Source organism: Streptomyces cinnamoneus, assembly GCF_014650495.1.
In the GTDB taxonomy this organism is placed as follows: Bacteria; Actinomycetota; Actinomycetes; order Streptomycetales; family Streptomycetaceae; genus Streptomyces; species Streptomyces cinnamoneus.
In genome coordinates this window covers 281,850-338,796 of record NZ_BMVB01000004.1, presented here as the reverse complement: position 1 = coordinate 338,796, position 56,947 = coordinate 281,850, and the positions used below count along the sequence as shown (strand labels likewise).

Here is a 56,947-nt window from a genome sequence, read left to right as displayed (position 1 = left end):
GTGAGGCAGACGCCGTTGACGGCGATCGAGTCGCCGTGCTTGGCGCCTTCGGTGACGAGGGGGCCGCGCAGCCTGAACCGGCTGGAGTCGCCGAGTTCCTCGACGGCGACGACCTCACCCAGTTCTTCGACGATTCCGGTGAACACTTCAGCTCTCCTCGGTGGCGGAGACGGGGGCAGGGACGGGAGCGAGGGGGGTGGCCGTGATCCGCAGATCGGGGCCGATGCGGGTGACGTCGGTGACGTCCAGGCGCAGTGCGTGGGCGATCGTGCCGATTCCGGCGTCGCCGAGGGCGGAGGGACCGGCGCCCAGCAGGGCGGGGGCGAGGTAGCCGACGACCCGGTCGACGGCGCCGGCGGCCAGGAAGGCTCCGGCGAGCGTGGAGCCGCCCTCCAGCAGCACGGAGCACACGCCGCGTTCGTACAGCTCGGTGAGCAGGGCGTGGACGTCGATGCCGGTGGTGCCGGCGGGCAGCCGGACGGTCTCGACACCGGGCAGGTGGCCGGTGTCGGCATCCTCGCCGACGACGATCAGGGTCGGGGCGGCGTCGTCCAGGACCCGGGCGCCGGGCTTGACCGTCGCGCGGGTGTCGACGACGACGCGCAGCGGCTGGGTGACGGCGTCCCGCCCGGGGACCGGGCCGCGGACGGCCAGGTGGGGGTCGTCGGCGCGCAGCGTGCCGGAGCCGACGACGACGGCGTCGGCCTCGGCGCGCAGGCGGTGCACGTCGGCCCGGGAGGCGGCGGAGGAGATCCAGCGGCTGGTGCCGTCGGCGGCGGCGCTGCGGCCGTCGAGGGTGGCGGCGTACTTCCACACCACGAAGGGGCGCTTGTGCAGCACGGAGGTGAGCCATGCGGCGTTGCCGGCGGCGGCCTCGTCGGCCAGCAGCCCGCCCTCGGTGTCGACGCCGGCGGCGGCGAGGGTGGCCGCGCCGCCGGTGGCGGTGGGGTTGGGGTCGGCGACGGCGTAGACGACGCGGGCGATGCCGGCGTCCAGGAGGGCCTGGGCGCAGGGGCCCGTGCGGCCGGTGTGGTTGCAGGGCTCCAGGGTGACGACGGCGGTGCCGCCCCGGACGTCGTGGCCGGCCTCGGCGGCGGCGCGCAGGGCGTCGACCTCGGCGTGCGGCTCGCCGGCGCGCCGGTGCCAGCCCTCGCCGGTGATGCGGCCGTCCGCGTCCAGGAGGACGCAGCCGACGACGGGGTTGGGGCTGGTCGAGCCGAGGGCGCGGGCGGCGAGCGCGATGGCGCGTCGCATCGCGTCTGCTTCGGTCGCGGTGGCCACCGGGTCCTCCTGCCTCTTCGGGCACGGACTCCGGGGCCGTCGTACGGGACGACGATGAGCGGGTACACCACAACGGGGGCCACGACGGGGACGGAGGGAGGGGACGGCTGTGTGCCGACGCCGGTGCTCCCGGCGACGGGGCCGCCACCCATCCGCGTCACCGGTGACGGTGTGCCGATGCGGGCCCGCCGCGCACTGCCTCCCATCCGGACTTTAACCGTCGGTCCAGGAATTTCACCTGGTCAACCGGCCGCTGGCTGCGGACGGGTCGCGGACTGTAACCGCCGGTTCGGACTTTCACCGACCCCGGAGTGCGCTGCGTACTGAATGAATCATCAATGGTACAGGTGCCTGACCTGCGGCTTCTTGCACTCCGCAGCTCGGGCGACTCCGAGCGTACGCCGCCCGGCGCCACGGTGTCCACGGGGGCTTGACACAGTGCGCCGCCTCACATCCGCCCCGGAGAGAGACCGGCAGCGGGTTTGGTCCGGACCTATTGACGCACTGGTCTAGTCCTCTTAACCTCTGCCACACCTCCGCGGAGTACGGCCCGTCGGTCGGCGCACACCACGGGCCACAGCACGTCGCAAGCCCCCCACGCACCGCTCTCGTATGAGCCCCCCACTGGAGGAACTCGATCGTGTTGTCCCGCCAGAGATCCAGCGGCTCCCACCGCCGCGGCATCCGCACCCGCACCCGTACCCGGAGATCCGCCGTCCTCGCCTCGGCCGGCACCGCCCTCGCCGGGCTGCTGGTGGGCACGCTCTCCGTGACCGCCTCGCACGCCGAGGACCAGTCCGCGTGCCGCCCCGACGGCCTCTACGCCACGCCCGGCGTCGACGTCCCCTACTGTTCGGTCTACGACTCCGCCGGCCGCGAGAAGACGGGCGCCGATCACCAGCGCCGCGTCATCGGCTACTTCACCGGCTGGCGCACGGGCCGGGACGGCACCCCCGCCTATCTCGCCCCCGACATCCCGTGGGACAAGGTCACCCACCTCAATTACGCCTTCGCGCACGTGGGCCCCGACGACAGGATCTCGGTCGGCGCCGACGGCACGGACAATCCGGCGACCGGAATGACCTGGCCCGGCGTGGCCGGCGCCGACATGGACCCGGCCCTTCCGTACAAGGGCCACTTCAACCTGCTGAACAAGTTCAAGAAACAGCACCCGCAGGTGAAGACGCTCATTTCCGTCGGCGGCTGGGCGGAGACCGGCGGCTACATCGACGAGAACGGCAAGCGCGTCGATTCCGGGGGCTTCTACAGGACGGCGACGAACGCCGACGGCTCGGTGAACCAGGCCGGGATCGACACCTTCGCCGATTCCGCGGTCGCCTTCGTCAAGAAATACGGGTTCAACGGCGTCGACATCGACTACGAGTACCCGACCTCGATGAAGGACGCCGGCAACCCCAAGGACTGGGCCCTCGCCAATGCCCGGCGCGGCGGCCTCAACAAGGGCTACGCAGCCCTGATGAAGACGCTGCGGGAAAAGCTCGACCGGGCCGGCGCAGCCGACGGCAAGCACTATCTGCTCTCCGTCGCCGCCCCCTCCTCCGGCTATCTGCTGCGCGGTATGGAGACGTACCGGACCACGCAATACCTGGATTACGTCAACGTCATGTCGTACGACCTGCACGGCGCCTGGAACGAATTCGTCGGCCCGAACGCCGCGCTGTACGACGACGGAAAGGACGCCGAACTCGCCAAGTGGGGCGTCTACGGCGCCGCCCAGTACGGCGGCATCGGTTATCTCAACGGCGACTGGGCCTACCACTACTTCCGCGGCGCGCTGCCGGCCGGGCGCATCAACCTGGGCCTGCCGTACTACACGCGCGGCTGGAAGAACGTCACCGGCGGCACCGACGGCCTCTGGGGCACGGCGAGGACCACGTCCTGTCCCGCCGGCTCCGGCCTGACCAGCTGCGGCGACGGCGCCGTCGGCATCGACAACCTCTGGCACGACAAGGACGACGACGGCAAGGAGTCCCCGGCCGGCTCCAATCCGATGTGGCACGCGAAGAACCTGGAGAAGGGCGTCGTCGGCGACTACGTCACCCGCTACGGCTTCCCGGCCGGCACCAAGCTCACCGGCTCGTACGCCCGCCGCTACGACACCACACTGACCGCCCCCTGGCTGTGGAACGCGGACAAGAAGGTCTTCCTCTCCACCGAGGACGAGCAGTCGGTGAAGGCCAAGGCCCAGTACGTCGTCGACAAGGGGCTCGGCGGCACCATGGTCTGGGAGCTGGCGGGCGACTACGGCTGGAACGCCGCCAAGGGGCAGTACGAGCCCGGCTCGACGCTCACCGGCGCGATGTACGACGCGTTCAAGTCCGCCCCGGCGTACGGCGCGCAGCGCGCGACGACCCAGCTGCCGTCCCAGGCCCTGGACGTCGGCGTGGACTTCACCGGCTTCCCCCTCGGCGACTCCAACTACCCGATCAACCCGAAGATCCACATCACCAACAACACCCGCACCACACTCCCCGGCGGATCCGAGTTCCAGTTCGACTATGCGAGTTCGGCGCCCGGCAACGCCAAGGACCAGTCGGGCTGGGGCCTGAAGGTCGTCCGCAGCGACCACACGGCACCGGACAACATCGGCGGGCTCAAGGGCGACTACCACCGGGTCTCGGTGAAGCTGCCGGCCTCGCAGTCGCTCGCGCCGGGCGCCTCCGTGGACATCGACTTCGTCTACTACCTGCCCACCTCCACCCCCTCCAACTGGACCGTCGCCTTCGGCGGCAGGACGTACGCCCTGGCCGGCGACCTGGCCCGCGGCACGACCGTCGTCGACCCCACCGGCCCGAGCCCGACGCCGACCGGTACGCCCACGGGCACCCCGACCGGCACCCCGACGGGCACCCCGACGGGCACCCCCACCGGCGGCGCCTGCACCGCGCCGGCCTGGGACCGGGCGACGGCCTACGGCGGCGGCACCACCGTCTCGTGGAAGTCCCGCTCCTGGAAGGCGAAGTGGTGGACGCAGGGCGAGGAGCCCGGCACCACCGGCGAGTGGGGGGTCTGGCAGGACCTGGGGGCCTGCTGATGCACTGAGGGCAGCCGACCGGGCCGTCGGCGGGTGAGGAGAGGCATGGACAGGAGCACCGACCCCACACAATCCCGCGTGCGCCGGGCCTGGTTCGCGATCGCCGCGGTCTTCGCCGTGCACGGCGCCGTCAGCGGCAACCTCGCCACCCGCATCCCCTGGATCCAGGAGCACACCGGCATCGGCCCCGGCGGGCTCGGCATCGCCCTGGCCTGCCCCGCGATCGGCGCGGCACTGACGATGCCGCTCGCGGGACGGGTGACCCACCGCTTCGGTTCGCGGACGGCGCTGCGGCTGCTGATCGCCCTGCTCAGCGCGTCGCTCGCGCTGCCCGCCCTGTGTCCCGGGCCCGCCGCCCTGTGCGGGGCGATGGGCCTGTACGGCGCAGCGTCCGGCATGGCCGACGTCGCGATGAACGCGCTGGGGGTGCAGACCGAGGAGCGGCTGGGCCGCTCGATCATGTCGGGGCTGCACGGCATGTGGAGCGTCGGCACGCTCGTCGGCTCGGCGGTGGGCACGCTCGCCGCACACGCCGGCACCGACGCCCGGATCCACCTGGGACTCGCGGCGGCGGCGCTGGTGCCGGCGGGGGTGCTCGTCTGCCGCTGGGTCCTCGACCTGCGTCCCGAAGCCGACGCGGACGCACCGGCCCGGTTCGCCCTGCCGCCGCGGACGGTGCTGGCCATCGGGGCGGTGGGATTCTGCGCGGTCTTCGCCGAGGGGGCGAGCCTGGACTGGTCGGCCGTCTACCTCCGCGACGTCCTCGGCTCCGACCCCGGGGTGGCCGCGGCGTGCACCACCGCCTTCTCCTGCACGATGGCCGTGGCCCGGCTGACGGGTGACGCGGCGGTGCGCCGGTTCGGTCCGGTGCGGACGGTACGGACGGGGGGCGTGCTGGCGGCCGGCGGCGGGCTACTGGTGGTCTCGGCCCAGGGGGCCGTGCAGGCCATCGGCGGGTTCGCGCTCATGGGGCTCGGCATCGCCGTCGTCGTCCCGCTGACCTTCGCCGCGGCGGGCCGCAGCGACCGGGACCCCAGCCGGGCGATCGCGGGCGTGGCGACCATCACCTACACCTCGTGGCTGGTGGCGCCGGCCGTGCTCGGGCAGATCGCGGACGCCACGTCGCTCGTGGTGTCCTTCGGAGTGGTGACCGTGCTGGCGGCGGGGCTCACGGCGGGGGCCGGAATGCTGCGGGCCCCGGCCCCACCGGACGCCGCCGCGGGCCGTGTACCGGACCCGGAGGGGTCGGCCACGGCCCGCGGTGGAGGGGAACCGTAGGTCAGGCGCAGCAGGTCAGATCACAATCGCCCAGCCGTGACCGCCGCCACCGTGGTGCCCGTTGTGGCCGCAGTCGCGGTCGTGGTCGTTGCGGTCCCACTTGTCGTCGCAGTCCCTCTTGTGGTGCCCGCCGCCCCAGCGGTCGTGGTCGTCGTGGCCGCCCCAGCTGTCGTGGCTGTTGCCCCAGCTGTCGTGGCCACCCCAGCCGCCGTTGCCGCCCCAGCCGCCGTGGCCGCCGTGGCCGCCGTGGCCGCCGTGGCCGCCCCAGCCGCCCCACCAGTCATTGTTCTTCCACTTGCCGATCCAGATGCCGTTCCAGCCCCAGTTGCCCCAACCGCCCCAGTTGTCGTGGTGGCTGTAGCTGCTGTGACGGTAGTGGCTGTGGCTGTGGCCACGGTCGCAGTCGCGGTCCCGGTCGCGGCCGTGGTCGCGGCCGTGGTCGCAGTCACGGTCGCGGTCGCGGTCGCGCCCGTGGTCGCAGTCGCGGTCCCGGTCACGGTCCTTGCGGCCGTGGTCGCAGTCGCGGTCCTTGTCCCGGTCGCGGTCCCGGTCCTTGCGGCCGTGGTCGCAGTCACGGTCCTTGTCCCGGTCACGGTCCCGGTCGCGGTCCTTGTCCCGGTCCTTGCGGTTGTGGTCGCGGCCCTTGTCGCGGCCCTTGTCCTTGTCCCGGTGACCCTTGTCCCGGTCGCCGTCGTGGTCGTCGTCCCAGGTCCACGCCTGGTTGCCGGACGCGACCTGCGGGGCGGCCTGGGCCACTCCGGCGACCGGAACAATGGTGGCGCCGGCGAGGATCGCGGCGGCCGCGGTGCGGCCGACGAGCTTGCGCATGTGTGTCTCCTGAATTGCAGGAAATCGGACACCGGATGCATACCTCGCATGAACCGATAAACATCTGACGAGCGTGGCCATACAGCCCTACGAGGTGTTTATTGCGCCGATCGCAGCAACACCCCAGGGCACCGCACAGTGGCCGGAGGCCGCTCCGGGCCCGCTTAGCATGGTCCGGATCACCACTTCCCCCTGAACGTTTGGAGCACCATGGGCCTCGGCGTGCGCTGGACCCTGCACGGCGACGGGCGCACCCCCGCCCCCGGGGCCGTCGTCAGACCGGACGAGCGGCTCTCGTGGCCACGGACCGCGGGCCTGGGCGCCCAGCACGTGGTGGCCATGTTCGGCGCCTCGTTCGTGGCGCCGGTCCTCATGGGGCTGGACCCCAACCTCGCGATCATGATGTCGGGCGTCGCGACGGCCATCTTCCTGCTGGCCACCCGCGGCCGCGTGCCCAGCTACCTGGGGTGCAGCCTCTCCTTCGTCGGCGTCGCCGCGATCATCCGGGGGCAGGGCGGCGACAGTGCGGCCGTCACGGGGGCGATCCTCGTGGTCGGCGTGGCGCTCTTCCTGAGCGGTCTGGCCGTGCGGAAGTTCGGTGCGCGGATCATCCACGCGACGATGCCGCCGGTGGTGACCGGTGCGGTCGTCATGCTGATCGGCTTCAACCTGGCGCCGGTGACCGCGCGCACCTACTGGCCGCAGGACCAGTGGACGGCGCTGCTGACGATGCTGTTCACGGGGCTCGCGGTGGTGTGCCTGCGCGGGTTCTGGTCCCGCGTGGCGATCTTCCTCGGTCTCGTCTTCGGCTACGCCCTCTCCTGGGTCCTCGACCGGGTCTTCGGGAAGATCCACTCCGTGCACGGCGGCACCGAGGCGGTCGACCACTGGCGGCTGGACCTCTCCGCGGTGGGCAAGGCGGACTGGATCGGCCTGCCCTCGCTGCACGCCCCGAGCTTCGGCTGGTCGGCGGCGCTGGTGGCGTTGCCGGTGGTGATCGCACTGATCGCGGAGAACGCCGGGCACGTCAAGGCGGTCGGCGAGATGACCGGCGACCCGCTGGACGACCAGCTGGGCACCGCGATCGCGGCGGACGGCGCGGCCACGGTGCTCTCCACCGCGGTCGGAGGCCCCGCCAACACCACGTACTCCGAGAACATCGGCGTCATGGCGGCCACCCGGGTCTACTCCACCGCCGCCTACTGGGCCGCCGCCGGCTTCGCCCTGCTGTTCGGCCTGTGCCCGAAGTTCGGCGCGGTCGTGGCCGCCATCCCGGGCGGCGTCCTGGGCGGCATCACCGTGATCCTCTACGGCATGATCGGCCTGCTCGGCGCGCAGATCTGGGTGCACAACAAGGTCGACCTGCGCAATCCGCTGAACCTCGTGCCGGTCGCAGCCGGCATCATCATCGGCATCGGCGGCGTGAGCCTGAGGATCAGCGACACCTTCGAGCTGAGCGGCATCGCCCTGGGCACCATCGTGGTGATCACCGGCTACCACGCGCTGCGCGCCCTGGCCCCGGCCCACCTCAAGGAGCAGGAGCCCCTGCTGGACGCCGGCACCAGCGGCTACGACGACGACAGAGCGTGACGCTCCCACGGAGAGCACGGGCTTCGTTCACCCGTACTGGTTAACTATCCGACACTTTCGCCTACGCTCCGTGTTCATCTGTCACTCTGTGCGTATGACGATGACGCGGGCGCAGCCGGCGATGCCTGCCGGTATCGACTGGGTCCTGGCGCGCATGCGGGGCCTGGAGGCCGCCCTGCCCCCGCGGGACGGAGTGGCTGTCTTCAACCGGGTGTACCTCACCGTCACCGAGGAGGTCGGCCACCGGGTGTCCGCCGGCGCCTTCCGGAACCGGCGGGCGGCGGCCGAGCTCGACGTGCGCTTCGCCAAGCGCTATCTGCACGCCGTCGACCAGGCGTCCAAGGGCCGCCGGCCGCCGGCCTGCTGGCGGCCGCTGTTCCAGCTGCGGGGCCACCCTGCCGTGCAGCCCCTGCAGTTCGCGCTGGCGGGGATCAACGCCCACATCGGACACGACCTGGCCCTGGCCCTGACCGACACGTGCCGGGCGCTGGGCACCGAGCCGCGCGCCCTGGAGGGCGACTTCCACCGGATCGGCGAGGTGCTCGTCACCATGGAGGAGCGGATCCGCGAGGAGCTGATGCCGGGGCCGGATCTGCTCGACGTCGCCGACCCGCTGACGCATCTCGTCGGCTCCTGGACCCTGGAGGCCGCGCGGAACGCCGCCTGGGCCTCGTTCCGCGCGCTGTGGGCCATACGGGAGCTGCCCGATCTGACGGAGGAACTCGTCGACCGCGTCGACGCCAGCGTCGGGATGATCGGGCGTTGCCTGCTCACACCGCTGGGCTGACGCGCACCCCTGTACGCGTCAGCCCAGCAGTCCTGTCGCCCCCGGTCCCGCCGCCTCAGTCCTCCGGCAGCTCGACGGGCGCGATCTCGTCGTAGACGTCGCCCGGACCGGGGTTGGTGGCGTCGGTGGTGCCACCGAACTGGTGCATCACGCCCCACACCGCGTTGAGCGCGGTCTGCACCGCACCCTCGGCCCAGCCGGCCGTCCAGGAGATGTCGTCACCGGCGAGGAAGATGCCGCGCTTGTCCTCGGGCAGACGGTCCTGCATGAAGTGGGTGAACAGCCGCCGCTGGTAGCGGTAGTGACCCGGCAGGTTGGCCTTGAACGCGCCCATGAAGTAGGGCTCGTTCTCCCAGGAGACCGTCACCGGGTTGCCGATGATGTGCTTGCGGATGTCGACCTTGGGGTAGATCTCGCCGAGCGACTTGAGCATGACCTCCAGGCGCTCGTTCGCCGACAGCGGCAGCCACTTGAGGCTGTCGTCGCACCAGGTGTAGGAGAGGCAGATGACGGCGGGCTTGTCCGGCCCGTCGTCCAGCAGGTAGGTGCCGCGCGTCATCCGGTCGGTGAGCGTCATCGACATGACGTCCCGGCCCGTCTCCTCGTCCTTGTCCAGCCAGAAGGGCCGGTCCACGGGCACGAAGAGCTTCGACGACTCCATGTAGTGCGTGCGCTCCATCGCCGTCCAGTGGTCGATGGGGAACAGCGTGTCGTCACAGGCGATCTTCGACAGCAGCATCCAGGACTGCGCGGTGAAGATGGCCGCCTTGAACGTACGGATGTCGCCGGAGGCGTCGGTGACGGTGATGCGGTTGCCGGCCGTGCGGTGCAGGCGGGTCACGGCCGGGCGGGGCGTGCCGTCGTGCAGCGAGGACAGCGAGGTGCCCTGCGCCCAGTGCACGATCTTCTCCGGCTCGCGCTCCCACAGGCGCAGCGGCAGCTGCTGGCTGCCGCCGACGATGCCGCGGTGGTGGTCGTCGGCCTCGGTGTAGACGACGCGGAGGATCTCCAGGATGGAGTTGGGGAAGTCGGTGTCCCAGCCGCCGGTGCCGAAGCCGACCTGGCCGAAGATCTCGCGGTGCCGGAAGGACTTGAACGCCTCCGACTCGCAGAGGAAGCCGTAGAAGGTCTGGTTGTCGAGCTTCTCGACCAGCTTCGCCCAGATCTCGCGGATGCGCGGCACGTCGCGCTCGCGCATGGCGCGGTTCATGTCGGAGAAGTCCGCGCCCTCCTCCAGGCAGGCGTTCCACGCCTGGGCGACGTCGCGGTAGACCTGCGGCAGGTCGTCGATCGTCTCGGCGTAGTGGGACTCGCCCTTGAGGTCGACGACCGTGGAGGGGGTGTCGGGCGCGAGCGGGTTGGGGAACGGCTTGGTCTCCAGGCCCACCAGGTCGATGTAGTGCTGGAAGGCGGTGGAGGACGGCGGGAAGCGCATCGCGCCCATCTCGGCCGTCAGGTCGCCCTCGCAGCCCTCGAAGCCGACGGTGCGCAGCCGGCCGCCGATCTGGTCGGCCTCGTAGACGACGGGCTTGAGGCCCATCTTCATCAGCTCGTAGGCGGCGATGATGCCCGACAGGCCGCCGCCGATGACGGCGACCTCGGTGCCGTGCTCGGTGGCCGGTATCTGGCCGAGGCCCGCCGGGTGGGCGAGGAAGTCGTCGTAGGCGAAGGGGAAGTCCGGGCCGAACATCGTGATGGGCGGCTCGACGGGCTGGACCTGCTCGCGCTCGTCGTGGACGGCGGTGGGCACCGTGGACGTCATCGGCTGGACTCTCCTACTGGCAGGGGGGTGGGGCAGGGGCGGGCGGGGGCCCGTGGTCAGGTGAGCGAGGCGTACAGCGCGGGGCGGCGGTCGCTCAGGTAGGTGTTCTCGGCGCGGGACGCCGCGAGCAGCCCGGGGTCGACGTCGGCGACGATCAGGTCCTCGCCGGCGCCGGCCCGGGCCCGTACCGTCCCGTCGGGGGCGGCCAGGCAGGACAGGCCCGCGAAGGTGAAGTCCCCTTCGTCGCCGCAGCGGTTGGCGTACGCGATGTAGAGCTGGCTCTCCCAGGCGCGCGCGGGGACGATCGTCTGCGGGACGATCTCGTAGGGCCGCATCAGCGCGGTCGGCGCGAGCAGCAGCTCGGTGCCGGCCAGCGCGTGGGCCCGTACCGTCTCCGGGAACTCGACGTCGTAGCAGATGAGCAGGCCGAGGCGGATGCCGTCGAGGTCCGCCTGGACGAGGAGCTCGGACCCGGGCGTGAAGTACGTCGTCTCGTACGCGCCGAAGAGGTGCGTCTTGCGGTAGTTGGCCAGGCGGGTGCCGTCCGGGCCGATGACCTGGAGCGAGTTGAAGATCGTTTCGCCGTCGCGCTCGGGGTAGCCGTAGCCGATGGCCAGGCCGTGCTCGGCGGCGATCCGTGCGACGGCGTCCGCGGACGGGCCCGTGGCGGGCTCGGCGAGGTCGCGGACGGCGGCGTCGAGGGCGTACCCCGTCAGGTACAGCTCATTGGTGAGCAGCAGCCGGACGCCGGCGGCGGCGGCCCGGCGGGCGGCGGAGGCCAGGGCGTCCAGGGTGGCCGCGGTCGAGGAGGGAACGCCGCTGGGGCCTTGGTACAGCGCGATGCGCAGCGGCGTCATACGTCCTCTTCGGCTGATGGGGCGGGGGTGTCAGACACGCGTTCGTGTAAACGAGTCGACGGTACGGTCCGGGCTCCGGGCCGGACAAGGCACCGACGTTGCGTGCAGATGGGCGATTCGTTGCGCCTTTTCCCGCCTTCGCGGTGATTCGTTGCGTGGCGATACTGCCGGGTAGGGAACGACTCCCCTACGTGGCGCTCCAGGCCCCCGCCGCACCCCGGCCCCGCCCTCCGCAGAGCGGAGCCGGGCCCCGCGGAATCGAGGGGCTCCCCCTCCCCGGCCGCCCCTCCGTCCACCCCGTGGCCAGAACACGCCGAAGGGTGACCACCCTCTTCCTCCCCACCGCCCGATCGCCCGGTCGCCCGACCTGCGCGCATGGACGTCCGACTAGGGCATGCCGCCCCGTAAGGCTAGGTTCCGTTTCGGTCAACTCCATTCTGCCGACCGGCACTTCACCGATGTGATCAACAGATGCGTGTACAGTACTTCGAAGACGACGACCATCGGCCGATTCCCCCCACCTCACCGATTCCGCAGCCGTCGGCACACAGAATGCGCCGACGAATTCCCCTGCCGCGCGCAGTGCGCGCACGTCTTTCGTCCGGAGCCCTGCGCCCAGGAAGTTGGCTCATGAACTCCTCGTACAGTGCGATGCTTCTCGACCTCGACGGGACACTCGTCGATTCGTATCCCGACGCCGAGCAGTGCTGGGGCGAATGGGCCGAGTCCGTGGGGGTCGGCGACCGTTTCGACCTCGCCCGCTACTACGGCCAGAAGCGCCACGACATCGTGCGCGACCTGCTGCCCCACCTCAGCGAGGAGGAGATCGCCGCGCACGCCGAGCACGTGCGGCTGGCCGAGCGGGAGTACACCTCCCGCGTCGTCGCCCTGCCCGGGGCGCTGCGCCTGCTGTCGGCGCTGCCGCCCGCCCGCTGGGCCATCGTGACCTCGAACGACACCGAGGTGGCGAAAGCCCGGCTGACCAGCGCCGGGCTGCCCGTTCCCGAGGTGCTCGTCAGCGCCGACGACGTCGGGCACCCCAAGCCGCACCCCGAGGGCTTCCTGCTGGCCGCACAGCGGCTCGGCGTCGCCCCGTCCACCGCGCTCGGGGTCGACGACTCACCCATCGGGCTCGCCGCCGCACGAGCCGCCGGCATGACGGCGCTCGCCGTCCGCTTCCGGCACGACGACGCGTCCCTGCGGGACGCCGACGCCATCGCGGACAACGTCGGAGACATCTCGGTGCACCTTGCAAACGACAAACTCGTCGTGGAAATCACCGGAGGAGATCTTGGCCATTCGAATAGCCCCCAGTATTCTCGCCGCTGACTTCACCCGTCTGGCCGAAGAGGCCGACGCGGTCGCGGACGCGGCCGACATGCTGCACGTCGACGTCATGGACAACCACTTCGTCCCGAATCTCACGGTCGGACTTCCGGTGGTCGAATCCCTGGTCAAGAACGTGCGTTTACCGCTCGACCTTCATTTGGGAATTGCCGCACCGGATCTGCACGCCCCGCGCTATGCGGAGGCCGGCGCGGGCAGTGTGACCATCCACGCCGAGGCGACCATCACCCCGGTGCGGACCCTCCGGGCGATCAGGGCCACCGGGGCGCAGGCGGGCCTCGCGCTCAACCCGGCGACCCCCCTGGAGCCCTACGCCGAGCTGCTCGGCGAGGTCGACACCCTTTTGATCATGACCGTCGAGCCCGGATTCGGCAGCCAGGAGCTGCTCGACTACGTCCTCGCCAAGGTCCGGCGGGCCCGGGCCGCCGTCGACCGGCACCGCGGTTTCGGCCGGGACGTGCCCCTGTGGCTGCAGGTCGACGGGGGCGTCAACGAGCGCACCATCGCCCGCTGCGCCGAGGCGGGGGCGGATGCCTTCGTGGCCGGTTCCGCGGTGTACGCCGCCGCCGATCCCGGCGAGGCCGTGCGCGCCCTGCGCGCCACGGCGGAGGCCGCCCGCTGCCGGCCGGCCGCGGTCTGACCCGGCGCCGGCGCACTCCCCACGGCCCCTCGTCCGGGGCGCTGCCGTGTCGTCGCTTTGTCTCCCGTACTCCAGCACTCCAGCACTCAGCACCACACGCCGTGCGTACCACCTTTGCCGTACACACTGACGAAAGGGCTGTTCATGGGCCGCGTAGCAGGAAAGGTTGTCTTCATCACGGGGGCTGCCCGGGGGCAGGGCCGCTCCCATGCCGTCCGGCTTGCGGAGGAGGGCGCGCACATCGTGGCCTCCGACATCTGCGAAGAGGTCGGCTCCACGCACTACACGCTGGCGACCTCCGACGACCTCAAGGAGACGGCCAGGCTCGTCGAGGCGCGCGGCGGGCAGATCCTCACCTGCAGCGCCGACGTGCGGGTGCCGGAGCAGCTGGACGCCGTCGTTTCCGAGGCCCTCGGCCGGTTCGGGCACATCGACGTGGTCTGCGCCAATGCGGGCATCGGCTCGCTCGGCCGGGCCTGGGAGCTGTCCGACAAGCAGTGGCACGACATGATCGACGTCAATCTGACCGGCGCCTGGAACACGGTGAAGGCCGTGATCCCGCACATGATCGAGGCCGGTCGCGGCGGCTCGATCATCTTCACCAACTCGGTCGCCGGCTTCCTCGGCCGCCCCAACATGGCCCACTACGCCGCTTCCAAGCACGGCCTCGTCGGCCTCATGCGCTCGCTCGCCAACGAGCTGGCCCCCCACTACATCCGCGTCAACAGCATCCACCCGGGCAACGTCGACACCGACATGGTGCAGAACGTCACCGGCCGCCGCCTGCTCCTGCCGGACGTGGCCGACCCCACCCGCGAGGAGTTCGCCGCGGCGGCCGCCGAGCTGAGCGTCATACCCGTGCCCTGGGTGGAGTCCGTCGACGTCAGCAACGCCGTGCTGTGGCTGGCGTCCGACGAGGCCCGCTACGTCACCGGCGCCACCCTCCCCGTCGACGCCGGCGCCTCCATCAAGGCATGACGATGACCGGAACACCGACATCCGAAGCCCTGCGCCGGCTCGCCGGGCACGGCGTCTCGATCTGGCTCGACGACCTCAGCCGGGCACGCATCACCTCGGGAAACCTGGCCGAGGCGGTGCGCGACCGGCACGTCGTGGGCGTCACCACCAACCCGACCATCTTCCAGAAGGCCATCGCCGCCGGCCTCGACAGCGGCTACGAGGCGCAGCTGCGCGACCTCGCCCTGCGCGAGGTGAGCGCCGACGAGGCCGTGCGCGCCCTCACCACGGCCGACGTACGGGACGCCGCCGACGTGCTGCGCCCGGTGTACGAGCGCTCCGGCGGGCACGACGGGCGGATCTCCATCGAGGTGGACCCCCGGCTGGCGCACCGCACGGCGGCGACGGTGGCCGAGGCCCGGCAGCTGTGGTGGATGGTGGACCGGCCCAACGTCCTCATCAAGATCCCCGCCACCCGCGCCGGGCTGCCCGCCATCACCCGGGCCGTGGCGGAGGGCATCAGCGTCAACGTCACCCTGATCTTCTCCCTGGACCGCTACCGGGCCGTCATGGACGCGTGGATGAGCGGGCTGGAACAGGCCCGCGACGCCGGCCGGGACCTGTCGGCGATCGAGTCGGTGGCCTCGTTCTTCGTCTCCCGGCTCGACACGGAGACCGACGACCGGCTCACGGCCCTGGGCACCGACCGGGCGGCGGCCCTGCGCGGCCGGGCGGGCCTGGCCAACGCCCGGCTGGCGTACCGGGCCTACGAGGAGGCCGTGGCGAGCCCCCGCTGGCGGGCCCTGGAGGCGGCGGGCGCCAACCCGCAGCGCCCCCTGTGGACCTCCACCAGCACCAAGAACCCCGCCTATCCCGACACCTACTACACGGCCGGTCTCATCACGGCCGGCACGGTGAACACCCTGCCCGAGGACGCGCTCGACGCGTTCGCCGACCACGGCGAGGTCCTCGGCGACACCGTGCGCGGCGGCTACGACCGGGCCGAGGAGGACTTCCGGGCGCTGGCCAAGGAGGGCATCGACTACGACGACGTCGTGCAGGTGCTGGAGGACGAGGGCGTGGCGAAGTTCGAGGAGTCCTGGCGGATCCTGCTCGACAGCGTCGCCGCGGCGCTGGACCGGCTCGGGGGGTCGGGCGAGGAGCCGCTGCCCGGATGACCTCGCTCGCCTCGCGCACCGCCGGGGCGCAGGGCAGGGCCTCGCGGGCCTTCGTCCTGCGCATCGGGCTGGCCTACCTGGGGCTCTACAGCACCGTGCTGGCCGCCGCCCTGGTCACGCTGGCCCTGCGCATCGGGGAGGTCGACCCCGCGCACAAGGAGGTCGGCCTCGCCGTGGTGTCCAGCCTCGGTGCGCTGGTCGCCCTCTTCGCGAACCCGCTGTTCGGACGGCTGTCCGACCGGACGACCTCCCGGTTCGGGCGGCGGCGGCCGTGGCTGGTCGGCGGCGTGCTGGGCGGGGCGGCCGGCCTGGCGGTGGTGGCCCTGGTGCCCTCGCTGCCCGCCATCGCCGCCGGCTGGTGCTTCGCCCAGCTGTCGTTCAACGCGACCATCGCCGCGCTGGCCGCGACCATCCCCGAGCAGGTGCCGGTCGAGCAGCGCGGCCTGGTCTCGGGCGTGGCCGGCTTCAGCCAGCGCCTGGCGGTCCCGGTGGGCTCCGCGGCGGCGGCCCTGCTGGCGGGCAGCGCGGCGGTGTTCCTGCTGCCCGCGGCGGTGGCGGTGGCGGTGGTGGTGCTCTTCGCCGTCACCCTGCCGGACCGCCCGGCACCGCCGGGTCGGCCGCCGTTCACGGCACGGGAGTTCTGGGGCAGCTTCTGGACCGATCCGCGCAGCCACCCCGACTTCGGCTGGGTGTGGGTGACCCGCTTCCTCACCTACTTCGCCGCCGTGGCCCCCGCCCCGTACCTCGCCTTCTATCTCTCCGACCGGCTCGGCACGAGCCGGGCCTCACTGGCCGCCACCGTGGCGCTGCTGACCACCATGAACTACGGCCTGAGCGCCCTGACCTCGGCGCTGGGCGGCTGGTACTCCGACCGCATCGGTCGTCGCAAGCCCTTCGTCACCGGCGCCGCCCTGCTGCTGACGGCCGGCCTCGGCGTCCTCGCCGCGGCCGACGGCCTGCCCCTGGTCTACGTCGCCCAGGCCCTGCTCGGCATCGGCTCCGGCCTGTACTTCGCCGTCGACATGGCCCTGTCGACGCAGGTGCTGCCCGACTCCGCGACGGTCGCCAAGGACCTGGGCGTCATCAACAGCGCCGATGTGCTCCCCCAGGTCGTCGGCCCCGCCCTCGCCCCCCTGCTGCTGGGCATCGGCGACGGCTCGAACTACACCGCTCTGTACGTGTTCACCATGGTCTTCGGCGTCGCCGGGGCCATGACGGTCACCCGCGTCAGAGGCGTCCGCTGACGCCCCTCCCCCAGGAGAACGACATGATCTACGAGTACGCCTACCTCAGTGTGGCCCCCGGCCGGGAGAAGGAGTTCGAGCAGGCCGTGCTGGCCGGCAGCCCCATACTGGCCTCGGCCGACGGCTGCACGTCCGTCGACCTGTACCCGGACGTGGAGACGCCCGGCTCCTACCTGCTGCGGATCGGCTGGCAGACGCTGGAGAAGCACCTCGTCGACTTCCCCGCGAGCCAGCAGGCGTCCGAGTGGGCCGCCGCGATCGAGCACTTCCTCGTCGGGGAGCCCGTCCTGCGGCACTTCGACGCCACGGCCCTGACCTAGAAGCTAGGAGGGGGCACCGGAGCTGAAGCGGCGCAGCAGGGGCGAGAGGACCAGCACCGACTTGGTGCGCTCGACGAACGGCTCGCCGGCGATGCGCTCCAGGACGCGCTCGAAGTGGCGCATGTCCGAGGCGAAGATCTGCACGATGGCGTCGGCCTCACCGGTGACGGTGGAGGCCGAGGCCACCTCCGGGTACCGCGACAGTCCCCGGTGGATGGCCTCGGGCGAGGTGTTGCGGCGGCAGTAGAGCTCGATGAACCCCTCCGTCTCCCAGCCGAGCGCCGCCGGGTCCACGCGGACGGTGAACCCGGTGATGGCACCCTCGGCGCGGAGCCTGTCCACACGCCGTTTCACGGCGGGCGCGGACAGGCCGATCTCCGCGCCGATGTCGGCGTAGGAGCGCCTGGCGTCCTCGGCCAGGGCATGCACGATGCGTTCGTCGAGCTCATTCAATCGCACGGCGGGTGGATCACTTTTCTACGGGTAACCAGCTGCTGCTACCAGCAGTAGATCACGCCACCGGCCGTGCCCCCGACCCGAACGCCCGTGCACCGCCCTCAACTGCCGAGGGCGGTGCACATGGCGGGGGGCCCGGGGAAGTCCTCGGGGAGCGCGTCCATCAGGACCTCGTCGACGTACTGGCCGAGCCAGTGCCCGGACTTGCGGAAACGTCCGGTGGGCCGGAACCCGGCTTTCTCGAAGGCGGTGATGCCGGCGCGGTTGGGTTCCAGGACCCGCAGCCACACCGCCCGCAGGGCTCCCAGATGGAAGGCCCAGTCCAGGGTCAGGCGGGTCGCCTCCTCGGCGAAGCGCTTGCCGCGCTGGGCGGGGGCGACGACGATGCCGAACTCGGCCCGGCGTTCGCCGGGGTCGATGTGCAGCGTGGTCAGGGCGATGGACTGCTTGTCCTTGAGGCGGACGACCTCGAACCGCACGTGGTCGCGGTCGTCGAGCTGCCGGTCCCACTCGTCGGCACGGGCCTCCCACGGCCGGGGAAAGCGACTCCCGGCACCGAGGACGGTGCCGGGGTCGCATTCCCATCTGTGGTACTCGGTCAGCAGCTCGTCCCTGGGCATGCCCAGGGCGAGCCGGTCGCCGGTCAGCAGGAGGTGGGGACTGCTCATCCGATGTGATCCCTTCCCGTCTGCCGGGTCCCCGGACGGCGGACCCGGCAGGCAGGGATCATAGGGGCGGCGGGAAGAAGATCACTTCTTCTCACCGGCGTCGGCGGCCTCGGCGGCCTCCGTCGCGGGCTTCTCCTCCGCGGTGTCACCGGCCTCGGCGGCGGACTTCGCCTCCGCCTTCTCCGCCGGCTCGGCGTCGGCCTTCTTCTCGGCCTCGGCGCCGGTGGCGGCGGCCGGTGCGGCCTCCGCCGGCGCGGCCGTCGCGGACTCCGCCGGGGCGGCGGCCTTGTCCGCATTCTTCTCGGCGGTCTTGTCCGCGGGCTTCTCGGCGGCCTTCTCGCCGGCCTCCGCCTTCGGCGTGGAGGCGTCCTTCGCCTCTGCCGGGGCAGCGGCCTTCGCGGTGGCCTTCTTGCCGCGCGCCTTCTTCTGCGGCTTCGGCCGGCCCTTGCCGGCGGCCTTCGTACCGGGCGTGACCTCGGATCCGGCCGTGTTCTCCGCCGTCTCGGCCTTCTCCGCGGGGGCGGCGGCCTTCTTGGCCGTCCCGGCCCCGGCCTTCGCCCCGGCCTTGGCAGCGGTCTTCACACCGGCCTTGGTCCCGGCCTTCGCGACGGCCTTGGCGCCCGCCTTCGCGGCCGCCGGCTCCGTCGCCGGGGTGGCCCCGGCCGCACCCTCGGTGGCCAGACGCGAGCTGCGCATGCCGTAGGCGAAGTAGATCAGCAGGCCCAGGAGCATCCAGGCGCCGAAGACCTCCCAGGTGATGACGTCCAGGCTCATCATCATGTAGACGCACATCGCGAAGCCCAGGACCGGGAAGATCATCCCGAGCGGAACCTGCGTGCCACCCACCGGGATGCGCACACCCGAAAGCGGTACCCGGAAGCTGCGGTGCATGTCGGGACGGGTGAAGCGCAGCACGATGACGGCGACGTTCACCAGGGCGAAGGCGAAGAGCGTGCCGATGCTGGTGGCGTCGGCGAGCTGGCCGAGCGGGACGGCGGCGGCCAGGACGCCGCAGAACAGCGAGACGATCACGGTGTTCGCCATCGGCACGCCCTTGCGGTTGACCTTGGCGAAGGTCTTGGGGACCAGACCGTCGCGGGACATCGCGAAGAGGATGCGGGTCTGGCCGTAGAGGACGGTCAGGACGACGCTGGCGATGGCGATGACGGCGCCGGCGGCGAGCAGCACGGCCCAGAAGCTCTGGCCGGTGACGTCCTTCATGATGCCGGCGAGCGCGGCCTCGGAGCCCTCGAAGTCACCCCACGGCATGGCGCCCACGGCGACGGCGGCCACCAGCACGTACAGCACCGTGACGATCAGCAGCGACAGCATGATCGCCTTGGGCAGGTCCTTCTTCGGGTTCTTGGCCTCCTCACCGGCGGTGGAGGCGGCGTCGAAGCCGATGTACGAGAAGAACAGCGTGGCGCCCGCGGCGCTGACGCCGCCGAGGCCCAGCGGCATGAAGGGGGCGTAGTTGCCGGCGCGGATGCCGGTGAAGGCCACGGCGCAGAAGAGCAGCAGGGCCACGATCTTCACGCCGACCATGATCGTGTTGGCGCGGGCGCTCTCCTTGGCGCCGCCGATCAGGAAGGCCATGCACAGCAGCACGACGAGCAGGGCGGGCAGGTTGAAGATGCCGCCGTCGGTGCCCGGCGGGTTGGCCAGGGCGTCCGGGATGGTGACGCCGATGGTGCCGTCGAGCAGCTCGTTGAGGTACTGGCCCCAGCCGACGGCCACGGCCGCGACGGAGACGCCGTACTCCAGGATCAGGCACCAGCCGCAGACCCAGGCGATGATCTCGCCGAGGGTGGCGTAGGCGTACGAGTACGAGGAGCCGGAGACCGGGATGGTGCCGGCGAGCTCGGCGTAGGACAGCGCCGAGAACAGCGCGGTGATGCCGGCGAGCACGAAGGAGATCACGACGGCCGGGCCGGCGCTGGGGACGGCCTCGCCGAGCACGACGAAGATGCCGGTGCCGAGCGTGGCGCCGATGCTGATCATGGTCAGCTGCCACATGCCGAGCGAGCGGCGCAGGCTGCCGCCCTCGCCCTGGCCGCCCTCGGCGACCAGGCGCTCGACGGGCTTGCGGCGCATCAGGCGGGCGCCGAAGCCGGTGGCGGGCAGCCGGGAGGGCTGCTTGTCACCGGTGACTGGGGGCGCAGTGCCTTGGTCCAACACGGGGTTGCTCCGTTCATGACTGCCGGTCGGGGGTACCGGTCCGGAGGCGGCGGTCCGCGGCAGTACCCGGGGCGCGCCGACATGGCAGAGCAAACCCGTAGCGAGGGGTACCGCCGAGCAAGCGGTACCCGCCACTCCACGTTCTGCGCAGACCCTACGAGGTCAGGGCCCGCGCTCGTAATGCACCATTCTTGCGTATGACCGGTGGATCATTGCGTCCGGGGGACCAGAACGGGCGATCGTTGCACGTCGCGTTATGAATCGGTACAGGGGGAGCAAAAAAGGGGCGCGACCCGGCGAACCGGATCGCGCCCCTGGGGCGGGTGCGGACTACTGCCAGCTGGCGTGCAGCGGCTTGCCCTCGGCGTAGCCGGCGGCGCTCTGGACGCCGATCACGGCACGCTCGGCGAACTCCTCCAGGGAGCCGGCGCCGGCGTAGGTGCAGGAGGAACGGACGCCCGCGATGATCGAGTCGATCAGGTCCTCGACGCCCGGACGGGACGGGTCGAGGAACATGCGGGAGGTGGAGATGCCCTCCTCGAACAGGCCCTTGCGGGCGCGGTCGTAGGCCGACTCCTCGCTGGTGCGGTTGCGCACGGCGCGGGCGGAGGCCATGCCGAAGCTCTCCTTGTACGGACGCCCGTCGGCGGTCTGCTGGAGGTCGCCCGGGGACTCGTAGGTACCGGCGAACCAGGAGCCGATCATGACGTTGGAGGCGCCGGCCGCCAGGGCCATGGCGACGTCACGGGGGTGACGGACGCCACCGTCGGCCCAGACGTGCTTGCCGTACTTCTTCGCCTCGGCGGCGCACTCCAGCACCGCGGAGAACTGCGGGCGGCCCACGCCGGTCATCATGCGGGTGGTGCACATGGCGCCCGGGCCCACACCGACCTTGATGATGTCCGCGCCGGCCTCGATGAGGTCGCGCACGCCCTCGGCGGCGACGATGTTGCCCGCGACGATCGGGACCTGCGGGTCGAGCGCCCGGACGGCCTTGATCGCGGAGATCATCGACTCCTGGTGGCCGTGCGCGGTGTCCACGACGATGGTGTCGGCGCCGGCGTCCAGCAGGGCCTTGGCCTTGCCGGCCACGTCGCCGTTGATGCCGACGGCGGCGGCGATGCGCAGCTTGCCGTCCGCGTCGGTGGCGGGGGTGTAGAGCGTCGCGCGCAGGGCGCCCTTGCGGGTCAGGATGCCGGCGAGCTTGCCGTCCTTGTCGACGGCGGGCGCCAGCTTGCGGTGGGCGGCGTCGAGCTTGTTGAACGCCTCGCGCGGGTCGATGCCGGCGTCGAGGAGCAGCAGCTCGGTGGACATGACCTCGGACAGCTGGGTGAAGCGGTCCACGCCGGTCAGGTCGTGCTCGGTGACGACACCGACGGGGCGGTGCTCGTCGTCGACGACGACGCCGGCGCCGTGGGCCCGCTTGGGCAGCAGGGACAGCGCGTCGGCGACGGTCTGGGTGGGGGCCAGCACGATCGGGGTGTCGAGCACCAGATGGCGGCTCTTGACCCAGGAGATGACGTCGGTGACGACCTCGATCGGGATGTCCTGCGGGATGACGACGAGGCCACCGCGGCGGGCGACGGTCTCGGCCATGCGGCGGCCGGCGATGGCGGTCATGTTGGCGACCACGAGCGGGATGGTCGTGCCCGTGCCGTCGGGAGCGGAAAGGTCCACGCCCTGGCGGGAGCCGACCGCGGAGCGGCTCGGCACCATGAACACGTCGTCGTACGTCAGGTCGTACGAGGGCTTCTGGTCGTTAAGGAATCGCATACTGGCTCTCTCACCTGCGGTTTTGCGTACAGAGCGGGTGGGGAGTCAGCACCGAACCAGCGCCGGATCGGGCTGAGGTTCCTGGACCCATCATCCACGATCCGGCGCTCGGATGGCGAACCGGATTCATATTCTGTGATTTCGGCCAGCGGCGGACGGCCCGCCCTTGTGCCATCGCCCAAGACCTTCGCCCGGGGCCGAAGGGCCCGCGCAGGGGTGCGGATACGACGGCGCCGGCCCCCGGGGAAGGGGGCCGGCGCCGTGGGGCGTACGGGGTGTTACGAGCCGTCCGGGTCCGCCCGGTCCAGCGCGGGGCGGGGGCCGGGACCGGTCTCCAGCAGCAGGTGGTCGGCGGCGGCGGTGTCCGTGACGAGGCTGGTGACCAGGCCCGAGCGCAGCACCGCGCCGATCGCGGCCGCCTTGCGCAGGCCGCCGGCGATGGCGACGACCTCCGGGATGCGGCGCAGCCGGTCGGCCTCCACGGTGATGCAGCGCTCGCCCAGGTCGCGGCCGATGCGGCGGCCCTCGGCGTCGAAGAGGTGCGCGGACATCTCCGCGGCGGCGCCCAGGGAGGCGTAGTGGGCGCGCTCCTCCTCGGTGAGCATGTCGTAGACGGTGGAGATGCCCGGCGCCCAGGAGCCGATGGAGACGGCGGCGACGGTGACCTTGTCGAAGTAGTCGAAGGCCCGGGCGATGCCCGTCTGGCCGCGCAGCGCGGCGGCCGTGGCCGAGTCGGGCAGCAGCATCGGGGCGTAGATCGGGTGGGCCTCGCCGCCGGAGACCTGGGCGGCCCGGCGGACGGCCTCGACCGAGCCGCGCTCGGCGGTGCCCGCGTCGTAGACGCCGGTGAGCTGGACGACCGTGCAGGGCGGCAGCCGGTGCAGGGCCGCGGCCATGTGGATGGTGGACCGGCCCCAGGCGAGGCCGAGCACGTCGCCCTCGTGGACCAGCTCGCCGAGCAGGTCAGCTGCCACCTCGCCGAGGTTCTCGGGGTCGGGCGCGTCGTCGGCGGCGTCGGCCGGGGACTCCACGACCACCGCGTGGCGCAGGCCGTAGCGGGCGCGCAGCGCGTCCGAGCGCTCCGCGTCCAGCTCGGCCGGCACCCGGATCTCGATCCGCACCAGGTCGCGCTCCAGTGCCGTCTCCAGCACCCGGGCGACCTTGAAGCGGCTCACGCCGAACTCCTCGGCGATCTGGATCTTCGACTTGCCCTCAAGGTAGAAGCGGCGGGCCATCGCCGCCGCCTGCACCAGCTCGGCGGGCCCCATAGGCGTGGCTGAACGGCCCGTCGACACCCTGGTCTCCTCACTATCGTCTTCAAGCTTGTGTGCAAGCTGTGGAGCTGTGGACTCGACGTCATCCTGTCAGATGTGCGGGTCCTTGATCAGTCCTTGACCTTCGCCCTCAGCAATTCGGGCGAGCAGCGCGGGACGCTCAGTGCGCGCAGGCCCAGGGCGCACGGGCGGTCGTCGCCTCCGCCTGGGCGCGCAGGGAGCGTACGGCGGCTGCGGGGTCGTCCGTACCGTAGACGGCCGATCCGGCCACGAAGACGTCCGCGCCGGCCTCGGCGCAGCGCTCGATGGTCTCCGCCGAGACCCCGCCGTCGACCTGCAGCCACAGCGGCAGGTTGTGCCGGGAGATCAGCTCCCGGGTGCGGCGGATCTTGGGCAGCATGATGTCGAGGAACGACTGGCCGCCGAAGCCGGGCTCGACCGTCATGATGAGCAGCATGTCCAGCTCGGGCAGCAGGTCCTCGAAGGGCTCGATGGGCGTGGCCGGCTTGAGGGCCATCGACGCCCGGGCGCCCTTGGCCCGGATCTCCCGGGCCAGCCGCACGGGGGCGTGGGCGGCCTCCGCGTGGAAGGTCACCGACCCGGCGCCCACCTCGGCGTACTGCGGCGCCCAGCGGTCGGGGTCCTCGATCATCAGGTGGCAGTCCAGCGGCGTGTCCGTGGCCTTGATCAGCGACTCGACGATGGGTACGCCGAGCGTGAGGTTGGGGACGAAGTGATTGTCCATCACATCGACGTGGAGCCAGTCGGCGCCCTTCACCGCCTGCGCTTCGTCGGCGAGGCGGGCGAAGTCCGCGGACAGGATGCTGGGGTTGATCTGCACGGCCATACCCCAAGCCTGCCATGCCGCGGCGGCGCCCTTGACACGGAGGGGCCCTTGCGGGCCCCGCCGCCGCGGCCCGTGCGTCAGCCGGTGCGGCGCAGCAGGGCCAGGTACATCGCGTCCGTGCCGTGCAGGTGGGGCCAGAGCTGGACGTCGGGGCCGTCGCCCAGGGCGGGGACGCCCTGCATGTGGGGACGGGCGTCGATCCACTCGGCGCTCACGCCCTCGCGCTTGAGCACGTCGTCCACGACCGCCTTGGTCTCCGCGGGGTGCGGCGAGCACGTCGCGTAGCCCACGACGCCGCCGACGCGGACGGCGCGCAGCGCCTCGCGCAGCAGGTCGCGCTGGAGCGGCGCGAAGCCGGGCACGTCCTCGGGGCGGCGGCGCCAGCGGGCCTCGGGGCGGCGGCGCAGGGCGCCCAGGCCGGTGCAGGGCACGTCGACCAGGACCCGGTCGAAGGAGCCCTCGCGCCACGGCGGGCGGGTGCCGTCGGCGGCGATGACCTGGTACGGGCCGGGGTTGCCGGCCAGGGCGCGCTCGACGAGGCGGGCGCGGTGCGGTTGCTTCTCGGAGGCCAGCAGGGCGGCGCCGCGCTCGGCGGCGAGCGCGCCGAGCAGGGCCGCCTTGCCGCCGGGGCCGGCGCAGCCGTCCAGCCAGCGGGTGTCGGGGCCGTCGAGCGGGACGTCGGCGAGGGCGAGGGCGACGAGCTGGCTGCCCTCGTCCTGCACGCCGGCCCGGCCCTCGCGCACGGCCTCCAGGGCGCCGGGCTCGCCGCCCTCGGCGAGCCGCACGGCGTGCGGGGACCAGCGGCCGGGCAGCGCGGAGTCCTCGCCGAGCACCGCCAGCAGCTCCTCGGTGGTGGCCCGGCCGGGGCGGGCGACCAGGGTGACCTCGGGGCGCTCGTTGTCCGCCTCCAGCAGGTCCTCGATGCCGGCCCGGCCGCCGCCGAGGGCGTCCCACAGGGCGGAGACGATCCACCGCGGGTGGGAGTGGACGACGGCGAGGTGCGCCTCGGGGTCGTCCTCGTAGGGCGGTGCGACCTTCTCCAGCCAGCCGTCCAGGTCGTGGGCGGTGATCCGGCGCAGGACGGCGTTGACGAACTTCGCCCGCCCGTCGCCGAGGACGACGCGGGCCAGTTCGACGGTGGCCGAGACCGCGGCGTGCGGCGGGATGCGCGTGCCGAGCAGCTGGTGCGCGCCCAGGCTGAGCACGTCGAGCACCGGCGGGTCGACCTCGCGCAGCGGCCGGTCGATGCAGGCCGCGATGATCGCGTCGTAGGTGCCCTGGCGGCGCAGGGTGCCGTAGACCAGCTCGGTGGCGAGGGCGGCGTCGCGCGGCTCGAAGCCCTCCTTCTCACGGGCCTTGCGCAGCAGCGGGGGCAGCACGAGGTTCGCGTACGCGTCCCGCTCGTCCACGGCCCGCAGCGCCTCGAAGGCGAGGATCCGTACCGGGTCCTTCTTGGGCCTGCGGTAGGGCTTGGCGGGACGCTTGCGAGGGGACTGTTCGTTCACGAAAGGTGCTCCGGAGCCGGTGTGATGAAGGGCTCCAGCCTACGCCCGTTACCGCGCGCCCTCCTGCTCGCCCAGGCTCTCGCCTGCGGCGATGCGGACACCGCGGGCCCAGTCGGCGGCCTGCATCGGCTTCTTGCCCTGCGGCTGGACCCACTGCAGCTGCACGGCGTGGGAGCCGGTGCCGACGTGCACGGAGTTCTTGGCGGTGGCGATGGCGCCGGGGGCGAGGTCGGTGCGGTCGACGGCGGGCAGCACGGACATCACCTTCAGGCGCTCGCCGCGGAAGGTCGTCCAGGCGCCCGGCGCGGGGGCGCAGCCGCGGACGACGCGGTCGACGCGCAGGGCGGGCGCGGTCCAGTCGATGCGGGCGTCCTCGACGTTGATCTTGGGGGCGAGGGAGACGCCGTCGGCGGGCTGGGGCACGGCCTTCAGGGTGCCGTCCTCGATGCCGTCCATCGTCGCGGCCAGCAGCCCGGAGCCGGCGAAGGCGAGCCGGGTGAGGAGGTCGCCGCTGGTGTCGGTGGGGCGGACCAGCTCGGTCAGGACGCCGAAGACCGGCCCGGAGTCCAGGCCCTCCTCGATGAGGAAGGTGGAGGCGCCGGTGACCTCGTCGCCGGCCAGGATCGCGTGCTGCACGGGCGCGGCCCCGCGCCAGGCGGGCAGCAGGGAGAAGTGGAGGTTCACCCACCCGTGGGTGGGAATCTCCAGCGCCGCCTTGGGCAGCAGGGCGCCGTAGGCGACGACGGGGCAGCAGTCGGGGGCGATCTCCCGCAGCCGGGCGAGGAAGTCCTCGTCGCGGGGCCTGGCGGGCTTGAGCACCTCGATGCCGGCTTCCTCGGCGCGCTCGGCGACGGGGCTGGCGACCAGGCGGCGGCCGCGGCCCGCGGGCGCGTCGGGGCGGGTGACGACGGCGACGACCTCGTGGCGGTCCGAGGCGATCAGGGCGTCGAGGGCGGGTACGGCGACCTCGGGGGTACCGGCGAAGACGAGCCTCATGGGTGGCGGACTACCTCTCTCATAGCGTCCCGTGGCGCCGCGGCGACGCCCCTGTGGGCGCCGGACCGAACGGCGCTCCAGTCTAGAGGCGCCCCTGCCACAGGGGGCGTGCGGGCTGACGCGCGCCCCATTCCGGCGGATGTACGCCCCCATACCGTGACCCAGCGGCCCGTGGCGCGTTGGGTCAAGAGAGATTGACCGAAACGGACTGCAACCACGGTCCGCTTCCCTTGCGTTGTTTACCGACCAGCCGTCAACTCTCGTCCTCCTACGTCCCTTTAACCGCCGGTCCGAGAGGCTTGTTCATGCCCGACCACGCAACCCACGACGCCCAGGCACGGGCCAGCCTGCATCTTCTGGTCCGGGACATCGAGAGGGTCCGCCGCCAGGTGGACGCCCTGCGCACCCTCACCGCCCAGCTGGGCAATGTCTACCGCCCGCGGCGCACCGGCCCCTCGGCGGGCTTCGTCGTCTACGGACGCGCCCCCGCTCCGACGGTCCGCCTGGCCCAGGAGCTGCGGGACAGCGTCGAGACGCTGGTCACGGCGGCCGTGGACTTCGACCGTTCGCTGGGCTTCTCGTGGGACGCGGTGGGTTCGGCACTCGGCGTCACCAAGCAGGCGGTCCACCGCCGTTACGGCGCGCGGCGCGCCGGCGCCCAGGGCACGGCCGAGACCACGGAATCGGCGGTGCGCACGGCCGAGCCGGCGCCGGCGCCCATGCCGGTCGTCCCCGCGGCCCGCACGGTCCCCGGCCAGCCGAGCCCCCACCGCGAGGAACCCCGCGCCTCCGCATTCCCGGGCCCCCGGAACGGCTGAGGCCCTCCGGCACCGCCGGGCAGACCGACAGCCCGGGACTGACGGGCCCACGGACGGCGCGGGGCCTGCCCCACCATGGGCCGGGCGCGGTCCGGCACCGCCGGCACACGGCCTGCGCTGAGGTCGCCCCACCGTGGGCCGGGCAAGGTCCCGGCACCAGGCACACGTCGGCGCCCGGGGGTGCGCCGCCTCGGGCCGGGCGCGCTCCGGCACCGCCGAGATACACCGACGGGGGCCGGGCGCCATGGCGGCGATGTGCTTCCCCTCCCCCAGCTACCGCTGGGAGGTGCCCCATCCGGGGCTGGGCACCGGCACCTTCCCCCACCTCGGGGGCCGGGGCGTGGCCCCGGTCTCGGGAAGGGGTGGGGCCGGGGCCTCTTTCCCGCCGCAGCGGCGATCCGCCCGCCGCGAGGTGACCGGCGGTGCCGGACCCGCCCCGGGCGGGGCGCCGCCCGCCCCGGTCCGCCCCCGGCGGTGCCCCCCGAGCCGGGGGGACCCGCCCGCCCGAGCCGCCCCGCCGGCAGAGGCACCTCACCCGATGTCCGGCGGATCCATCCGCAGCCGCACCGGATCGCCCTCGCGGCGAGCCAGCCGCACCGCCTGCGCCGACTTGAGCGCGGCGGCCAGCGCCGCGCCCCGGCCCGGGCGGACCCGGACCAGCGCCCGCTCCCAGTGCTCGCCGGGCGGCGGATCCCCCGCCCGGCGCGGGCGACCCGGCAGGGGCGCGGGCAGCAGGACGGGCCCCAGCACCTCCGCCCCCTCCGGCAGCTCGGCCATCGCGAGAAGCTCCGCCACCGCCTCCGGCGGCCCGCTGACGGCCGCCATGCGCGACACCGGCGGGAAACCCAGCTCGGCGCGGTCCGCGAGCTCCCGCATCGCATGCCCGGCGGGATCCCACCGGACCAGCGCCTGCACGGGCCTCAGCGTCGGCTCGGCGACGACCACCACCGTGCCGCCCGCCTCACGCCCCCGCACCAGCGCGGCCGCGCCCAGCCAGCGGCGCAGCGCCTCCTCCCCCGCCCGCAGGTCCGGGCGGCCCAGCAGGGCCCAGCCGTCCAGCAACAGCGCCGCGGCGTAGCCGCCCTCGGCGACCGGCTCGGCGCCGGGCGTGGACACGATGAGGGCCGGCCGGTCGGGAACGGTGTCCAGGACGTGGTCGCGCCCCGACGTCCGCACCGGCACCGCAGGGAACGCCCGCCCCAGCTCCTCCGCCGTACGCCCCGCCCCCACGACCTGGGCGCGCAGCCGGAAGCCCCCGCACTCGCCGCAGTGCCAGTCGCGGGCCTCCTCCCCGCACCACCCGCAGTGCAGCAGCTCGCCGCCGCCCGCGCCGCGGGCCTCCAGCGGGCCCGCACAGTGCGTGCAGCGGGCGGGCTCACGGCACCGCTCGCAGGCCAGGCGCGGGACGTAGCCACGGCGCGGCACCTGCACCAGCACCGGCCCGTGCCGCAGCCCCTCGCGGGCGGCCGCCCAGGCGACGCTGGGCAGCCGGGCGGCCCGCGCGGCGGCGTCCCGCGCCTCGTCGCCCTCGCCCACCGTCCGGATGCGCGGCGCCACGGCCCGCAGCCGCTCCCGGTCGGCGGCCAGGGGCAGCGCCCAGCCGGTGTCCAGCAGCTGCGCCGCCTCCACCGTGCAGCCGAAGCCGCCGAGCAGGAACGCCGCCTTCTCGTGGGCGGCACGCAGCAGCAGCACCTCGCGGGCGTGCGGCTGCGGTGCGTGCGGCTCGCTGTGGCTGGAGTCGCCGTCGTCCCAGATGGCCGCGAGGCCCAGGTCCCGTACGGGGGCGAACATCGCGGCGCGCGTGCCGACCACGGCCCGCACGGAGCCGCGGCTGACCGCCAGCCAGCGGCGGTAACGCTCTTCCGGGCCCGTGTCCGCGGTCAGCAGGACGTGACGGCCGGGCCCGAGCAGCGTGCCGAGCGCGGCGTCGACGCGGGCCGCGGACCGGCCGTCCGGCACGACGATCAGCGCACCGCGCCCCGAGGCGAGGGCGGCCGCTGCGGCGCGGGCCAGCTCGTCCGCCCACTGCGGGCCGGGCAGCGCGCTCCACACCGCCCGCGGGGCGTCCCCACGGGCCACGGCGTCGAGGAAGGCGGGGCCGGTGGGGTAGCGGGCCCAGCCGCCCGGCCCGGGCGGCGGAGGCGGCGGCAGCGGCTCGGGCGACGGCTCGGCCTCGATACGGGCGTGCCGGGGCGGCACCGCCAGCTGCAGGACGTCGGCGAGCGAGCCGGCGTAGCGGTCGGCCACGGACCGGCACAGCCCCAGCAGGGCCGGGGAGAGCACGGGCTCGGGCGAGAGCACCTGGGCGAGGGCGGCCAGCGGCCCGCGGTAGTCGGACTCGGCGATGCGCTCGACGATGAAGCCGTCGAGCAGCCCGCCCCCCTCGCGCCGCCCGCCCCGCACGTTGCGCGTGCCGGCCCCGAAGCGCACCCGCACCCGCGCCCCCGGCCGGGCATCGGCGTCGAGCTCGGCGGGCACGGCGTAGTCCCACAGCCGGTCCAGGTGGACCGGGCCCTTGTCGACCAGCACCCGGGCGACGGGGAGCTCCTTGGCCAGCGCGGCCCCCCGCCACGTCCGCGGCTTGGCCCGCGGCACCTTGGCCTTGCGCACGCTCTCCCGGATGAGCGCGAGCTGCTCCGCCTCGGGAGCCTCCCGCTCCGACCGCCCGTTCTCGCTGCTCACGGCTCCAGTCCTATCAGAGGGCACTGACAACGAAAGGCGCCCCCACCACAAGGGCGGGGGCGCCTCACACGGGCCGGACGTCCGATCCGGCCGGGGTCCTACAGCCCTGCGGCCTTCTTCAGGGCGTCCACGCGGTCGGTGCGCTCCCACGTGAAGTCGGGCAGCTCACGGCCGAAGTGACCGTAGGCGGCCGTCTGGGAGTAGATCGGGCGCAGCAGGTCGAGGTCGCGGATGATCGCGGCCGGGCGGAGGTCGAAGACCTCGGCGATGGCGGTCTCGATCTTCTCGACGTCGACGGTGTTGGTGCCGAAGGTCTCCACGAAGAGACCGACGGGCTCGGCCTTGCCGATCGCGTAGGCGACCTGGACCTCGCAGCGGGCAGCCAGACCCGCCGCGACGACGTTCTTGGCGACCCAGCGCATCGCGTACGCGGCCGAGCGGTCGACCTTGGACGGGTCCTTGCCGGAGAAGGCACCGCCGCCGTGGCGGGCCATGCCGCCGTAGGTGTCGATGATGATCTTGCGGCCGGTGAGGCCGGCGTCACCCATGGGGCCGCCGATCTCGAAGCGGCCGGTGGGGTTCACCAGGAGGCGGTAGCCCTCGGTGTCCAGCTTGATGCCGTCCTCGACGAGCTCCTTGAGGACGTGCTCGACGACGAACTCGCGGACGTCGGGTGCCAGCAGCGAGTCGAGGTCGATGTCGCTCGCGTGCTGCGAGGAGACGACCACCGTGTCGAGGCGTACGGCCTTGTTGCCGTCGTACTCGATGGTGACCTGCGTCTTGCCGTCGGGGCGCAGGTAGGGGATGGTGCCGTTCTTCCGGACCTCGGTCAGGCGGCGGGAGAGCCGGTGCGCGAGCTCGATCGGCAGCGGCATCAGGTTCGGCGTCTCGTCGCAGGCGAAGCCGAACATCAGGCCCTGGTCGCCGGCGCCCTGCTTGTCGAGCTCGTCGTCGTCGCCCTCGACGCGGTTCTCGTAGGCGGTGTCGACGCCCTGGGCGATGTCGGGGGACTGCGCGCCGATGGACACCGAGACGCCGCAGGAGGCGCCGTCGAAGCCCTTCTTGGACGAGTCGTAACCGATTTCGAGGATCTTGTTGCGGACGAGCGACGCGATCGGCGCGTACGCCTTGGTCGTCACCTCGCCGGCGACGTGCACGAGGCCGGTGGTGATCAAGGTCTCGACGGCGACGCGGGAGGTCGGGTCCTCCTTGAGGAGGGCGTCGAGAATGGAATCGCTGATCTGGTCAGCGATCTTGTCGGGGTGACCCTCGGTGACGGACTCCGAGGTGAACAGGCGGCGGGACACATCGCTCCCTGGGGTTGCAGCGGCTGCTGGCTGATCATTGACGGACCCGGTCGAGAGCTGCGCTCGACGCGAGTCCGGTGCCAGTTTATCCGGCCTTCTCGCACTCCGGACATCCCGGTCCCGCACCGTTCTCGCATCGTGGACACCCGAAGCCCGTTTCACCTGCGGAAACGGCCACGGTGGCGGGCCCGGGAACCCCTGCCGGCCCGCTGGGCCCACCGGCCCCGGGCGGCGGCCTCAGGCCAGGCGCCCGGCCACCAGGTCCCAGACGACGTCCGCGAGCGCCTCCTTGGGGCCGTGGGGCACGGGAGTCTCCGTGCCGTCGGGCGCGAGGACGACGGCCTCGTTCTCCTCGGAACCGAAGGTCCTGCGCTCCCCCACCTCGTTGACGACCAGCAGGTCACAGCCCTTGCGGGCGAGCTTGGCGCGGCCGTTGGCCAGCACGTCGTCGGTCTCCGCGGCGAAGCCCACGACGACCTGGCCGGGGCGGGCGCGGTCGGCGGAGAGCTCGGCGAGGACGTCGGGGTTGCGGACGAGGGCGACCGGCTCCGGTTCCTGGCCGTCCCGCTTCTTGATCTTGCCTTCGGCGTAGTGGGCGGGCCGGAAGTCGGCCACGGCCGCGGCCATCACCACGGCGTCGGCGTCCGCGGCCGCCTTGAGCACGGCCTCCCGCAGCTGCACGGCCGTCCCCACGTGCACCACGTCGGCGCCCGCGGGGTCGGGCAGCTCGCTGTTGGCGGAGACGAGGGTCACACGGGCGCCGCGGGCGACGGCGGTGCGGGCCAGCGCGTAGCCCTGCTTGCCGGAGGAGCGGTTGCCGAGGTAGCGCACGGGGTCCAGCGGCTCGCGGGTGCCGCCGGCGCTCACCACGACGTGCCGGCCGGCCAGGTCGGCACGTGCGTCGCCGCCGCGCGCCAGCACCCGGCGGACGACCTCGAAGAGCTCCGCAGGCTCCGGGAAGCGGCCCTTGCCGGTGTCGACGCCGGTCAGCCGGCCGACGGCGGGCTCGACGACGATCGCGCCGCGGCGGCGCAGGGTCGCCACGTTCTCCTGGGTGGCGGCGTTCTCCCACATCTCGGTGTGCATGGCCGGGGCGAAGACGACCGGGCAGCGGGCGGTGAGCAGCGTGTTGGTCAGCAGGTCGTCGGCGAGGCCGTGGGCGGCCTTGGCCAGCATGTCGGCGGTGGCGGGGGCCACGACCACGAGGTCGGCCTGCTGGCCGATCCGGACGTGCGGCACCTCGTGGACGCTCTCCCACACCTGGGTCACGGCCGGGTGGCCGGAGAGCGCGGACCAGGTCGCCTCACCGACGAAGTGCAGGGCCGAGGCCGTCGGCACGACGCGCACGTCGTGCCCCGACTCGGTGAGCCTGCGCAGCAGCTCGCACGCCTTGTAGGCGGCGATGCCGCCGCTGACCCCCAGGACGATCTTGGGCTTGTCCATCGTTCGCTTCTCCCCGCGCTCTCGTCCGCACATTCGCTCTCGTCCGTACGTACGGACCGTACAGACCCCATGACACACCAAGGGCCCGGCAGTCGCTCTGCCGGGCCCTCGGTGACGAAGCTTAAGAAACTGACGACATCAGCGCTTACTGCGCCGGGGCCTCGACGGCCTCGGAGGTCAGCAGGCCCGCGTTGATCTCGCGGAGCGCGATGGAGAGCGGCTTCTCGTGGACGTGGGTGTCCACCAGCGGGCCGACGTACTCCAGCAGGCCCTCGCCGAGCTGCGAGTAGTACGCGTTGATCTGGCGCGCGCGCTTGGCGGCGTAGATCACGAGGCTGTACTTCGAGTCGGTCGCCTCGAGCAGCTCATCAATCGGCGGGTTGATGATGCCCTCGGGCGCGGTGATGGAAGAGGACACTCTCTGCCTTCCGATGGGGGTGAAGAAAGATGTTCAGCGCAGCAAGGCTAGCAGCTCACGCGCAACGTCCTCGACGGAGGTGTTGACCAGCGTGGTGTCGAACTCCGTCTCGGCCGCCAGCTCGACCTTGGCGGCCTCCAGCCGGCGCTCGATGACCTCGGCCGACTCCGTCCCGCGGCCGGTGAGGCGGCGGACCAGCTCGTCCCAGCTGGGCGGGGCGAGGAAGACCAGCTGGGCCTCCGGCATGGTCTCGCGGACCTGCCGGGCGCCCTGGAGGTCGATCTCCAGCAGGACCGGCTCGCCCGCCTCCAGGCGGTCGAGCACGGCCTGCCGCGGCGTGCCGTAGCGGTTGCCCGCGAATTCGGCCCACTCCAGCAGCTCTCCGTTGGCGATGAGCTTGTCGAACTGCTCGTCGTCGACGAAGAAGTACTGGACGCCCTCCCGCTCACCGGGTCGCGGCTTGCGGGTGGTGGCGGAGACCGAGAGCCACACCTCGGGGTGGGCCTTGCGCATGTGGGCGACGACCGTGCTCTTACCGACCCCGGAGGGGCCGGAGAGCACGGTCAGCCGCGGTTGTCCGGCCGGAGGGACGGGGGACGTCCCCCGGGAGACTGCAGTACTCATGCAGCGATTATCCCGGTTCCCGGGAGTGCCTGGGAACGCAGGGCCTCGCGACGGGTGGCCGTCAGGCGGCCTTGCCGCCGAACTCTCGCTCCAGAGAGGCGATCTGGTTGGAGCCGAGGCCACGCACCCGGCGGCTCTCGGAGATCCCGAGCCGCTCCATGATCTGCTTGGCCCGGACCTTGCCCACACCGGGCAGGCTCTCCAGGAGGGCGCTGACCTTCATCTTGCCGATGACATCGTTCTTCTGGCCCTGCTGGATCACGTCGTGCAGCGAGGCGCCGGAGTGCTTGAGCCGATTCTTGACCTCGGCGCGCTCCCGGCGAGCCGCGGCGGCCTTTTCGAGCGCGGCTGCGCGCTGTTCAGGGGTAAGGGGCGGAAGAGCCACGCCTACGTCACCTCGGATGTCGAACTGTCGGATACGGACCGGTGAGGAACCTAGTCGGCCCACACCTGGGGAGCAACGAGCAACGCGCTTGCTCGTTCGCTCTCGTCGGAGACTAGCGGCCGATCCCGCTCCAGTCAGCGAGAACAGACGAAAAGTCCTGGTCAGCCTCGCTCGACCAGGACTTTTCCGGACATAAAGACCGACAATTTTTCTCTGCCGACCGGCGCCGACCCGGCACCGTGGCGCGCACGCGACGCGCTAGCCGGCCACCGCCGCGCGCACCTCGTCCGAAAATCGCCCGGCACTGGCGCGCAGGGCCGCCACGTCCGGGCCGTTGCGCAGCACTCCGCGGCTGACGTTCGGGACGACGTTGCCCACCGCCGCGCCGAAGACCGCGGGCAGGTCGGCGGCGGTGGCGCCCTGGGCGCCGATGCCGGGGGCGAGCAGGGGGCCGTTGATGGCCAGATCCGCACCCGCGGCGCCCAGGGACTCCCCCAGCGTCGCGCCCACGACCGCGCCGAACGAGCCCAGGGGGGCCGCGCCGGCGTTCTCGGCGCGCAGGTGGCCGAGCATCGTCGCCGCGACGCTCGTGCCGTCGGCGCGCACCGCGTGCTGGACCTCGGCGCCCTCCGGGTTGGAGGTCAGGGCCAGGACGAACACGCCGGTGCCGCTCTCGCGCGCCAGGTCCAGGGCCGGGCGCAGGGAGCCGTAGCCGAGGTAGGGGCTGACGGTGACGGCGTCCGAGAACAGCGGCGAGGAGGGGTCGAGGTAGGTCGCGGCGTAGGCGGCCATGGTCGAGCCGATGTCGCCGCGCTTGGCGTCCATCAGCACCAGCGCGCCGGCGGCGCGGGAGTCCGCGACGGCCCGCTCCAGGACGGCGATGCCGCGCGAGCCGAACCGCTCGAAGAACGCGGACTGCGGCTTGAGCACGGCGACCCGGTCGGCCAGCGCCTCCACGACGGTGTGCGTGAAGCGCTCCAGGCCCGCGATGTCGTCGGACAGGCCCCAGTCGGCGAGGAGCGAGGCGTGCGGGTCGATGCCGACGCACAGCGGCCCGCGCTCGTCCATGGCGCGGCGCAGCCGGGCGCCGAAGGGCTCGGGGGTCTGCTGCGTGGGCTGCGCGGTCATCACTTGGCCTCTCCGGAGGTACGGGCACGGGTGGCGGCGCCGACGGCCTCGGCGAGGGTGGTGTAGGGGCTGGCGGCGAGGCGCTCGGCGAGACCCCGGTGGATCGCGCGGCACCAGAACGGGCCCTCGTAGATGAAGGCGCTGTAGCCCTGGACCAGCGTGGCGCCCGCCAGGATGCGCTCCCAGGCGTCGTCGGCGGTCTCGATGCCGCCGACGCCGACCAGCGTGATGCTGTCGCCCACGCGGGCGTACAGCCGGCCGAGGACCTCCAGGGAGCGCTCCTTGAGGGGCGCGCCGGACAGGCCGCCGGCACCGATGGCCTCGACGGTGCGCTTGGGGGTCTTCAGGCCCAGGCCGTCGCGGGCGATGGTGGTGTTGGTGGCGATGATGCCGTCCAGGCCCAGCTCGACGGCGAGGTCGGCGACGGCGTCGATGTCCTCGTCCGCCAGGTCCGGGGCGATCTTCACCAGCAGCGGCACGCGGCGCGAGGTGACGGTGCGGTCGGCGGCCTCGCGGACGGCGCTCAGCAGCGGGCGCAGCGCCTCGGTGGCCTGGAGGTTGCGCAGGCCGGGCGTGTTCGGGGAGGAGACGTTGACGACGAGGTAGTCGGCGTGGGCGGCCAGGCGCTCGGTGGAGGTGACGTAGTCGGCGACGGCCTCCTCCTCCGGCACGACCTTGGTCTTGCCGATGTTGACGCCGACGGTCGTGCGGAAGGCTTCCTTGCGGGCCGCCAGGCGCTCCGCGACGGCCGCCGAGCCGTCGTTGTTGAAGCCCATGCGGTTGATGAGCGCGCGGTCCGCGACGAGGCGGAAGAGGCGCTTCTTGGGGTTGCCGGGCTGGGGCTGCGCGGTGACGGTGCCGATCTCGACGTGGTCGAAGCCGAGCATGGCCATGCCGTCGATGGCGGCGGCGTTCTTGTCGAAGCCGGCGGCGAGGCCGAAGGGGCCGTGCATGCGCAGGCCCAGGGCCTCGGTGCGCAGCGCGGTGTGGCGGGGGGCGAGGACGGCCGCGACGAAGGTGCGCAGCACGGGGATGCGGGCGACGGCGCGGATCCAGGCGAAGGCCAGGTGGTGGGCCTTCTCGGGGTCCATGCGCTTGAAGATCAGGTCGAAGAAGAGACGGTACATTTCCAGCCTTCTGGGCGAGGTGCGGGCGCGGGGGCTTCATGAAGAGGGGGACACCTTCCGGTGTCCCCCTCCTGCGCCCTACGCCTCGCGGGCGGCGGTCAGATGTTCCGCGTGCTCCTGCAGCGAGCGCACGCCCACGTCACCGCGGGTGAGCGCCTCGATGCCCTGCACGGCGGCGGCGAGCGCCTGGACCGTGGTCAGGCACGGGACCGCCCGGGCGACGGCGGCGGTGCGGATCTCGTACCCGTCCAGGCGGCCGCCGGTGCCGTACGGGGTGTTGACGATCAGGTCGACCTGGCCGTCGTGGATGAGCTGGACGATGGTCTTCTCGCCGTTCGGCCCCTCGCCCTCGCTCTGCTTGCGCACGACAGTGGCGTTGATGCCGTTGCGCCGCAGGACCTCGGCGGTGCCGGAGGTGGCCAGCAGCTCGAAGCCGTGGGCGACGAGCTCGCGCGCCGGGAAGATCATCGAGCGCTTGTCGCGGTTGGCGACGGAGACGAACGCACGGCCCTTGGTGGGCAGCGCGCCGTACGCGCCGGCCTGCGACTTGGCGTAGGCCGTGCCGAAGACCGTGTCGATGCCCATGACCTCGCCGGTGGAGCGCATCTCCGGGCCGAGGACGGTGTCCACGCCGCGGCCGGAGGCGTCGCGGAAGCGGCTCCACGGCATCACGGCCTCCTTGACGGAGATCGGCGCGTCCAGCGGCAGGGTGCCGCCGTCGCCCTCCCGGGGCAGCATGCCCTCGGCGCGCAGCTCGGCGATGGTGGCGCCCAGCGAGATGCGGGCGGCGGCCTTGGCCAGCGGCACGGCGGTCGCCTTGGAGGTGAAGGGAACCGTGCGGGAGGCGCGCGGGTTGGCCTCCAGGACGTAGAGGATGTCCCCGGCCATGGCGAACTGGATGTTGATCAGGCCGCGCACGCCGACGCCCTTGGCGATGGCCTCGGTGGAGGCCCGCAGCCGCTTGATGTCGAAGCCGCCGAGGGTGATCGGGGGCAGCGCGCAGGCGGAGTCGCCGGAGTGGATGCCGGCCTCCTCGATGTGCTCCATGACGCCGCCGAGGTAGAGCTCCTGGCCGTCGTAGAGCGCGTCGACGTCGATCTCGATGGCGTCGTCGAGGAAGCGGTCGATGAGCACCGGGTGCTCGGAGATCAGGCCCGCGTGCCGCTCCAGGTAGCCCGCCAGCGAGGGCTCGTCGTAGACGATCTCCATGCCGCGGCCGCCGAGCACGTAGGACGGGCGGACCATGACCGGGTAGCCGATGCCGGCGGCGATGCCCTTGGCCTCCTCGAAGGAGTAGGCCGTGCCGTACTTGGGCGCGGGCAGCCCGGCCTCGGTCAGGACGCGGCCGAAGGCGCCGCGCTCCTCGGCGAGGTCGATGGCCTCGGGCGAGGTGCCGACGATCGGCACGCCGTTGTCCTTGAGCGCCTGGGCGAGGCCCAGCGGCGTCTGGCCGCCGAGCTGGACGACGACGCCCGCGACGGGGCCCGCCTGCTGCTCGGCGTGGACGATCTCCAGGACGTCCTCCAGGGTGAGCGGCTCGAAGTAGAGCCGGTCGGAGGTGTCGTAGTCGGTGGAGACGGTCTCGGGGTTGCAGTTGACCATCACGGTCTCGTAGCCCGCCTCGCTGAGCGCGAAGGAGGCGTGGACGCAGGAGTAGTCGAACTCGATGCCCTGGCCGATGCGGTTCGGGCCCGAGCCCAGGATGATCACAGCGGGCTTCTCGCGCGGCGCGACCTCGGACTCCTCGTCGTAGGAGGAGTAGAAGTACGGCGTCCTCGCGGCGAACTCGGCGGCGCAGGTGTCGACCGTCTTGTAGACCGGGCGGACGCCGAGGGCCTGGCGGACCTCGCGGACGACGTCCTCGCGCAGGCCGCGGACGGCCGCGATCTGGGCGTCGGAGAAGCCGTGCCGCTTGGCCTCGGCGAGCAGCTCGGGGACGAGCTTCTCGGCGCCGCGCAGCTCCTCGGCCACCTCGTTGATGAGGAAGAGCTGGTCGACGAACCACGGGTCGATGCGGGTGGCGTCGAAGACCTCGTCCGGGGTGGCGCCGGCGCGGATGGCGGCCATGACGGTGTTGATCCGGCCGTCGGTCGGGACCTTGGCCTTCTCCAGCAGGGCGCTCTTGTCCCCGGGCTCGGCGACGAAGTCGAACTGCGAGCCCTTCTTCTCCAGCGAGCGCAGGGCCTTCTGCAGGGCCTCGGTGAAGTTGCGGCCGATGGCCATGGCCTCGCCGACCGACTTCATGGTCGTGGTGAGGGTGGCGTCGGCGGCCGGGAACTTCTCGAAGGCGAAGCGGGGGGCCTTGACCACGACGTAGTCGAGCGTGGGCTCGAAGGACGCCGGGGTCTTCTCGGTGATGTCGTTGGGGATCTCGTCGAGGGTGTAGCCGACGGCGAGGCGGGCCGCGATCTTGGCGATCGGGAAGCCGGTGGCCTTGGACGCCAGCGCGGAGGAGCGCGAGACGCGGGGGTTCATCTCGATGACGATGACCCGGCCGTCGTCGGGGTTGACGGCGAACTGGATGTTGCAGCCGCCGGTGTCGACGCCGACCTCGCGGATGATGGCGATGCCGACGTCGCGCAGGATCTGGTACTCGCGGTCGGTCAGCGTCATCGCCGGGGCGACGGTGATGGAGTCACCGGTGTGCACGCCCATGGGGTCGAAGTTCTCGATGGAGCAGACGACCACGACGTTGTCGTTGCGGTCGCGCATCAGCTCCAGCTCGTACTCCTTCCAGCCGAGGATGGACTCCTCCAGGAGCACCTCGGTGGTCGGGGAGAGCGTGAGGCCCTGGCCGGCGATGCGGCGCAGCTCGTCCTCGTCGTGGGCGAAGCCGGAGCCGGCGCCGCCCATGGTGAAGGAGGGGCGGACGACGACGGGGTAGCCGCCGAGCGTCTCGACGCCCGCAAGGACCTCGTCCATGGTGTGGCAGATGACCGAGCGGGCGGACTCGCCGTGGCCGATCTTGGCGTGGACGGCCTCGACGACGCCCTTGAACAGGTCGCGGTCCTCGCCCTTGTGGATGGCCTCGACGTTGGCGCCGATGAGCTCCACGCCGTACTTCTCCAGCACGCCGTTCTCGTGCATGGAGATGGCGGTGTTGAGCGCGGTCTGGCCGCCGAGGGTGGGCAGGAGGGCGTCGGGGCGCTCCTTGGCGATGATCTTCTCGACGAACTCGGGGGTGATCGGCTCGACGTACGTGGCGTCGGCGATCTCCGGGTCGGTCATGATCGTGGCCGGGTTGGAGTTGACGAGGATGACCCGCAGGCCCTCGGACTTCAGCACGCGGCACGCCTGGGTGCCGGAGTAGTCGAACTCCGCGGCCTGGCCGATGACGATCGGGCCGGAGCCGATGACCAGAACGGACTGGATGTCGGTGCGCTTAGGCACGCTGGCCCTCCATCAGGGAGACGAAGCGGTCGAACAGGTACGCGGCGTCGTGCGGGCCTGCGGCTGCCTCGGGGTGGTACTGGACGCTGAATGCCGGCTGGTCGAGCAGCTGGAGGCCCTCGACCACGTTGTCGTTCAGACAGACGTGGGAGACCTCGGCGCGGCCGTAGGGCGTGTCGGTCGCCTTGTCGAGCGGGGCGTCGACGGCGAAGCCGTGGTTGTGCGCGGTGACCTCGACCTTGCCGGTCGTGCGGTCCTGCACGGGCTGGTTGATGCCGCGGTGGCCGTACTTCAGCTTGTAGGTGCCGAAGCCGAGCGCCCGGCCCAGGATCTGGTTGCCGAAGCAGATGCCGAAGAGGGGGGTCTTCCGCTCCAGGACGCCGCGCATGACGGAGACCGGGTGGTCGGCGGTGGCCGGGTCGCCCGGGCCGTTGGAGAAGAACACGCCGTCGGGGGCGACCGCGTAGACGTCCTCGATCGTCGCCGTGGCGGGCAGGACGTGCACCTCGATGCCGCGCTCGGCCATGCGGTGCGGGGTCATGCCCTTGATGCCCAGGTCGATCGCGGCGACGGTGAAGCGCTTCTCGCCGATCGCGGGGACGACGTACGTCTCCTTGGTGGCGACCTCGACGGAGAGGTCGGCGCCCTTCATCTCGGGGGCGCGGCGCACCTCGGCGAGCATGGCCGCCTCGTCGGGCAGCGTCGCGCCGGAGAAGATGCCGACCCGCATCGCACCGCGCTCGCGCAGGTGGCGGGTGAGCGCGCGGGTGTCGATGCCGCTGATGCCGACGACGCCCTGGCGCTCCAGCTCCTCGTCCAGCGAGCGACGGGAGCGCCAGTTGGAGGGGAGGCGGGCGGGGTCGCGCACGACGTAGCCGGCGACCCAGATGCGGCCGGACTCGGGGTCCTCGTCGTTGACGCCGGTGTTGCCGACGTGCGGGGCCGTCATGACGACGACCTGGCGGTGGTACGAGGGGTCGGTGAGGGTTTCCTGGTAGCCGGTCATGCCGGTGGAGAACACGGCCTCGCCGAAGGTCGTCCCGATCGCCCCGTAGGCGCGGCCGCGGAACGTACGACCGTCCTCCAGGACGAGTACGGCGGGGACCTTGCTTCCCCTGCTGGAGGTCGTCATCGTGCGCCTTCCGTAGTGCTGTTCATGGTGCTGATCGCCTCGACCCAGGCGGCGTGCCCGGCCGCCCGGTCGGAGCGGAAGCCCGAGTCGATGGTCTTGTCGCCGTGCTGCCAGGTGATCACGAGCAGGCCCTCGGGGAGAACCTTGCCCGCGATGCCCGTCTCCAGGCGGGCGCCGCGCAGGGCGGCGGCGGGGATGAAGAAGTCCCGGGCGCCGGGCCGTACGACGTCGACGCCCTGCTCCGTGAGGGTGAGCTCGGCCTTGCTGCGGGTGCCGAGGCCGTGCGCGACGATCCGGTCGAGCCACTGCCCGGAGGTGGTGGAGCCGTGGTAGCGGCCGGTCATCGTGAGCGTGGGCTCACCCCGCTCGGCGGGGGCGGTGGGCAGCTCGGGCAGGTCGCCCTGGAGCGTGCCGCGCCACTTCCAGCCCTCGCGCATCAGCCAGTAGAGCAGTGCGATGAAGAGCAGCAGCCCCACGACCCAGCCGATGCGTGCGGCCCAGTCGGTGACGTCGGCAGACTTCTGCTCGGCCGCCAGAGTGATGATTCGTACAGGTGTCACGCGAGATTCCCGTCCACGACCGTCGCCCGGCCCCGCAGGAATGTGTGGGTGACGCGACCCGGCAGCTCGCGGCCCTCGTAGGGCGTGTTGCGGCTGCGGGAGGCGAAGCCCGCGGGGTCCACGACACCACGGTAAGCGGAATCGACCAGGGTGAGGTTGGCGGGCTCCCCGGCGGCAACGGGACGGCCGTGCCCGGCGAGGCTGCCGATGCGGGCGGGCGTGAACGACATGCGCTCGGCGACGCCCGCCCAGTCCAGCAGGCCGGTCTCGACCATCGTGTGCTGGACGACGGACAGCGCCGTCTCCAGGCCCACCATGCCCATGGCGGCCGCGGCCCACTCGCAGTCCTTGTCCTCGTGCGGGTGCGGGGCGTGGTCGGTGGCGACGATGTCGATCGTGCCGTCGGCCAGGGCCTCGCGCAGCGCCATCACGTCGCGCTCGGTGCGCAGCGGCGGGTTCACCTTGTAGACCGGGTTGTACGAGCGCACGAGCTCGTCGGTCAGGAGCAGGTGGTGCGGGGTGACCTCGGCGGTGACGTCGATGCCGCGCGACTTGGCCCAGCGGACGATCTCGACGGAGCCGGCCGTGGACAGGTGGCAGATGTGCACCCGGGAGCCGACGTGCTCGGCGAGGAGGACGTCGCGGGCGATGACCGACTCCTCGGCGACGGCCGGCCAGCCGCCCAGGCCCAGCTCGGCGGAGACGACGCCCTCGTTCATCTGGGCACCCTCGGTGAGCCGGGGCTCCTGCGCGTGCTGCGCGATGACGCCGCCGAACGCCTTCACGTACTCCAGGGCGCGGCGCATGATCACGGCGTCGTCGACGCACTTGCCGTCGTCGGAGAAGACGGTGACGCCGGCGGCGGAGTCGTGCATGGCGCCGAGCTCGGAGAGCTGCTTGCCCTCCAGGCCGACGGTGACGGCGCCGATGGGCTGCACGTCGCAGTAGCCGGACTCCTTGCCCAGGCGCCAGACCTGCTCGACGACGCCGGCGGTGTCGGCGACGGGGAAGGTGTTGGCCATGGCGAACACGGCGGTGTAGCCGCCGCTCGCGGCGGCCCGGGTGCCGGTCAGGACGGTCTCGGAGTCCTCGCGGCCGGGCTCGCGCAGGTGGGTGTGGAGGTCGACCAGGCCGGGCAGCAGGATCTTGCCGTCGGCCTCGATCACCTGGGCGCCCTCGGCGCGCAGGCCGGTGCCGACCTCGGCGATGGTCTCGCCGTCGATCAGCACGTCCTGCGGCTCGCCGCCGAGGACCTTCGCACCGCGGATCAGGATCTTGGACATTACTTGCTCTCCTCGGTGCGGGCGTTGTTCAGGGTGACGGCGGGCTCGGAGCCACCGAGCAGCAGGTAGAGGACGGCCATCCGGGTGCTGACGCCGTTGGCGACCTGCTCGACGGCCGTGCAGCGGTCGGAGTCGGCGACCTCGGCGGTGATCTCCATGCCGCGGTTCATCGGGCCCGGGTGCATCACGATGGCGTGCTCGGGCATCTTGGCCATCCGGTCGCCGTCCAGGCCGTAGCGCCGCGAGTACTCGCGCTCGGTCGGGAAGAACGCGGCGTTCATGCGCTCGCGCTGCACCCTCAGCATCATCACGGCGTCGGACTTCGGCAGCACGGCGTCGAGGTCGTAGGAGACCTCGCAGGGCCAGGTGTCGACGCCGACGGGCACCAGCGTGGGCGGGGCGACCAGGGTGACCTCGGCGCCGAGCGTGGTCAGCAGGTGGACGTTGGAGCGGGCCACCCGGCTGTGCAGCACGTCGCCGACGATCGTGATCCGGCGGCCGGACAGGTCCTTGCCGAGACCGGCGTCCCGGCCGACCAGGCGGCGGCGCATGGTGAAGGCGTCCAGCAGGGCCTGGGTGGGGTGCTCGTGGGTGCCGTCGCCGGCGTTGACCACGGCTCCGTCGATCCAGCCGGAGTTCGCCAGCCGGTAGGGGGCGCCGGAGGCGTGGTGGCGGATGACGACGGCGTCGGCGCCCATCGCCTCCAGGGTCAGGGCGGTGTCCTTGAGCGACTCGCCCTTGGAGACCGAGGAGCCCTTGGCGGAGAAGTTGATGACGTCGGCGGAGAGCCGCTTGGCGGCGGCCTCGAAGGAGATGCGGGTCCGCGTCGAGTCCTCGAAGAAGAGGTTGACGACGGTGCGGCCGCGCAGGGTGGGAAGCTTCTTGATCGGCCGGTCCGCGACCCGGGCCATCTCCTCGGCGGTGTCGAGGATCAGGACGGCGTCGTCGCGCGTGAGGTCGGCGGCCGAGATGAGGTGGCGCTTCATCCGGTTGCTCCGTGGGGGTAAGGAGGTGTGCGGGGGTGTGGCCGGGCATGCGGCGGCACGGGCCCGGGATCACCGGGTCCGTGGAGGGGTGCTACTGCCCGTCGGCCGGGGCGGTCGCGCCCGCGCCGAGGAGCACGCTGTCGCGGCCGTCCTCCTCGGTGAGCTGGACCTTGACCGTCTCCCGCAGCGACGTGGGGAGGTTCTTGCCGACGTAGTCGGCGCGGATCGGGAGTTCGCGGTGGCCGCGGTCGACGAGGACCGCGAGCTGGACGGCGCGGGGGCGCCCGATGTCGTTCAGGGCGTCCAGCGCGGCACGGATGGTGCGGCCGGAGAAGAGCACGTCGTCGACGAGGACCACCAGGCGGCCGTCGATGCCCTCACCGGGGATCTCGGTGCGGGCCAGGGCGCGCGCCGGGCGCAGCCGCAGGTCGTCGCGGTACATGGTGATGTCGAGGGAGCCCACCGGGGTCTTGGTGCCGGTGATGTCCTCAAGCTTGGCGGCCAGCCGGCCAGCGAGGAAGACGCCGCGGGTGGGAATGCCGAGGAGTACGACGTCGTCGGCGCCCTTGGCGCGTTCGACGATCTCGTGCGCGATACGGGTCAGAACCCGGGCGATGTCCGGTGCTTCCAGCACGGGACGCGCAGCAGGAATTGCGTCCATACGAAACGGACCCCCTTCTCCGCCTCACGGGACGGACTTTAAAGGACGTCGGATTTACATGTTTCACCGTACCAGGGCCGCCGGTGAACTCTTACCCCCCACCCCTGACGGCCCAGGGTATGGCCCATTCGGCTTGACGAACCGAGATTACGCTGCGTAACCTCACAGTGAGTTACCAGACACGCGGCAGTCGAGAAGACGCCGCCGCACGTCGATACAGCGTCCGGGGAGCTTTATGTCCAGCGAATACGCCAAACAGCTCGGGGCCAAGCTCCGCGCCATCCGCACCCAGCAGGGCCTCTCCCTCCATGGCGTCGAGGAGAAGTCCCAGGGGCGCTGGAAGGCCGTGGTAGTGGGTTCGTACGAGCGCGGCGACCGTGCCGTGACCGTGCAGCGCCTGGCCGAGCTGGCCGACTTCTACGGTGTGCCCGTGCAGGAGCTGCTGCCCGGCACCACGCCCGGCGGCGCCGCCGAGCCCCCGCCGAAGCTGGTCCTGGACCTGGAGCGTCTCGCCCACGTCCCGGCCGAGAAGGCGGGCCCCCTCCAGCGCTATGCCGCCACCATCCAGAGCCAGCGCGGCGACTACAACGGCAAGGTGCTCTCGATCCGCCAGGACGACCTGCGCACCCTCGCCGTGATCTACGACCAGTCGCCGTCGGTGCTCACCGAGCAGCTGATCAGCTGGGGCGTGCTCGACGCGGACGCGCGCCGCGCCGTGCAGCACGAAGACGCCTGACGGCCGGTTGCGAGCACCGCTTTCACCGTCATGAAAACCGCCGGGGGGCGGGGAAACCGAATGGTTTCCCCGCCCCCCGGCGGTTTGTCGTCTAACCGGCTTCCCGGGCCTACCGGCCCTCGCGTCGCAGGCTCGGCTTGAGCTCCTTGAAGCGGCCGAGCAGGCCGTTGACGAAGGCGGGCGAGTCGTCGGTGGAGAACTCCTTGGCGAGCTGCACCGCCTCGTCGATCGCCACGGCGTCCGGGGTCTCGTCCTCCCAGATCAGCTCGTACGCGCCGAGCCGGACGATGCTGCGGTCCGCGGCCGGCATCCGGTCGAGGTCCCAGTCGATCGCATAGGTGGCGATCAGCTCGTCGATCCGGGCCGCGCGCTCGGCGTAGCCCTCGACCAGCTGCATCGTGTACGGGTTGACCGGCGGCTGGCGCTCGTCCGTCCGGGCGTGCCGGATCCAGTCCGCGAGGACGTTCTGCACGGAGCTGCCGCGCTGGTCGGCCTCGAAGAGGATCTGGAAGGCGCGCTTACGGGCCTTACTACGGGCGGACACGGTTAGCTGTTCACCCGACCGAGGTAATCACCGGTGCGAGTGTCGACCTTGATCTTCTCACCCGTGGTGATGAAGAGCGGGACCTGGATCTCGTAGCCCGTCTCGAGCTTCGCGGGCTTGGTGCCGCCGGTGGAGCGGTCGCCCTGGACACCCGGGTCGGTGTGCTCGATGGTCAGCTCGACGGCGGCCGGCAGCTCGACGTAGAGGACGCTGCCCTCGTTCTGCGCGACGACGGCCTCGAAGCCCTCGAGCAGGAAGTTGGCGGCGTCACCGACGGTCTTGCGGTCGATGTGCAGCTGGTCGTACGTGTCCATGTCCATGAACACGAAGTACTCGCCGTCCATGTACGAGAACTGCATACCGCGCTTGTCGACGTTGGCCGTCTCGACCTTCACGCCGGCGTTGAAGGTCTTGTCGACCACCTTGCCGGAAAGCACGTTCTTCAGCTTCGTACGGACGAAGGCGGGGCCCTTGCCGGGCTTGACGTGCTGGAACTCGACGACGGACCAGAGCTGGCCCCCGTCGAGCTTGAGCACCATGCCGTTCTTGAGGTCGTTCGTGGATGCCACGGTTGCGGTATCTCCTGGACTGCGACTTGGTGGAACCAAAAGGCGGTGCGCCGGCCTACAGCGCGAGCAGCTCTTTGGTCGTAATGGTGAGTAGCTCGGGTCCGCCGTCCGCCTCGGGGCGGACGACGAGCGTGTCATCGATCCGGACGCCGCCCCGCCCCGGGAGGTGGACTCCCGGATCTACGGTGACCGGCACGCAAGCGTCCAGTTTACCCATGGCCGAGGGCGCAAGCCTCGGGTCCTCGTCGTTTTCGAGTCCGACGCCGTGTCCGATGCGCGGTCCGACCCGTTCGCCGTGGCCCGCGGCCTCCAGCACGAGCCGTGCCGCGCGGTCGACGTCACGGTACGCGGCCCCGGGCTGCAGCGCCTCACGACCCGCCCGCTGAGCGGCGAAGACCTGCTCGTACAGCTCGATCTGCCAGTCCGCGGGAGAGGAGCCGATGACGAAGGTGCGGGCGATCTCGCTGCGGTAGCCGCGGTAGTCGGCGCCCAGGCAGACGCTGAGGAAATCGCCCTCCTCGACCCGCCGGTCGGTCGGCACGTGGCCGGCCAGTCCCGAGTTCGGCCCGGCGCCCACGGAGGTGGGGAAGGCCGCCCCCTGTGCCCCGTGGTCGATCAGGCGGCGCTCCAGTTCGAGGGCGAGGTGCCGTTCGGTCCGGCCGACGAGTATCGACTCCAGCAGCTCGCCGAGGGCCTGGTCGGCGATCTCCGCGGCGATCCGCAGGGACGAGATCTCCTCGTCGTCCTTGACGATCCGCTGCTGCTCCACGGCCGTGCCGAGGTCGCTCAGCCGCACCCGGGGCACGACGGAGCCCACGGCACGGTGCCGGGCCACGGTCAGGTGGTGCTCCTCGACCGCCAGCGAGCACGCCCCGGCCTCGGCGGCGCGCCCGGCACCGGCGACGGCCGGATCGCCCTCCGGCGACAGGACGAGCACGCCGAGGTCGTCGGCGGGACGGCTGGCGCCCGTGGCGTCCGCGAAGGGGTCCGTGGTGCACACCAGCACGTCCCGGTCGGGCCCGAGGAGCAGCACGGCCCCGGCGGGGGCGCCGCCCGACAGGTAGCGCACGTTGGCCGCGCCGGAGACCAGCGCTGCGTCGCTGCCGCCCGCCTCGCACCGCTCGCGCAGCCGCGAGCGTCGTGCCGCGTACACCTCGGACATGCCTCCGAGCGTACGTTCGGCGGCGCGTTCCGGCCTTTCCAACGCCTCCGACCGGGCGGTTACCGCCCGGTCAGCGAGCGGGCGACGACCTCGTCCAGCAGCCGGGCGGTGGTGGCGACGTCCTGCTGGGAGTTGTCGATGATCGGCAGGCCGGAGCCGTACCAGCCGGCCATGCGGCCGTGGATCCGGGCGACCTCCTCGTCGCTGAGGCGGCGGTTGCCGGTGCGCTCGGCGTTGCGCTCCAGGACGACCTCCAGGCCCGGCAGGAGGACGACGGGCAGCAGGCCGGGGCCCACGTGCCGCTTCCAGCCGCCGAGGCCGACGACGGGCCGGTCGGGGAAGACGGCGTCGTCGAGGATGCAGGAGATGCCGTTGGCGAGGAAGTTGCGCGCGGCGAAGCCGCAGGTGCGGCGGGCCAGGCGGTACTGGGCCTCGGAGTGGTCGTTCCACCCGGACTGCGGGTCGGCGAAGCCGGACCGCACCCACTCGCGGACGTCGTCGAGGCTGACGTGGGCGGTGGGCACGCGGCGGGTGTCCGCCCAGTGCCGGGCGACGGTGGTCTTGCCGGCCCCGGCCGGGCCGATCAGCAGCACGGCGACGGCCGCGGTCGCGGCGGCCTCGGCCACGGCCTGGGCCGCTCCCGCCGACGGGAAGTGCCCGGTGGCCTCCGGGCCCGGCGGGGGCGGCGGCACGGCCGGCATCGGGGGGTGCGGTGGCGGCCCCACGGGGTACTGCATCCGGTGGCACTCCGTCTCGTACGGGCTTCCCGAAACCGGGGCTCCGCCGGACCCCGGTCCTCGCACGCCGGACGGGCTGAATGTCAGCCCGTCCGGCGTGCGAGGACACCGCGCGTCAGCGGGGTCCGGGGTCCGGGGGCTTGCCCCCGGTTTCGGGAAGGGGCGGGTCAGGGGAAAGAGTAAGCTCTCCGGTCCCCCACCGTGGGAACGGCCCCGTCAGCCCGTCAGTTCCTCCGCCAGCGCCCGCAGCGCCAGCCGGTACGAACCGATGCCGAAGCCCGCCACCGTCCCGCTCGCCACCGCCGCGATGACGGAGGTGTGGCGGAACTCCTCCCGCGCGTACGGGTTGGAGATGTGCACCTCGATCAGCGGGGCGGTCCGCTGGGCGGCCGCGTCCCGCATGGCGTACGAGTAGTGCGTGAACGCCCCGGGGTTGATGACCACGGGCAGCGCGCCGTCGGCGGCCTCGTGCAGCCAGCGCACCAGCTCGCCCTCGTCGTTGGTCTCGCGGACCTCGACGTCGAAGCCGAGCTCCGCGCCCAGCGTCGTGCACGCCTCGACCAGGCCCTTGTAGGAGGTCGAGCCGTAGACGTCGGGCTCGCGGGAGCCGAGCCGGCCGAGGTTGGGGCCGTTCAGCACCAGGACGCGACGGGCACCCGTGCCGCTCACGCCGCGATCTCCGCGTGCGCGGCGAGCAGCATCGCCGGGTCCGGGCCCTCCAGGACCGTCGGCTTGGCGAGGCCGTCGAGGACGATGAAGCGCAGCCGGTCGCCACGGGTCTTCTTGTCGACCTTCATCGTCTCCAGCAGCTTGGGCCACTGGTCACCGCGGTAGGTGACGGGCAGGCCCACGGCGGTGAGGACCTCGCGGTGCCGGTCGGCGGTGGCGTCGTCGAGGCGGCCGGCGATCCGGCCGAGCTCGGCGGCGAAGACCATGCCGACGGAGACGGCGGCGCCGTGCCGCCAGTTGTAGCGCTCGTTCTTCTCGATGGCGTGGGCGAGCGTGTGGCCGTAGTTGAGGATCTCGCGCAGGCCCGACTCCTTGAGGTCGGAGGAGACGACCTCGGCCTTGACGCGGATGGCGCGCTCGATCAGCTCGGCGGTGTGCGGGCCGGACGGCGTGCGGGCCGCCTCGGGGTCGGCCTCGATCAGCTCCAGGATGGCGGGGTCGGCGATGAAACCGGCCTTGATGATCTCGGCGAGGCCGCTGACGTAGTCGTGGACCGGCAGCGACTCCAGCGCCGCGAGGTCGCACAGCACGCCGGCCGGCGGGTGGAAGGCGCCGACGAGGTTCTTGCCCTCGGCGGTGTTGATGCCGGTCTTGCCGCCGACGGCCGCGTCGACCATGCCGAGCACGGTGGTGGGCACGGCGATCCAGCGGACCCCGCGCAGCCAGGTGGCGGCCACGAAGCCGGCCACGTCCGTGGTGGCGCCGCCGCCCACGCCGACGATGACGTCGGTGCGGGTGAAGTTGGTCTGGCCCAGCGCCTTCCAGCAGTAGGCGGCGACCTCGACGGTCTTGGACTCCTCGGCGTTCGGGAGCTGGATCGCGATGGCCTCGTAGCCCTGGGCGGCGAGGTCCTCGCGCAGCACCTCGCCGGTCTCGGCGAGGGCCTCCGGGTGCAGGACGGCCACGCGCTTGGCCTGGGGGCCGATGAGGCCGGGCAGCTCGCCCAGCAGCTGGCGCCCGACCAGGACCTCGTACGGCGCGGTGCCCGCGCTGCCGGCGACCTGGATGCGGGTGGGGGCGTCGGTCATGCGTTCCTCACTGCGTGGTGTCCGGTGTGGGGGCCGCGGGCAGCCCGAGGGCCTCCATGACGGCGTCGGCGACCTGGGCCGGGGTGCGGCCGCCGGTGCCGACGACGGCACGGGCGACCTCGGTGTAGAGCGGGCGGCGCGCTTCCATCAGCTCGCGCCAGCGCTTGCGGGGGTTGACGGCGAGGAGCGGGCGCGGGGCGTCCAGGCCCACGCGGTGGACGGCGTCGGCGAGCTCGACGTCGAGGAAGACCACGGGCAGGCCGGTGATCAGCGCGCGGGTGCCGGCGTCCATGACGGCGCCGCCGCCGAGGGCGAGCACCCCGGGGTGCTCGGCCACGGCGGTGCGCACGGCCGCGCGCTCCAGCTCGCGGAAGTGCGGCTCGCCCTCGTCCAGGAAGATCTCCGGGATGGGCTTGCCGGCCGTCCGCTCGATGTCGGCGTCGGTGTCCCGGTAGCCGGTGCCCAGCCGCTCCGCGAGCAGGGCACCGATGGTGGACTTGCCCGCTCCGGGCGGGCCCACCAGGACGGCTACGGGGGGTGTCACTTGATGGCCAGGTTGTCGAGGTAGCCCTGGACGTTGCGACGGGTCTCGGGGACGCTGTCGCCGCCGAACTTCTCCACGACCGCGTCCGCGAGGACCAGTGCCACCATCGCTTCGGCGACGATGCCGGCGGCCGGCACCGCGCACACGTCGGAGCGCTGGTGGTGGGCCTGGGCGGCCTCGCCGGTGGTCACGTCCACCGTCGCCAGGGCGCGCGGCACGGTCGCGATCGGCTTCATGGCGGCCCGCACGCGCAGCAGCTCGCCGGTGGTCAGGCCGCCCTCCGTGCCGCCTGAGCGGCCCGACGTGCGGCGGATGCCGTCCTCGGTCGCCACGATCTCGTCGTGCGCCTGGGAGCCGGGGACGCGGGCGAGGTCGAAGCCGTCGCCGAGCTCGACGCCCTTGATGGCCTGAATGCCCATCAGGGCGGCGGCCAGGCGGGCGTCCAGGCGGCGGTCCCAGTGGACGTGCGAGCCCAGGCCGACGGGCACGCCGTAGGCGAGGACCTCGACGACGCCGCCGAGGGTGTCACCGTCCTTGTGGGCCTGGTCGATCTCGGCGACCATCGCCGCGCTCGCGTCGGCGTCCAGGCAGCGCACCGGGTCGGCGTCGAGCCGCTCGACGTCGGAGGGCTTGGGCAGGACGCCGTAGGGGGCCTTGGCCGAGGCCAGCTCCACGACGTGCGAGACGATCTCGATGCCGGCCGTCTCCTTGAGGAAGGAGCGGGCAACGGCGCCGAGGGCGACACGGGCGGCGGTCTCGCGGGCGGAGGCACGCTCCAGGACGGGCCGGGCCTCGTCGAATCCGTACTTCTGCATGCCCGCCAGGTCCGCGTGGCCGGGGCGCGGCCGGGTCAGCGGGGCGTTGCGAGCCAGTTCCGCCAGCTCGGCGGGGTCCACGGGGTCGGCCGCCATGACCTGCTCCCACTTGGGCCACTCGGTGTTGCCCACCATGACCGCGACCGGGGAACCCATGGTCAGGCCGTGCCGGACGCCGCCGAGGAAGGTGACCTCGTCGCGCTCGAACTTCATGCGCGCGCCGCGTCCATAGCCGAGGCGCCGCCGGGCCAGGTGGTCGGCCACCATGTCCGTGGTGATCGGCACGCCGGCGGGAAGACCCTCCAGCGTCGCCACCAGGGCAGGACCATGGGACTCTCCGGCCGTCAGCCAGCGCAACCTGCTCAACGGGACTCCTCTGCTCGCGCGCTCACGATCATGCAGCGGCGTGGTCGGGTGCGCGGCCCTGGCCCGCCACCCCCGATCCTCCCATGTCCCGTGGGCTTTTCCGGCCGCCGGTCCAGCCTGTGGACCGACGGCCTCACGTTGCGGACAGTGCGTCAGTGGGTGCGCGCGGCCAGCGCGGCCTCGCCGGCGGCGCGCATGGCGGCCAGCGGGGCGGGGGCGCGGCCGGTCATCTGCTCGACCTGGAGCACCGCCTGGTGCACCAGGAGGTCCAGTCCGCCCAGGACCGTGCCGCCGCGGCGCGCCCAGGCGGCGGCCAGCGGCGTCGGCCACGGTTCGTAGAGGACGTCGAACAGGGTGCCGGGGCGTTCGGGGACGGCGTCCGCCAGGGCGTCCGTGGCGCCGGCCGGGGTGGTGGCGACGACCAGCGGGGCGGCGAGGGCCTCGGCGGCCTTCGACCAGTCGGCGGTCCGGACGGCCACCCCGAGCCGCTCGCCCCACTGCCGCATCTCCGCGGCACGCTCGGCGCTGCGCACGTACGCGGTGACCTCGCCGGTGCAGATCCTGGCGAGGGCGGCGAGCGCCGAGGAGGCGGTGGCTCCGGCGCCCAGGACGGCGGCGCTCTCCACCTTCTCGACGCCGCGCTCGCGCAGCGCGGCCGCGATGCCCGGGATGTCGGTGTTGTCACCGAGGCGGCGTCCGTCGTCGGTGAGTACGACGGTGTTGACGGCCTCGACGGACCGGGCGGTGGGGCTGACGGAGTCCAGCAGCGGGATCACGGCGCGCTTGAGCGGCATGGTGAGGGACAGCCCGGCCCAGGAGGCGTCCAGACCGTCCAGGAAGGCGGGCAGCGCGGCCTCGTCCACCTCGAAGCGGTCGTACGTCCACTCCCCCAGGCCCAGCTCCGCATAGGCGGCGCGGTGCAGGACCGGGGAGAGCGAGTGGGCGATCGGGGAACCGAGCACGGCCGCGCGGCGGCGCTCCACCGGCTCGCTCATGACGTCTTCCGGCTCTTGTTGAACTCGTCCACGAGCTTCTGGTGCTCCTGCAGGTTCTTGGTGAAGGTCGTCTTCTCGTTGATGGAGACGAAGAAGTACCAGTCACCCGGCTCGGGGTCCATCGCCGCCCTGAGCGCTTCCGCGCCCGGGTTGCCGATGGGGCCGGGCGGCAGGCCCTTGTAGAAGTACGTGTTGTACGGGTGGTCGTACTTCCGGAGCTCTTGGGGGTTGAGGTCGAGCTTGCTCTGGTTCTTGGCGTAGTTGGCCGTCGAGTCGAATTCGAGCTTGCCGTTCGTCTGGGTGTTGGTGGGCTTGAGCCGGTTGTAGATGACCCGGGACATCTTGCGGAAGTCGTCGTGGGTCATGCCCTCGGCGTTGACCAGGCTCGCCACGGTGATCAGCTGGAGCGGGGTCTTCAGACCGAGCTCGCGGGCCTTGCCCTCCAGGTCCTGCTTGGCGTAGTTCTCCTTGGCCCGGGCGACCATCTGCTTGAGGATGGCCTCCGGCTTGGTGCCCTTGCCCGCGCTGTACTGCGAGGGGTAGAGGAAGCCCTCCAGCGGGTCCCTGATCTTGGGGTCGGAGTTCGCCCACTCGGGCAGCCCGAGCTCCTTGGCCTGCTTCTCGGCGACGTCCTTGGTCGTGCCCGCCGCCAGGCCGAGCTTCTCGTCGATGGCGGCGTAGATCTGGACGGCCCGCCGCCCCTCGGCGATGGTCAGGAAGTTGGCGGTGTTGGTCATCATCTCGACCGCCGCCGCGCCCGACATCTCCTTGCGCAGGGTGTAGGTGCCGGCCTGGATGGACTTGCCCTTGGGGTTCTTGCCCGCGGCCTCGGTGAAGGCGCCGACGCTCTTGATCACGCCGGCCTTCTGCAGGACCTCGCCCATCTTGGTGAGGCTGGAGTTCTTGGGGATCTCGACCTGGACCTCGCCGGAGCCCTGGCCCTCGTAGTCGGGCGCGGCGCCGTAGTGGGTCTGCCAGTAGTCGTAGGCGAGGTAGCCGCCTCCGCCCACGACGCCGACGAGCAGGGCGGCGACCACCAGGCAGGCGGTGCCACTGCGGCGCTTGTTCTTCTTCTCGCGGCCCTTGCCCTTGCCGCGCCGGTCCCGGCGGCCGCCCTCCTCGCGGGGGGCCGGCTCGTCGTCGTCGGCCGGGGCCGCGGGCGGGGCGTCCACGGGGTCGAGGTCGTCGAAGAGGGAGATCTTCTCCTCGACGGGATGCGCGGGCGCCGGCGCCGGACGGACCTGCTCGTGCTGCCCGGTGGTCTGCTCGCCCACGTACGGGGCCTGCTGCTGCGGGTAGCCGGTGGTGCCGGTGTCGTACTCGTAGTACTCCGACGGGCCGCCGCCCGCGTACGTGCCGGAGGGCTGCCCGGTGTAGCCGGCTCCCTGGTCGGCCGCGCCGTACGGACCGGGACCCCCCGCGTTCTGCGAGGGATCCCAGCCGTACTGCTGCTGCCCGGCCTGGCCGGGATAGGGCTGCTGCTGGCCGTAGGGGGGCTGCGGCTGGTGCTGCGACTGCTGCTGCGGCGCGTACTGCTGCCCGGTGTACCCCTGGTCCCCGTACAGAGGGTCCTCGGGATGCCACGGTTGGGAGCCGGAACCCCGGCCGTACTCAGTCATCTATCCCCTAGCGCCGCACAGCGGCAGCCGTTGGGCGCCCGGTGAGGCGCACACGTCCGATGTCTGGTCCTGCCCGGAGCACATTCGAACAGCTGCCATGTCGCGCGGAACGTTACCGTATTGCGATCAGATGACCACTTCGACGGCCTCACCCGGCGGGCGACCGGAGATCTTCTCGATCTCCAGGGCATTCTGCAGGATCACCACGGCGGCAGCCTGATCGACCACCGACCGGCCCTTCTTCGAGCTGACGCCGGAGGCGCGCAGCCCCTGGGCCGCCGTGACCGTCGTCATACGCTCGTCGACGAGCCGGACCGGCACCGGGGCGACCCGCCGGGCCATTTCCCTGGCGAACGTGCGGACCTTGGCCGCGGCCGGCCCCTCTCCCCCCTTGAGGGAGCGGGGCAGACCGACGACGACCTCGACCGGCTCGTACTCCGCGACGATCGCCGCGAGCCGCTTGTGGGCCTGCGGGATGTCGCGTCCGGGCACGGTCTCGACCGGGGTGGCGAGGATCCCGTCGGGGTCGCACGTGGCGACCCCGATCCGGGCGTCCCCGACGTCCACGGCAATGCGCCTGCCTCGTCGCACGGTCAGGCCGCTTCCGCCACGAGGCGCTCGACGGCGGCCATGGCCTCGTCGACGGCCTCGGGGTTCTGGCCACCGCCCTGGGCGACGTCCGGCTTGCCGCCGCCACCGCCGCCGAGGGTCTTGGCCGCGGCGCGGACCAGGTCGCCGGCCTTGAGGCCGCGCTCGCGGGCGGCCTCGTTGGTGGCGATCACGGTCAGCGGACGGCCGCCCGCCACGGTGAACAGGGCCACGACGGCCGCGCGGCCGCCCTGGATGCGGCCCCGGACGTCCAGGACGAGCTTGCGCAGGTCGTCGGCGCCGGTGCCGTCCGGCACCCGGCCGACGGCCAGCGCCACGCCGTGCACGTCCTTGGCGCCCTCGGCCAGGCCCGCGGCGGCCTGCAGGACCTTCTCGGCGCGGAAGCGCTCGATCTCCTTCTCGGCGTCCTTGAGCTTGGCGAGCATGCCGGAGATCTTCTCCGGGAGCTCCTCCGGACGGCCCTTGACCAGCTCGGTGAGCTGGGCGACGACCGTGTGCTCCTTGGCCAGGAAGTTGTAGGCGTCGGCGCCGACGAGGGCCTCGACCCGGCGCACGCCGGAGCCGATCGAGGACTCGCCGAGCAGCTTCACCAGACCCAGCTGGGCGGTGTTGGCGACGTGCGTACCGCCGCACAGCTCCTTGGAGAAGTCACCGATGGTCACGACGCGCACGCGCTCGCCGTACTTCTCGCCGAACTCGGCGATGGCACCGGCCTTCTTGGCCTCGTCCAGGCTCATGACCTCGGCGTGGACGTCGAGCTCGTGCGAGAGGACCTCGTTGATGCGCTGCTCGACGTCGGTGAGGACCGAGCCGGGCACGGCGGCCGGCGAGCCGAAGTCGAAGCGGAAGCGGCCCGGGGAGTTCTCCGAACCGGCCTGGGCGGCCGTCGGGCCCAGGGCGTCGCGCAGCGCCTGGTGGGTGAGGTGGGTGGCGCTGTGGGCGCGGGCGATGGCCCGGCGGCGCCGGACGTCGATCACGGCGTAGGCGGAGGCGCCCACGGTGACCTCGCCGACCTGGACGACGCCCTTGTGGACGTTGACGCCCGGGACGGGCTTCTGGACGTCGCGGACCTCGATCACGGCGCCGTTGTCGAGCTTGATGCGGCCCTGGTCGGCGAGCTGGCCGCCGCCCTCGGCGTAGAACGGGGTGCGGTCCAGGACGACCTCGACCTCGTCGCCCTCGGAGGCGGCGGGCGAGGGCACGCCGTCGACGAGCAGGCCGACGACGGTGGACTCGTTCTCGGTGAGGGTGTAGCCGGTGAACTCGGTCTCGCCGACGGTGTCGGCCACCTCGCGGTAGGCGGACAGGTCCGCGTGGCCGGTCTTCTTGGCCTTGGCGTCGGCCTTGGCGCGGTCCCGCTGCTCCTTCATCAGGCGGCGGAAGCCGTCCTCGTCCACGGACAGGCCCTGCTCGGCGGCCATCTCCAGGGTGAGGTCGATCGGGAAGCCCCAGGTGTCGTGGAGCAGGAACGCCTTGTCGCCGGCCAGGACCGTGCCGCCGGCGGCCTTGGTCTCGGTGACGGCGGTGTCGAGGATGTTGGTGCCGCCCTTGAGGGCCTTGAGGAAGGCGGCCTCCTCGGCGAGCGCGACCGTCTCGATGCGCCCCCGGTCGCTCAGCAGCTCCGGGTACTGCTGGCCCATCGTGCGGATGACGACGTCGAGCAGCTCGGCGACGACCGGGCCGGTCGCGCCGAGCAGGCGCATGTTGCGGATGGCACGGCGCATGATGC

Annotated in this window: 50 protein-coding genes, 1 pseudogene and 1 riboswitch (2 of these 52 only partly in view); of the genes and pseudogenes, 12 read left to right on the top strand and 39 right to left on the bottom strand. The window is 72.4% G+C overall.

The window, feature by feature from the left end; translation table 11 throughout:
- Together IE182_RS08570 and ribD are read right to left on the bottom strand one after the other, a co-directional pair.
- Window positions 1-146: the 5' portion of a riboflavin synthase gene (locus IE182_RS08570; RefSeq protein ID WP_190109057.1), read on the bottom strand. The gene continues 466 nt to the left of window position 1, outside the view; 146 of the gene's 612 nt are visible here — the first part of the coding sequence; the start codon lies at window positions 144-146; its stop codon lies off the left edge, out of view.
- Window position 147: 1 nt separating this feature from the next.
- A complete protein-coding gene (gene ribD / locus IE182_RS08565; protein WP_229844663.1) occupies window positions 148-1,281 on the bottom strand; it encodes a bifunctional diaminohydroxyphosphoribosylaminopyrimidine deaminase/5-amino-6-(5-phosphoribosylamino)uracil reductase RibD in 1,134 nt (377 codons plus the stop codon).
- 188 nt (window positions 1,282-1,469) lie between these two features.
- Window positions 1,470-1,600: riboswitch (FMN riboswitch) on the bottom strand.
- A gap of 363 nt (window positions 1,601-1,963) precedes the next feature.
- Here ribD and IE182_RS08560 point away from each other — a divergent pair.
- Together IE182_RS08560 and IE182_RS08555 are read left to right on the top strand one after the other, a co-directional pair.
- Window positions 1,964-4,336 carry a chitinase C-terminal domain-containing protein gene (locus IE182_RS08560; RefSeq protein WP_190109167.1) on the top strand — a complete coding sequence of 791 codons (2,373 nt, stop codon included), beginning with the start codon at window positions 1,964-1,966 and terminating at the stop codon, window positions 4,334-4,336.
- Between the two features lie 45 nt (window positions 4,337-4,381).
- Window positions 4,382-5,614 carry an MFS transporter gene (locus tag IE182_RS08555; protein ID WP_190109056.1) on the top strand — a complete coding sequence of 411 codons (1,233 nt, stop codon included), beginning with the start codon at window positions 4,382-4,384 and terminating at the stop codon, window positions 5,612-5,614.
- A gap of 15 nt (window positions 5,615-5,629) precedes the next feature.
- Here IE182_RS08555 and IE182_RS08550 read toward each other — a convergent pair whose 3' ends face one another.
- Window positions 5,630-6,442, bottom strand: a complete 813-nt coding sequence (locus IE182_RS08550; RefSeq protein ID WP_190109055.1) for a hypothetical protein — start codon at window positions 6,440-6,442, stop codon at window positions 5,630-5,632.
- A 210-nt stretch (window positions 6,443-6,652) separates the two neighbouring features.
- Between IE182_RS08550 and IE182_RS08545 the strand changes: the two genes are divergently transcribed.
- Together IE182_RS08545 and IE182_RS08540 are read left to right on the top strand one after the other, a co-directional pair.
- Window positions 6,653-8,032, top strand: coding sequence for a uracil-xanthine permease family protein (locus IE182_RS08545; RefSeq protein ID WP_190109054.1), 1,380 nt, complete (start codon window positions 6,653-6,655; stop codon window positions 8,030-8,032).
- Window positions 8,033-8,126: 94 nt separating this feature from the next.
- Window positions 8,127-8,819, top strand: coding sequence for a DUF5995 family protein (locus IE182_RS08540; protein WP_190109053.1), 693 nt, complete (start codon window positions 8,127-8,129; stop codon window positions 8,817-8,819).
- A 55-nt stretch (window positions 8,820-8,874) separates the two neighbouring features.
- On the opposite strand, the gene IE182_RS08535 is transcribed toward IE182_RS08540, so the two are convergent.
- Both IE182_RS08535 and IE182_RS08530 read right to left on the bottom strand, forming a co-directional pair.
- A complete protein-coding gene (locus IE182_RS08535) occupies window positions 8,875-10,581 on the bottom strand; it encodes a flavin monoamine oxidase family protein (protein WP_190109052.1) in 1,707 nt (568 codons plus the stop codon).
- Window positions 10,582-10,637: 56 nt separating this feature from the next.
- On the bottom strand, window positions 10,638-11,438 hold the full coding sequence (locus IE182_RS08530; RefSeq protein WP_190109051.1) for a carbon-nitrogen hydrolase family protein: 801 nt from the start codon (window positions 11,436-11,438) through the stop codon (window positions 10,638-10,640).
- Window positions 11,439-12,068: 630 nt separating this feature from the next.
- Here IE182_RS08530 and IE182_RS08525 point away from each other — a divergent pair.
- From IE182_RS08525 to IE182_RS08500, 6 genes are all read left to right on the top strand, one after another.
- On the top strand, window positions 12,069-12,767 hold the full coding sequence (locus IE182_RS08525; protein WP_190109050.1) for an HAD-IA family hydrolase: 699 nt from the start codon (window positions 12,069-12,071) through the stop codon (window positions 12,765-12,767).
- On the top strand, window positions 12,730-13,425 hold the full coding sequence (gene rpe, locus IE182_RS08520; protein WP_190109049.1) for a ribulose-phosphate 3-epimerase: 696 nt from the start codon (window positions 12,730-12,732) through the stop codon (window positions 13,423-13,425). Before IE182_RS08525 ends, rpe (IE182_RS08520) begins: the two co-directional genes overlap by 38 nt.
- 144 nt (window positions 13,426-13,569) lie before the next feature.
- Window positions 13,570-14,403 (top strand): mycofactocin-coupled SDR family oxidoreductase, encoded by an 834-nt coding sequence (locus IE182_RS08515; RefSeq protein ID WP_190109048.1) that lies wholly within the window; start codon window positions 13,570-13,572, stop codon window positions 14,401-14,403.
- Between the two features lie 2 nt (window positions 14,404-14,405).
- Window positions 14,406-15,560 (top strand): transaldolase, encoded by a 1,155-nt coding sequence (gene tal, locus IE182_RS08510; RefSeq protein ID WP_190109047.1) that lies wholly within the window; start codon window positions 14,406-14,408, stop codon window positions 15,558-15,560.
- Entirely contained in the window at window positions 15,557-16,804 is a 1,248-nt protein-coding gene (locus IE182_RS08505; RefSeq protein ID WP_190109046.1) for an MFS transporter, read from the top strand. Before tal ends, IE182_RS08505 begins: the two co-directional genes overlap by 4 nt.
- A gap of 23 nt (window positions 16,805-16,827) precedes the next feature.
- A complete protein-coding gene (locus IE182_RS08500) occupies window positions 16,828-17,124 on the top strand; it encodes an antibiotic biosynthesis monooxygenase family protein (RefSeq protein ID WP_190109045.1) in 297 nt (98 codons plus the stop codon).
- Between the two features lie 3 nt (window positions 17,125-17,127).
- Here the strand turns inward: IE182_RS08500 and IE182_RS08495 are convergent, their stop codons facing one another.
- The 8 genes and pseudogenes from IE182_RS08495 to fmt all read right to left on the bottom strand — a co-directional run bounded on the left by IE182_RS08495 (window position 17,128) and on the right by fmt (window position 26,821).
- The gene (locus IE182_RS08495; protein ID WP_126913291.1) at window positions 17,128-17,583 is read right to left on the bottom strand and encodes an Lrp/AsnC family transcriptional regulator; all 456 of its coding nucleotides are present in this window, start codon (window positions 17,581-17,583) and stop codon (window positions 17,128-17,130) included.
- A gap of 98 nt (window positions 17,584-17,681) precedes the next feature.
- Entirely contained in the window at window positions 17,682-18,248 is a 567-nt protein-coding gene (locus IE182_RS08490; RefSeq protein WP_190109044.1) for a GNAT family N-acetyltransferase, read from the bottom strand.
- Between the two features lie 660 nt (window positions 18,249-18,908).
- Window positions 18,909-20,426, bottom strand: a pseudogene (locus IE182_RS08485) (amino acid permease); the annotation flags it as partial.
- Window positions 20,427-20,756: 330 nt separating this feature from the next.
- Window positions 20,757-22,199 carry a GuaB1 family IMP dehydrogenase-related protein gene (locus IE182_RS08480; RefSeq protein ID WP_190109043.1) on the bottom strand — a complete coding sequence of 481 codons (1,443 nt, stop codon included), beginning with the start codon at window positions 22,197-22,199 and terminating at the stop codon, window positions 20,757-20,759.
- Between the two features lie 278 nt (window positions 22,200-22,477).
- The gene (locus IE182_RS08475; RefSeq protein WP_190109042.1) at window positions 22,478-23,467 is read right to left on the bottom strand and encodes a sugar-binding transcriptional regulator; all 990 of its coding nucleotides are present in this window, start codon (window positions 23,465-23,467) and stop codon (window positions 22,478-22,480) included.
- A 166-nt stretch (window positions 23,468-23,633) separates the two neighbouring features.
- Window positions 23,634-24,320 carry a ribulose-phosphate 3-epimerase gene (gene rpe, locus IE182_RS08470; protein WP_190109041.1) on the bottom strand — a complete coding sequence of 229 codons (687 nt, stop codon included), beginning with the start codon at window positions 24,318-24,320 and terminating at the stop codon, window positions 23,634-23,636.
- 77 nt (window positions 24,321-24,397) lie between these two features.
- Complete coding sequence (locus IE182_RS08465) at window positions 24,398-25,825, bottom strand: RsmB/NOP family class I SAM-dependent RNA methyltransferase (RefSeq protein WP_190109040.1); 1,428 nt, start codon at window positions 25,823-25,825, stop codon at window positions 24,398-24,400.
- Window positions 25,826-25,873: 48 nt separating this feature from the next.
- A complete protein-coding gene (fmt, locus tag IE182_RS08460) occupies window positions 25,874-26,821 on the bottom strand; it encodes a methionyl-tRNA formyltransferase (RefSeq protein WP_190109039.1) in 948 nt (315 codons plus the stop codon).
- A 305-nt stretch (window positions 26,822-27,126) separates the two neighbouring features.
- Here fmt and IE182_RS08455 point away from each other — a divergent pair, with 305 nt between their 5' ends.
- Window positions 27,127-27,639 carry a hypothetical protein gene (locus tag IE182_RS08455; RefSeq protein ID WP_190109038.1) on the top strand — a complete coding sequence of 171 codons (513 nt, stop codon included), beginning with the start codon at window positions 27,127-27,129 and terminating at the stop codon, window positions 27,637-27,639.
- A 531-nt stretch (window positions 27,640-28,170) separates the two neighbouring features.
- On the opposite strand, the gene IE182_RS08450 is transcribed toward IE182_RS08455, so the two are convergent.
- The 14 genes from IE182_RS08450 to pyrR form a co-directional block, all read right to left on the bottom strand.
- Window positions 28,171-30,321 (bottom strand): primosomal protein N', encoded by a 2,151-nt coding sequence (locus tag IE182_RS08450; RefSeq protein WP_190109037.1) that lies wholly within the window; start codon window positions 30,319-30,321, stop codon window positions 28,171-28,173.
- A gap of 98 nt (window positions 30,322-30,419) precedes the next feature.
- A complete protein-coding gene (gene metK, locus IE182_RS08445) occupies window positions 30,420-31,628 on the bottom strand; it encodes a methionine adenosyltransferase (protein WP_190109036.1) in 1,209 nt (402 codons plus the stop codon).
- 237 nt (window positions 31,629-31,865) lie between these two features.
- Window positions 31,866-33,071 carry a bifunctional phosphopantothenoylcysteine decarboxylase/phosphopantothenate--cysteine ligase CoaBC gene (coaBC, locus tag IE182_RS08440; protein ID WP_190109035.1) on the bottom strand — a complete coding sequence of 402 codons (1,206 nt, stop codon included), beginning with the start codon at window positions 33,069-33,071 and terminating at the stop codon, window positions 31,866-31,868.
- A gap of 145 nt (window positions 33,072-33,216) precedes the next feature.
- The gene (gene rpoZ, locus IE182_RS08435) at window positions 33,217-33,489 is read right to left on the bottom strand and encodes a DNA-directed RNA polymerase subunit omega (RefSeq protein WP_030360466.1); all 273 of its coding nucleotides are present in this window, start codon (window positions 33,487-33,489) and stop codon (window positions 33,217-33,219) included.
- A gap of 33 nt (window positions 33,490-33,522) precedes the next feature.
- Window positions 33,523-34,113 (bottom strand): guanylate kinase, encoded by a 591-nt coding sequence (gene gmk / locus IE182_RS08430; protein WP_190109034.1) that lies wholly within the window; start codon window positions 34,111-34,113, stop codon window positions 33,523-33,525.
- Between the two features lie 61 nt (window positions 34,114-34,174).
- Window positions 34,175-34,498 carry an integration host factor gene (locus tag IE182_RS08425; protein WP_190109033.1) on the bottom strand — a complete coding sequence of 108 codons (324 nt, stop codon included), beginning with the start codon at window positions 34,496-34,498 and terminating at the stop codon, window positions 34,175-34,177.
- 258 nt (window positions 34,499-34,756) lie between these two features.
- Entirely contained in the window at window positions 34,757-35,626 is an 870-nt protein-coding gene (gene pyrF / locus IE182_RS08420; protein WP_190109032.1) for an orotidine-5'-phosphate decarboxylase, read from the bottom strand.
- A complete protein-coding gene (locus IE182_RS08415) occupies window positions 35,626-36,753 on the bottom strand; it encodes a quinone-dependent dihydroorotate dehydrogenase (protein ID WP_190109031.1) in 1,128 nt (375 codons plus the stop codon). Before IE182_RS08415 ends, pyrF begins: the two co-directional genes overlap by 1 nt.
- A 78-nt stretch (window positions 36,754-36,831) precedes the next feature.
- Window positions 36,832-40,143 (bottom strand): carbamoyl-phosphate synthase large subunit, encoded by a 3,312-nt coding sequence (carB, locus tag IE182_RS08410; protein ID WP_190109030.1) that lies wholly within the window; start codon window positions 40,141-40,143, stop codon window positions 36,832-36,834.
- Entirely contained in the window at window positions 40,136-41,275 is a 1,140-nt protein-coding gene (gene carA / locus IE182_RS08405; RefSeq protein ID WP_190109029.1) for a glutamine-hydrolyzing carbamoyl-phosphate synthase small subunit, read from the bottom strand. The genes carB and carA overlap by 8 nt, the downstream gene beginning before the upstream one ends.
- On the bottom strand, window positions 41,272-41,835 hold the full coding sequence (locus IE182_RS08400; RefSeq protein WP_190109028.1) for a PH-like domain-containing protein: 564 nt from the start codon (window positions 41,833-41,835) through the stop codon (window positions 41,272-41,274). The genes carA and IE182_RS08400 overlap by 4 nt, the downstream gene beginning before the upstream one ends.
- Window positions 41,832-43,118: a dihydroorotase gene (locus tag IE182_RS08395; RefSeq protein WP_190109027.1), complete on the bottom strand. Its 1,287-nt coding sequence runs from the start codon at window positions 43,116-43,118 to the stop codon at window positions 41,832-41,834. The genes IE182_RS08400 and IE182_RS08395 overlap by 4 nt, the downstream gene beginning before the upstream one ends.
- Entirely contained in the window at window positions 43,118-44,104 is a 987-nt protein-coding gene (locus IE182_RS08390; protein WP_190109026.1) for an aspartate carbamoyltransferase catalytic subunit, read from the bottom strand. Before IE182_RS08390 ends, IE182_RS08395 begins: the two co-directional genes overlap by 1 nt.
- Before the next feature lie 91 nt (window positions 44,105-44,195).
- Window positions 44,196-44,765 (bottom strand): bifunctional pyr operon transcriptional regulator/uracil phosphoribosyltransferase PyrR, encoded by a 570-nt coding sequence (pyrR, locus tag IE182_RS08385; RefSeq protein ID WP_190109025.1) that lies wholly within the window; start codon window positions 44,763-44,765, stop codon window positions 44,196-44,198.
- Window positions 44,766-45,000: 235 nt separating this feature from the next.
- Between pyrR and bldD the strand changes: the two genes are divergently transcribed.
- Window positions 45,001-45,501: a transcriptional regulator BldD gene (bldD, locus tag IE182_RS08380; protein WP_004948690.1), complete on the top strand. Its 501-nt coding sequence runs from the start codon at window positions 45,001-45,003 to the stop codon at window positions 45,499-45,501.
- 109 nt (window positions 45,502-45,610) lie between these two features.
- Here the strand turns inward: bldD and nusB are convergent, their stop codons facing one another.
- The 12 genes from nusB to alaS form a co-directional block, all read right to left on the bottom strand.
- Window positions 45,611-46,045: a transcription antitermination factor NusB gene (gene nusB / locus IE182_RS08375; protein WP_190109024.1), complete on the bottom strand. Its 435-nt coding sequence runs from the start codon at window positions 46,043-46,045 to the stop codon at window positions 45,611-45,613.
- Between the two features lie 2 nt (window positions 46,046-46,047).
- Window positions 46,048-46,614: an elongation factor P gene (efp, locus tag IE182_RS08370; RefSeq protein WP_190109023.1), complete on the bottom strand. Its 567-nt coding sequence runs from the start codon at window positions 46,612-46,614 to the stop codon at window positions 46,048-46,050.
- Window positions 46,615-46,669: 55 nt separating this feature from the next.
- Window positions 46,670-47,776: an aminopeptidase P family protein gene (locus IE182_RS08365; protein ID WP_190109022.1), complete on the bottom strand. Its 1,107-nt coding sequence runs from the start codon at window positions 47,774-47,776 to the stop codon at window positions 46,670-46,672.
- A 59-nt stretch (window positions 47,777-47,835) separates the two neighbouring features.
- On the bottom strand, window positions 47,836-48,513 hold the full coding sequence (locus IE182_RS08360) for an AAA family ATPase (protein ID WP_373303521.1): 678 nt from the start codon (window positions 48,511-48,513) through the stop codon (window positions 47,836-47,838).
- 216 nt (window positions 48,514-48,729) lie between these two features.
- Window positions 48,730-49,182: a type II 3-dehydroquinate dehydratase gene (gene aroQ / locus IE182_RS08355; protein ID WP_190109021.1), complete on the bottom strand. Its 453-nt coding sequence runs from the start codon at window positions 49,180-49,182 to the stop codon at window positions 48,730-48,732.
- Entirely contained in the window at window positions 49,179-50,270 is a 1,092-nt protein-coding gene (aroB, locus tag IE182_RS08350; protein ID WP_190109020.1) for a 3-dehydroquinate synthase, read from the bottom strand. The genes aroQ and aroB overlap by 4 nt, the downstream gene beginning before the upstream one ends.
- A gap of 7 nt (window positions 50,271-50,277) precedes the next feature.
- Window positions 50,278-50,814: a shikimate kinase gene (locus IE182_RS08345; protein WP_190109019.1), complete on the bottom strand. Its 537-nt coding sequence runs from the start codon at window positions 50,812-50,814 to the stop codon at window positions 50,278-50,280.
- Window positions 50,811-51,995: a chorismate synthase gene (aroC, locus tag IE182_RS08340; RefSeq protein ID WP_190109018.1), complete on the bottom strand. Its 1,185-nt coding sequence runs from the start codon at window positions 51,993-51,995 to the stop codon at window positions 50,811-50,813. Before aroC ends, IE182_RS08345 begins: the two co-directional genes overlap by 4 nt.
- Window positions 51,996-52,147: 152 nt before the next feature.
- On the bottom strand, window positions 52,148-52,990 hold the full coding sequence (locus IE182_RS08335; RefSeq protein WP_190109017.1) for a shikimate dehydrogenase: 843 nt from the start codon (window positions 52,988-52,990) through the stop codon (window positions 52,148-52,150).
- Entirely contained in the window at window positions 52,987-54,609 is a 1,623-nt protein-coding gene (gene mltG / locus IE182_RS08330) for an endolytic transglycosylase MltG (protein ID WP_190109016.1), read from the bottom strand. The genes IE182_RS08335 and mltG overlap by 4 nt, the downstream gene beginning before the upstream one ends.
- 126 nt (window positions 54,610-54,735) lie before the next feature.
- Complete coding sequence (gene ruvX, locus IE182_RS08325) at window positions 54,736-55,206, bottom strand: Holliday junction resolvase RuvX (protein WP_190109165.1); 471 nt, start codon at window positions 55,204-55,206, stop codon at window positions 54,736-54,738.
- Window positions 55,203-56,947, bottom strand: partial view of an alanine--tRNA ligase gene (gene alaS, locus IE182_RS08320; RefSeq protein WP_190109015.1) — the 3' portion only. 925 nt of this gene lie beyond the right edge of the window; 1,745 of the gene's 2,670 nt are visible here — the last part of the coding sequence; the start codon falls outside the window, past its right edge; it ends in the stop codon at window positions 55,203-55,205. Before alaS ends, ruvX begins: the two co-directional genes overlap by 4 nt.

Excerpts from the sequence above, each read along its gene's own strand:
- IE182_RS08555 (WP_190109056.1), top strand. The coding sequence starts at position 4,382 with ATGGACAGGAGCACCGACCCCACACAATCCCGCGTGCGCCGGGCCTGG.
- IE182_RS08550 (WP_190109055.1), bottom strand. The coding sequence starts at position 6,442 with ATGCGCAAGCTCGTCGGCCGCACCGCGGCCGCCGCGATCCTCGCCGGC.
- IE182_RS08545 (WP_190109054.1), top strand. The coding sequence starts at position 6,653 with ATGGGCCTCGGCGTGCGCTGGACCCTGCACGGCGACGGGCGCACCCCC.
- IE182_RS08540 (WP_190109053.1), top strand. The coding sequence starts at position 8,127 with ATGACGATGACGCGGGCGCAGCCGGCGATGCCTGCCGGTATCGACTGG.
- IE182_RS08535 (WP_190109052.1), bottom strand. The coding sequence starts at position 10,581 with ATGACGTCCACGGTGCCCACCGCCGTCCACGACGAGCGCGAGCAGGTC.
- IE182_RS08530 (WP_190109051.1), bottom strand. The coding sequence starts at position 11,438 with ATGACGCCGCTGCGCATCGCGCTGTACCAAGGCCCCAGCGGCGTTCCC.
- IE182_RS08525 (WP_190109050.1), top strand. The coding sequence starts at position 12,069 with ATGAACTCCTCGTACAGTGCGATGCTTCTCGACCTCGACGGGACACTC.
- IE182_RS08515 (WP_190109048.1), top strand. The coding sequence starts at position 13,570 with ATGGGCCGCGTAGCAGGAAAGGTTGTCTTCATCACGGGGGCTGCCCGG.
- tal (WP_190109047.1), top strand. The coding sequence starts at position 14,406 with ATGACCGGAACACCGACATCCGAAGCCCTGCGCCGGCTCGCCGGGCAC.
- IE182_RS08505 (WP_190109046.1), top strand. The coding sequence starts at position 15,557 with ATGACCTCGCTCGCCTCGCGCACCGCCGGGGCGCAGGGCAGGGCCTCG.
- IE182_RS08500 (WP_190109045.1), top strand. The coding sequence starts at position 16,828 with ATGATCTACGAGTACGCCTACCTCAGTGTGGCCCCCGGCCGGGAGAAG.
- IE182_RS08490 (WP_190109044.1), bottom strand. The coding sequence starts at position 18,248 with ATGAGCAGTCCCCACCTCCTGCTGACCGGCGACCGGCTCGCCCTGGGC.
- IE182_RS08480 (WP_190109043.1), bottom strand. The coding sequence starts at position 22,199 with ATGCGATTCCTTAACGACCAGAAGCCCTCGTACGACCTGACGTACGAC.
- IE182_RS08475 (WP_190109042.1), bottom strand. The coding sequence starts at position 23,467 with ATGGGGCCCGCCGAGCTGGTGCAGGCGGCGGCGATGGCCCGCCGCTTC.
- rpe (WP_190109041.1), bottom strand. The coding sequence starts at position 24,320 with ATGGCCGTGCAGATCAACCCCAGCATCCTGTCCGCGGACTTCGCCCGC.
- fmt (WP_190109039.1), bottom strand. The coding sequence starts at position 26,821 with ATGAGGCTCGTCTTCGCCGGTACCCCCGAGGTCGCCGTACCCGCCCTC.
- IE182_RS08455 (WP_190109038.1), top strand. The coding sequence starts at position 27,127 with ATGCCCGACCACGCAACCCACGACGCCCAGGCACGGGCCAGCCTGCAT.
- coaBC (WP_190109035.1), bottom strand. The coding sequence starts at position 33,071 with ATGGACAAGCCCAAGATCGTCCTGGGGGTCAGCGGCGGCATCGCCGCC.
- gmk (WP_190109034.1), bottom strand. The coding sequence starts at position 34,113 with ATGAGTACTGCAGTCTCCCGGGGGACGTCCCCCGTCCCTCCGGCCGGA.
- pyrF (WP_190109032.1), bottom strand. The coding sequence starts at position 35,626 with ATGACCGCGCAGCCCACGCAGCAGACCCCCGAGCCCTTCGGCGCCCGG.
- IE182_RS08415 (WP_190109031.1), bottom strand. The coding sequence starts at position 36,753 with ATGTACCGTCTCTTCTTCGACCTGATCTTCAAGCGCATGGACCCCGAG.
- carA (WP_190109029.1), bottom strand. The coding sequence starts at position 41,275 with ATGACGACCTCCAGCAGGGGAAGCAAGGTCCCCGCCGTACTCGTCCTG.
- IE182_RS08395 (WP_190109027.1), bottom strand. The coding sequence starts at position 43,118 with ATGTCCAAGATCCTGATCCGCGGTGCGAAGGTCCTCGGCGGCGAGCCG.
- IE182_RS08390 (WP_190109026.1), bottom strand. The coding sequence starts at position 44,104 with ATGAAGCGCCACCTCATCTCGGCCGCCGACCTCACGCGCGACGACGCC.
- pyrR (WP_190109025.1), bottom strand. The coding sequence starts at position 44,765 with ATGGACGCAATTCCTGCTGCGCGTCCCGTGCTGGAAGCACCGGACATC.
- bldD (WP_004948690.1), top strand. The coding sequence starts at position 45,001 with ATGTCCAGCGAATACGCCAAACAGCTCGGGGCCAAGCTCCGCGCCATC.
- IE182_RS08365 (WP_190109022.1), bottom strand. The coding sequence starts at position 47,776 with ATGTCCGAGGTGTACGCGGCACGACGCTCGCGGCTGCGCGAGCGGTGC.
- IE182_RS08360 (WP_373303521.1), bottom strand. The coding sequence starts at position 48,513 with ATGCAGTACCCCGTGGGGCCGCCACCGCACCCCCCGATGCCGGCCGTG.
- aroB (WP_190109020.1), bottom strand. The coding sequence starts at position 50,270 with ATGACCGACGCCCCCACCCGCATCCAGGTCGCCGGCAGCGCGGGCACC.
- IE182_RS08335 (WP_190109017.1), bottom strand. The coding sequence starts at position 52,990 with ATGAGCGAGCCGGTGGAGCGCCGCCGCGCGGCCGTGCTCGGTTCCCCG.
- mltG (WP_190109016.1), bottom strand. The coding sequence starts at position 54,609 with ATGACTGAGTACGGCCGGGGTTCCGGCTCCCAACCGTGGCATCCCGAG.